Genomic DNA, 57,671 nt, shown 5'->3' with positions numbered 1-57,671 from the left:
AACCACCGGAGCCAAAACAAAACCAAGTGAGATGCAGTTTGGCGGCGTAATTTATTCTGATTCTGCCGATAAAGCCACTCGTTTCATTGCGAACTGTAACCAAAAGAAAATTCCGTTAGTGTTTTTACAAGATGTTACCGGATTTATGGTAGGCAGTAAATCTGAACACGGAGGTATTATTAAAGACGGAGCCAAAATGGTTAACGCGGTTTCCAACTCTGTGGTTCCTAAGTTCACTGTGATTATGGGAAATTCTTACGGAGCCGGAAATTATGCAATGTGTGGTAAAGCCTACGATCCACGCTTTTTCCTTGCTTGGCCAAGTGCCGAATTAGCGGTAATGGGTGGTGCGCAGGCAGCTAAAGTATTGTTGCAAATTGAAGCTTCTTCATTAAAAGCAAAAGGAGAAGAATTAACACCTGAAAAAGAAGCAGAATTGTTTGATAAAATCAAAGCAAAATACGATGCACAGGTTTCTCCGTACTATGCTGCAGCCCGTTTGTGGACAGATGCTATTATTGATCCGTTAGAAACAAGAACCTGGATTTCTATGGGGATTGAAGCGGCAAATCACGCTCCCATCGAAAAACCATTTAATTTAGGCGTTATTCAAGTATAACTATTTGTTTAAGGTTTCAATTTTAATTTAAACGTAGTCGAAAGTTTTTATAATTTCCGACTACGTTTTAAGGTTTATAAGGGAAACTTATTTAACTGGAGTTTTAGGTAATATGTTCACATTATCAGAACTTTAAATGTTAAATCTTTTGACTTTCAGATTTAGAATTTATGATAAAAGAAAATCCGTCGTCTTTTGAAAGATACTTGCCATTGGTTACCGCAGTGGCTATGTTTATGCAATCATTAGACGGAACCATTTTAAACACTTCGCTGCCAAGCATTGCTAATGATATGAATTATTCACCGTTAGAAATGCAATCGGTCATTGTTAGCTATACGTTAACTTTGGCGTTGTTCATACCTTTATCAGGTTGGATGTCGGATAAATTTGGTACAAAAAAAATGTTTATTTTCGCCGTGTTTTTATTTACGCTGGGGTCGCTTTTTTGTGCCTTATCAATAGATTTGCTTACCTTGAATTTATCGCGAATTCTTCAGGCAATTGGTGGTTCAATGATGGTGCCCATTGCCCGGTTGGCGATCCTGTATCAGTATCCGCGCAATCAGTTATTAAAAATAATGAATTACATAACAATTCCCGGATTATTGGGTCCGGTGATTGGTCCCAGTTTAGGCGGATTTTTATCAGATAACTTTTCTTGGCACTGGATTTTTCTGGTAAATCTTCCCGTGGGAATACTGGGAATGATCCTCGCATGGAAAATTATGCCCAATTACAAAAACGCCGTTGGTAAATTTGATATTTTAGGACTGGTGTATTTTAGTCTGGCATTGGTATTTATAACACTTGCCATGGAGTTAAGCAGCGTAGGCATCAATCATTACAGTTTAATTTTAGCTTTAGTGTTTTTTGCAGGATTGCTTTTTGTGCTGTATTACAAACATTTCAGAAAAACCGAAAAGCCCATTATTAACTTAAATCTTTTTAAGATACGTACGTTGCGTATTGGTTTAATAGGTAGTTTAATTACCCGTTTTGGTATTAGCGGATTACCTTTTTTATTGCCGTTAATGATGCAGGTGGGGTTTGGGTTTTCTGCATCAAAAGCAGGAATGATGTTGCTTCCTTCGGCATTAACGACCATTGCTGTAAAACCATGGATTGTGAAAATTGTAAAACACTTTGGTTACCGTAAGGTTTTAATAAGCAATACACTGTTTTTGGCGGCGATTATTTTTGTGTTTAGTTTTATGCAGAAAGACACCCCGTTAATGTATTATATTTTGCTAATGATTGCTTACGGAGCTTTCACATCTATTCAAATGACGGCGATGAACACCATTTCACTTTCCGATTTAAACGATGACCAGGCAAGTGGAGGTAACAGTTTACTGGCAGTAATGCAACAGTTGTCTATTAGCTTTGGTATTTCGATCGCTGCTTTGATTTTAGCTTTTTACAAAGATCAAATGGATTTTTACCACGGAGATTTAGTCACTGCTTTTCATTTAACATTGATTACATTAGCTATACTAACAGCCGTATCAAGTTTAACGTTTACCAAATTAAAATCAAACGACGGACACAAATTATCGGAGTAAATACTGTTCTGTATTCAAATAGGAAAAGCTTCTTGTTTTTTGTCAATCGATCTGTAATTTAAAATTCCATAGTTTTCCTTGCTTTAAATCAGCACAAACAAATAATTTTTTATCTTTACAGAATAAACTGCTAATGAATGAAAGCATATATATCTGTTGATACAGAAACAAGAAAATTGTTAGGAAAAGAAATTATTGCATTGGGTATGGCAATGAGTTCTGCTAATGTAGAGCATTTTATTTTTGTAGATAAATACGCTATGGAGGCGGGGCAAGAGGCAGAATTTATGCAAAAAGCAATGAAAGAAATAGACACCAGTAACTTTATAATTGTAGAAGCAACTAAGGTAAATGTTACATCGTGTGTAGAATTGGGATATGCCAAAGCAAAACGCAAACCAATTGTTTATTTGCAAAAAGCTGAAGCCGAAACCAACGAAGTGTTGTTTGCATTGAGCAACTTTCACATTCTGTATTCAAGTCCTAAAGATTTGTTTGACCAGTTAAGCGAATTCTTAAAAAACGTTTTACCACAAAATTAAGCTTTGAAATTTCAAAGCTGTTTTTTTTATGTACGTATTTCAATTGTTTCAAAAGGTAAAAAAGCAACCGGTACCAAAAATCATTAAATGGTTTGTGCTGTTGTTTTTAATTGTTGTAGCATTTTGTTTAGCTGCTGACCGATTTAAAACCATTAAAATAGTTTTACTGCTTATGGCATTGCTTATTAGTGGGTATATTGTTTTTTATCTGGCAACAAACCACAAGCGATTTCACTTTTTAAAAGGAATTTTTACCGGTACGATTGCCTTTGCTAATGAAGGAATTTATCTAAACTCCGATTTAATTTCTTATGATGATATAAATGAAATCACTTTTACAAATCACGATTTTATTGGCAAATTCAACAAACACTCCTTTTTAAATCCGTCGGTTTCCATCGGTGTAATGAATGGCATCAGGATCACACTAAAAAGTGGTGAAATTATTGAGCGTCATTTCCAAATGAAGCACGATCACGAACTGTTTAACGCATTTAAATTTCTTAACCAAAACAAAACACCTTATTTGTGGAACGAAAATTTTTTAGAACTATAAATGTTTTTTATTCAGGCTCAACGCTCTCCAAATAATTATTAATATATTTGTTCTAACTAACAAAGAAAAATATGAAATTAAGTCACTTCACCCTCATAGCTCTCGCTGTGGCATCGCTAACGGCCTGCAATAAAAACAATGAAGCAAACACCAATAACAGTATGATAGACAGTTTAAAACAGGTTCAGTTTGAAACGGAACAATTCGCCGATATACAAGTGTTGAAATACGATATTCCGGGTTGGGAAAAACTAACATTGAAAGAAAAAAAACTGGTTTATTATTTAGCGCAGGCAGGGTATGCCGGCAGAGATATTTTCTGGGATCAAAACTATAAATACAATTTAAAGATCCGTACGGCATTAGAAAACATCTATCAAAATTACAAAGGAGATAAAAATAACGAAAACTGGAAGAATTTTGAGATTTACTTAAAACGCATTTGGTTTTCAAACGGAATCCACCATCATTATTCAAACGATAAAATCAAGCCGGGCTTTCCGCAAACATATCTTCAAACACTTTTAAAAGAAACCAAAACCAATTTAGATACCAGTATTGTTGAGATTTTATTTAACGATGTAGATGCAAAAAAAGTAAATTTAAATCAAAACGTTGATTTAGTCCAGGGATCGGCGGTTAATTTTTACGGAAAAGGATTAACGGCGAACGATGTAGAGAAATTTTACGGGAGCATGGCTCCTGCCGATTCATTAAGACCATTATCAACCGGATTAAACTCCAAATTAGTCCGTACCGAATCGGGTAAAATAGAAGAACGCATCTGGAGGAGTGGTGGCATGTACGGTGCCGCTATTGACAAAGTGATCTTCTGGTTAGAAAAAGCGGTAAAAGTTGCTGAAAATAAACCGCAAGCCGAAGCTTTAAATATTTTAATTGATTTCTATAAAACCGGAGAGCTTAAAAAATGGGACGATTATAATGTTGCCTGGGTGAAAGCAACTGAAGGAAATATCGATTATATCAATGGATTCATCGAGGTTTATAACGATCCGTTAGGACATAAAGCTTCTTTTGAATCGACTGTTCAAATCAAAGATTTTGATATGTCGGCAAAAATGGAAGTGGTTTCAAAAAACGCCCAGTGGTTTGAAGATCATTCACCGTTAATGCCTGAACATAAAAAGAAAAATGTAGTAGGAGTTTCTTACAAAACCGTAATTGTGGCTGCCGAAAGTGGAGATACTTCGCCGGCAACGCCCATTGGAGTTAATTTACCAAATGCCGACTGGATCAGGGCAGAGCATGGTTCAAAATCAATTTCATTAGGAAACATTATCGAAGCATACAACAAAGATGGGGGTGATGAAAAACTAAAAGAATTTGCTTTTGATGAAAATGAAATTCAGCTTTCAAAACGATACAGTGAACTGGCTGATAAATTACACACGGCATTGCACGAGGTTATCGGGCATGCGTCGGGTCAGTTAAATCCGGGTGTGGGTACGCCAAAAGAAACGCTTAAAAGCTATGCGTCAACCTTAGAGGAAGGTCGTGCCGATTTAGTGGCTCTATATTATTTGTACGATAAAAAAATACAAGATTTAGGCTTGGTTGACGATTGGCAAGGTTTGGGTAAAACAGCTTATAACGATTATATACGCAATGGTTTAATGACGCAGTTGGTGCGTATTGAACCGGGACAGGATATTGAAGAAGCACACATGCGCAACCGCCAATGGATTTCGGCTTGGGTTTTTGAAAAAGGTAAAGAGCAGAATGTAATTGAAAAAATAGAGCGTGACGGTAAAACGTATTTCAAAATTAACGATTACGATCGTTTACATGATTTATTCGGACAATTATTACGTGAAACCCAACGTATCAAATCCGAAGGTGATTTTAACGCAGCAAAAAGTTTAGTAGAAACTTACGGCGTAAAAGTGGATCAAAAAATACATAAAGAGGTATTAGAACGCAATAAAAAGTTTAACACAGCACCTTACCGCGGATTTGTAAATCCGGTACTGGTTCCAATTACCAATGAAAAAGGTGAAATTACCGATATTGTAGTAACATATCCTAAAACGTTTGCAGAACAAATGTTGTATTATTCTAAGAATTATAATTTCCTTCCTTTGGAAAATTAAAAATAATGTATTTGTCTTTCATGCGTTCGAGCTTGTGGAGAACCTAACTTCCCCACAAGCTTCACTACGTATGTTACGCTACTCTACTCTAACAATAGAATGTATATAGGCTGGTAAAACATTGCATATAGCCAATAAAATATAGAATTAAGCACTTCTTTGTTCCCCCTACATTCCTGGCAACTAAACAAAAAATGTGTAAATGAAAAAAATATCAGCAATTCCACTTGCTGCTGAATCAATTTTTATTTCCTTTTTTGTAATTTAGATTAACCAATGCCACACCGCTACCTCATTTTTGACTACAACAAAAGTAGATTTGGCTACGTCTGTTTTCTGAACACTTTGCAATTTTGTATCATCAAAAACAACAAAAATGAGAATAGTAATAACAGGTTCGTTAGGACACATCAGTAAACCACTTGCAACAGATTTGATTGCAAAAGGGCATTTAGTAACAGTTATCAGCAGTAAAGCCGAACGACAAAAAGAAATTGAAACTATTGGGGCAAAAGCCGCAATTGGTTCTCTTTTAGACACTCACTTTTTAGCTTCGACTTTCAAAGGTGCAGACGTTATTTATCTTATGGAACCTCCTTTCAATTTTTTTGACCACAACATTGACATACAAAATTATTGTCTGGACATTGCAAAAAGTTATGCGCAAGCCATTTTACAATCAGGGGTGATGGAAGTGATACATCTAAGCAGCATTGGCGGACATACCGATAAAGGTGTTGGAATGTTGGCAACACATCATTTGGTAGAAAATATTTTAAAAGAATTGCCCAACACGGTTTCCATTAAAACAATGCGCCCCGTTGGTTTTTACTACAATATGTTAGCATTCATTCCAACAATCAAAAATGCAGGTGCAATCATTCAAAACTATGGCGGCGATGAAAAAGAGCCGTGGGTTTCTCCTTTGGATATTGCGGCTGCCATTGCCGAAGAAATCGAAAAACCATTTGATGGCAGAACTGTCCGTTACATCGCAAGCGATGAAGTCAGTCCAAACGAAGTCGCAACAATTTTAGGTAAAATAATCGACAAACCCGATTTGAAATGGAACATTATTCCTGACAAACAATTTCAGGACAATCTGATAAATATTGGTTTCAATCCACAAGCTGCAAAAGGTTTAACAGAAATGAATGCAAGTAGGCGAAACAATTTGTATGATGATTACAAGCAAAACAAACCAACATTGGGCAAAATAAAATTGGCTGAATTTGCAAAAGAGTTTGCAGCAGCCTATAATTGTTAAAACACAAAAAAAATAAAATATAAATAAAATGAGTACAAAAACAAAAATCGCATTGGTTACAGGCGGTAGCCGTGGCTTAGGCAGGAATATGGCATTAGCTCTTGCCAAAAAAGGGATTGACATTCTGATTACGTATAATTCCAATAAAGTAGCAGCAGACAATGTTATTTCAGAAATTCAATCGCTTGGAAGAAATGCATTTGCCTTACAGTTAGACACAAGTAACATACAGCAGTTTGATAAATTCATCAAAGAAGCAACTGAACTGTTGAAAGAAAAAATAGGCAGTTCTAATTTTGATTTTCTTATCAATAATGCTGGCACCGCTTTGTATGCACCTGTTACCGAAGTTACTGAAGAACAAATGGACACCATTTACAATATTCATTACAAAGGCGTTTTCTTTTTAACCCAAAAAGCATTACCGTTTATAAATGACGGGGGCGGTATTGTAAACATCTCATCAGGATTGACACGTATTATAATGCCCGGTTCATCTGTATATGGTTCATTGAAAACAGCGGTTGAAGTACATACACGCTATTTAGCCAAAGAATTAGGAGCAAGAAAAATCCGTGCGAATGTAGTTGCACCCGGTGCTATTGAAACCGATTTTGGCGGTGGGCATGTAAGAGATAACCATGACATCAATGAACAGATAGCAAATCTTACAGCTTTGGGGCGTGTTGGTTTGCCTGATGATATTGGTGGTGTAGTTGCATTTTTATGCACCGAGGAAGCTTACTGGATAAACGGTCAACGTATTGAAGTTTCGGGTGGACAGGCGTTGTAAAATTTTTAACTTTGTACTATGGAAAAACCGATCAAAGTAAAATCCATTAGCGAGTATCATCAGTTACACGGTTTACCTGCACCCGAGCATCCACTCATAAGCATTATAGATTATGCAAAACTTAAGCGATTGGAAGGCAAGGAAAACATATCGATTATTTTCGGTTATTACACCATTTCACTGAAACGTGGTGTAAGCAAAATGTTTTACGGACAACAACAATATGATTTTGATGAAGGTGTATTATATTTTATGGCACCAAATCAAATTTTGAGAACAAACAACAATCCGGATGAAAATGTAAAACGTTCGGGTTGGCTGTTGCTCATTCATCCTGATTTTTTATGGAATACTTCATTAGCAAAAAAAATTAAACATTATGAATTTTTTGATTATTCGGTTAATGAAGCCTTGTTCCTTTCAGAAAAAGAAGAAGAAATTTTGAATAATATCATTCAAAACATAAAGCAGGAATATCACATGAATATTGACAAATTCAGTAAGGATATTATCATTTCACAGATTGAAACTTTGCTCAATTATTCAGAACGGTTTTATAACCGTCAATTTATCACAAGAGAAAAAGCCAATCATCAAGTTTTGGAACATTTGGAAAAAATATTGACAGACTATTTTAACAGCGATGACTTGGTTTCAAAAGGTTTACCGACTGTTCAATACATTGCCGAAACGTTAAATATTTCGCCAGGCTATTTAAGCGGCTTGCTAAAAGTGCTGACAGGACAGAGTACACAGCAACATATTCACGACAAACTGATTGAAAAAGCCAAAGAAAAATTATCTACAACTGACTTATCTGTAAGCGAAATTGCTTATGAATTGGGCTTTGAGCACCCTCAATCTTTCAGTAAGCTGTTTAAAGCAAAGACTAGTCAAAGTCCGTTGGAGTTTCGTGAATCGTTTAATTGACAATATTTTTTTGCCAAATGACAAATACTCAATAAATAACGATTACTAATTTTGCTAAATGGAAAAATTTATAGAATACATTTTACAGTTTGGCAATTTAAACAAACAACAAATTGACCTTATTAAAAGCAAAGCGACAGAAGTAGAGCTTCAAAAAGGCGAGTATTATTGGGAAGCTGGTAAAACTGTTCGTAAAATTGGCTTTCTAACAGAAGGTGTTATTCGAGTTTATTTTTACAACAATAAAGGAGATGAAATTACACGATACTTTATTGACGAAAACCATTTAATTTTATCGGGGCCTACAATTGATGAAATATACACACCATCTGAATATCTGTCAGCTATAACAGATTGTAAAATGATAATATTTTCAAAACAAGATTGGAGAGATATTTCCGAAACTATTCTTGATTGGGACAATATTATTCAGAAGATTATCACGAAACATCATAGTGAAAAAATTGCAAGAAGAAGTGAGTTGATTTCGCAAGACGGAACGGAACGCTATCTTGATTTTATGCAAAAATTCCCGACATTAATAAACCGTGTCCCTTTATCATACATCGCTTCTTATTTGGGAATTACACAATCATCGTTAAGTCGAATTAGAAAAAATATCGGTTAAAATTCGCTTTTTGCCAAATGGCAAAGGTTTTCATTTTTCATTGAGCCAACTTTGTATTGTCAAATTTAAAATCGATAAAAAATGAACACAAGAAAATTAGGAAAAAGCGGATTGGAAGTATCTGCATTAGGTTTTGGCTGTATGGGATTAAGTTTTCCAAATGCACCAACAAAAGAAGAAAGCATAACATTAATTCGTTCAGCAGTTGAACACGGAATTACTTTCTTTGATACGGCACAAGGTTATGGCGAAAATGAATTGTTAGTTGGCGAAGCACTTGAACCATTACGCAAAGAAGTTGTAATTGCTACAAAGTTTGGATTTAAAAACGGGGACGTTAGACAAGGATTAGACAGTCGCCCGGAAACAATAAGAGCAACTGCAGAAGCATCCCTTAAAAGGTTAAAAACCGATTACATCGACTTATTTTATCAACACAGGATTAACCCAAATGTGCCTATCGAAGAAGTTGCAGGTACTGTGAAAGAGTTGATTCAGGAAGGGAAAGTAAAACATTTTGGTTTGTGTGAAGTAAACTCAGAAACCATTCGCAAGGCTCACGCTGTTTTGCCTGTAACGGCTTTGCAAAGCGAATACTCAATGTTTTGGCGTGAACCCGAAAATGAAATCATTCCGACATTGGAAGAATTGGGCATTGGTTTTGTACCGTTCAGTCCGTTGGGCAAAGGATTTTTGACAGGAACAATCAACGCAGGCGTGGAGTTGGACAAAGCGGATACCAGAAATATGATGCCACGTTTCAGCAAAGAAAACCGAGAAGCAAACCAAGCGTTAGTGGACTTAGTTGTTTCCATTGCGACAGACAAAAATGCTACACCTGCACAAATTGCGTTAGGTTGGTTGCTGGCTCAAAAACCTTTCATTGTTCCAATTCCGGGGACATCAAAATTACATCGCTTACAAGAAAACATTGATGCGACTAACGTTTCATTGACAAATGACGAATTGAGCAAAATAAATTCAGCATTGGCGACAATCAAAATCGTAGGCGAACGCTATCCTGCACAAATACAACAAACAGCAGAAAGAAGTTAATCGTTGTCTGCAACATCGGTAGCCGTTGCACAACTCTTTTTTTGAAAATAATTCACAATTTAAAAATAAAAGCTGCCCGATAAGGGCAGCTTTTATTTTATCAGATGGATACTGATGTTTGCACGTTCATCGTCAGGGAATTTGCGTGTATACTTTTCATCTATCGTTAATCCGGAACGTTGAATGCATCGTTCAAAAACATCAAGCTCTAAAATGTATTGATCCGAAAAACCGTGTGTGGCATCATAAGCCGTTGCTGCTGTTAAACCGATATTCTTTGCCGTAATTTCAGGATTTAACGTATGCAGCTCTATAACCAACAAACCGAATTTAGAAATATAAGGCTGCCACTTTTGCAAATGTTCTACCAAACTTTGTTCTACCCATTCGTTGGGCAGCAATAGTCCGTTTGTTGTGTAGGCTCCGGTAGATAAACTCTCTTCTAAATCTTCAGTTTTTGCTGGTTGCTCCCATATTCTGTTATGATCTAAAAAGGTACGCATATTCAACAAATCACTCAGTTCAATATTGTATTCTTCTTTTAAATCTGCTGCTAATTGTACGGGATTGCCTATATCGCCCCAAATTACTTTTGCCCAGATGTCATTGGCAATTAAATTGGCACGGGTAATTTTTAATGCTGCCTGATTGTAGTCGGCTCCTACCAAAAACAACGGATGGGTTTCCAAATACTTTCCTCTTAACGTTCTGTTCTCAATGGTATCAAACAAATGCTCTAACAAGGCTCCGTTTCCACAGCCCATATCTAAAATTCCTTTCGGTTGTTCTTCTAACGGTTTATTAAAAATATCGATAATCAACTCGTCAACAGCTTTAAAATAGGTGGCGTGTGCACCACCGCTTCCCCAAACGTTCATAGCCCGGTCTACGTGGATTTCCTGAAACCCGCCGTTATCTTGTTTGATCTCTGATACGTTTCCAAAAAGCAGATGCTGCATTTGACTTAGCATTGGCAGGTACGAAACCGTTACACCGTAAGAAGCTGCTCTTCGGGCAAAAAACAGCCCTTCATCTGTAAACGAATAGTTTTGATTCTTCTTACGAAACCAGCCTAAATGCGACAAAAAATCAAGAAGGTGTTCAAAACTTTCCGGATCCTTATGAAATTCTTCGGCTTTAAAACTCGATTCCATAAAGTATTTGTGAAACATGCCATTCATTCCCAAACGGACAATTGTTGGTCCTACCAAAGATCCTTCTACATAATAATTCAACTGCTTACGGATTTCGTTATCTTCTTCAGACAAAGCCGGTTTCAAAAGCGTATCGTTCTGATAACTTTCTAACAACGGCTTTAGTTTAAGAAACGGTTCTTTTTCAAACAAACGGTTGTGAAAACGTTGCGAAAACTTCACCATTTCCATTACGGGTTTTAATCCATCAACGTATTGTAACATTTGATTGAACGATGTGTGTTTTTTAATAAAAACAGTCGGTTTGGTATGATATGTTAGAAAACCCTGCGATGCCAAAACCCGCAATGCCACATTTAAATAACCTTCATTCGCTTTAAACCGGGTTGCTAATTCGTGTAGTTCTATTTTTTCATGTTGGGAAATAAACGCTAATATTTTTGCATCATTCAGTGTAACCAGAATAGGTAAGGTTACAATTCCGTCTAAATGACGAAAAATGATGCTTCTTAAATCTTTTTTATCCATAAAATTTCATTGAGCTTGTATCACTTCACACAAAATCTTAAATTTATAGAAGTGAATATTCTTTGTTTTTAATCTTCACAAAACTAATGAACTTTTTTGTAATTTTAAATTTTTAAAGAAACCATTAACACAAGAATGAAAAAAGCGTTACTTATAGTTGATGTTCAGAACGATTTTTTGCCGGGCGGCTCATTAGCGGTTGCCAACGGAAATGAAATTATTCCCATTATAAACAGTATTCAGTCAAAATTTGACTTTATTGTAGCAACCCAAGACTGGCATCCGGCAAATCATAAAAGTTTTGCTGCCAACCATGAAAACCAAATTCCTTTTAATGTGATTAATTTAAACGGATTGGAACAAGTTTTATGGCCTGTTCACTGTGTTCAGGGATCGGTTGGATCGGCATTTTCTAAAGATTTAAATACGGATAAAGTTTCGGCAATTATTAGAAAAGGGATGGACGTGGAAACCGATAGTTACAGTGGCTTTTTTGACAACGGAAAACAAAACAATACCGGTTTGTTAGGCTTGCTGAGAGATAAAAACATTCAGGAAGTTTATGTATGTGGACTTGCTGCCGATTATTGTGTGTATTTTACTGCCAAAGATGCTGCCGAAAACGGTTTTAAAACGTTTTATATTGAAGATGCCGTACGGGCAATATCGAAGGATAATTATAAACAAGCTAAAAAGAAACTGCAAAAACTACAGGTTACTTTTATAAAAAGTTCTCAATTAGAAAAATAGATTTATTTTTGCAAAAACATAATTTATGAGGGCTCTGTTTATATTACTAATTTTAATTTCGTTTAATACACAAGCGCAAATTGTTGAAGCTACACCTACAATTCCTACTAATGAATATTTAGATTTGCTGGCAGAGAATTTAATTATACCCGATTCTGTAAAGCAGAAATTTCTAAACCAAGATCTAAATCTTACTATCTTATTAACCATTACAAAAAATGGTACTGTTTTTAATCCTAAAATTCAAAACGACTCACTTCAATTAGAATCTAACCTAAAAAAAGCAATTGAAACGTTGCCTAAATGGAATCCTAAAACAGAAGACGGTAATCCTGTGGTTTCCCGAAAAGCTTTTAAGTTGATTATTCCGATACATCATACCATTGCAAAAGAAGCAATTACTATGCCCTCCAGCCCAAAAGAAGGTATGCAAAAGGCAATGGAGTATATTGTAACAAAATTAGACGTTAGGTCTGTCTATAAAGGTGATATAAAACTTAAAGTTGAATTTTACGTGGAAGAAGACGGTAGTTTAACAAATATCAGAGTCCTTAATTCTGATGTTCCTTCTTTAAATAACGAAGTCATTCAGTTAATAGAATCAATGCCTAAATGGAATCCGGCAGTCCAAGATGGAGTTCCTGTCCGCTCAAAATTTACAATGCCTATTAGAATTGTTAAACAATAAAAAAACAGAGCAATCTGTTTTTTATTTAAAATATTATTCTATATTTGTAGAACAAATTCTAATAGTATAGAACATGAAGTTAACAACAGCCGAAGAACAGCTAATGCAATATGTGTGGCAGCACAAAAAAGTAGTTCTCAAAGATTTAATCAAAAGTTACCCGGAACCCAAACCAGCAAAGACAACGGTGGCAACCACTATTAAAAAGCTCACTGAAAAAGGTTTTGTGGGATATGATGAAATTGGTAATACGAGATTGTATTATGCAACTATAAAGAAGGAAAACTATTTTTCTAAACAAATGAAAAATATGATTAAACAGTTTTTTGATAATTCAACTACGCAATTTGCGTCGTTTTTTGCCAAAGACGCATCGCTGACAAAGGAAGAATTACAAAAACTCCGTGACTTAATCGATGATGAACTAAAACAAAAATGATATGGTGGTTTATCTATTACAAATTACATTTTTATGGTGTATTTTCAGTACCATTTATTATTTCGTACTAAGCAACAAATCAATGTTTCAGTTTAACAGATGGTATTTGCTTGTAACATTTGCCGGAAGTTTAACCATTCCTTTAATACCGTTTAATGAAATTTTCGGAGGCGCATTTTCTGTAAACAACGTTTCGTTACCGCAGACCATTCTTTTAACCGAATTAGTCATTGACCAAAATACATCGACAATTTTTCAGTTTGACTGGATCTTGGTAATAAAAATCCTTTTTGGAATTGGAACTGCATTTTTTCTATTCAGGTTTTTTAGAGAATTAATAAAAATTAAACGGTTACGCCAACAGGCAGAAAAAGTAATTTATGACGATTTATTAGTTTGTAAAATACCACATAATCAGCAGGTCTTTTCTTTTGGGAAAACAATTTTTATAGATCGTGATTTGTTTGAAACAATCAATAAGAACGATAGTATCTGGATTCACGAAAAAACACATATTCGTCAATGGCACTCGGCAGATGTACTGTTGGTCGAAATTTGTAAGGTGTTTTTATGGTTCCATCCAATGATTTATATATATGAACGCCATATAAAAATGAACCACGAATATTTAGCAGATGAAGCGGTATTGAAACAAACAAACGATGTAAAATCGTATCAGTGCCAATTGTTAGATTATTTAGAAAATACCAATAGTTCATTAGCATCAACATTTAATTTTAAACTAACGCAAAAAAGATTTATTATGATGAAAAGTAAAACCAACCGATTGTCAAAAACAACGGCTAAAATGTTTGCCATTTTTACGGTTGTTGCCATGGGATCATTTATTGCCTGTAACGATATTGATACCGAAGATCCAATCACTAATGTAGAGCAAAAAGTCCAAGCCGACGAAGTTTTTAAGTTTGTAGAACAGAAAGCAAAACCAAAAGAAGGTTTTCAAAATTTTATGCAAAATTTCATTAATACTTTTGATACTGAAACAATTATTTTTAACGATACGATTGTTTCTACCAGATTAAAATTTATTGTAGAAAAAGATGGAAGTTTATCTAATATAGAAGCTGTAGGTTCAAACAATCAGGATATTTCAACCGAAGCAATACGGGTTTTAAAATCAATGCCAGATTGGATTCCGGCACAACACGAAGGTAAAGTTGTTCGTTCAACATTTACGTTACCAATAAAAGTTAGAGCCAACTAATTAGATGAAATTCGTCGTTTTTATTTCCATTCTATTTTTTGTTTCCTGTAAAATCAACCGGACAAATAAGGGTATTGCTGTAGGTAAATGGAAATATGTTTCAGGAACAACATCTGAAAGGCTTGTTATTACCGGGAAATACGATAGAAAAGGGAGAGAAAAAGGCGTTTGGAAGTATTATAGAAACGATACACTTTTTCGGTCAGAAAAATATTTTTACCCTTATTCGGCAGATGTTTTATTTCACAAAAACGGAAAAGTCAGCGAAATAGGAAAAAGTTTCACAAGCCAAAATAAATGGACAAAAACAGGAACCTGGTATTACTTCAATGAACACGAAAAATTAACCGATTCGATCACTTTTGAAAACTAAAAACACCTCGAAAATGAGGTGTTTTTTTATCCGTGAACAGTTTCTTTCTTCCCGTAATTCTGAATGAGCTGACCTTCAAAATCCAGCCATTCTTTCCAGCGTTTGTCCACATCGGTACGCTCGGTGTATTTTTTTGCAAATTTCAAAAACGTCGTATAATGTCCTGCTTCAGAAATCATCAGTTCTCTGTAAAATTTAGCCAGTTCTTCATCTTTAATATTTTCTGAAAGTACTCTAAAACGCTCGCAGCTTCTGGCCTCAATCATCGCGGCAAAAAGCAAACGATCAATAAAAGCATCGTTGCGGCTTCCGTCTTTTTTCATGAATTTATACAGTTGGTTCACGTAGTCGTCTTTACGTTCGCGACCTAAGGTATAACCACGTTCTTTAATAATATCGTGTACCATTTTAAAATGTTCCATTTCTTCAATGGCAATTTCGGTCATTGATGTTACCAAATCTTCGTGTTCCGAATTATAGGTAATAATGGTAATGGCATTCGTAGCCGCTTTTTGCTCGCACCATGCATGATCTGTTAAAATTTCCTCTAAATTGCTTTCTGCAATGTTTGCCCAACGCGGATCGGTCAATAATTTTAGTCCTAACATAATAAACCCAACTATTTTTTTGCAAATTTACGAATTAATTTGTGAGTTGGCATCTTTCAAAAAATACTCCGTAATTTGCAGTATGAAACCACGAATTTTAATCATAGGATTGGTTTGGCCTGAACCAACATCTTCGGCAGCAGGGTGGAGGATGTTGCAGTTAATTGATCAGTTATTACAATGGACTGATGCTATTCATTTTGCGAGTGCCGCAACAAAATCAACAGCTTCTTATCCGTTGAATAAATTAAGTGTTACGGAACATGAAATTGTGCTGAACGATTCTTCGTTCAACGATTTTGTAAGTGATTTAAAACCCGATGTTGTGGTTTACGACCGGTTTGTTACCGAAGAGCAGTTTGGTTGGCGTGTAAAACAGGTTTTTCCTGAACTAATTACTGTTTTAGATACAGAAGATTTGCATTTTGTACGGCGGGCACGTGCCGTGGCTTTTAAAAATCAAACGGATATTGATTATGATACGCCGGATTGTTACAGAGAACTTTCTGCCATGTACCGTTGCGATCTATCCCTAATTATTTCTGATGTTGAATACAATTTGTTGGTCAATCATTTTAATATCCCTGAAAAGCAATTGCTTTATTTGCCCTTTATTGAAAAGGAATTATCAGTTGAAATTCAGAAAAAAATACCAGGATATTCAGATCGGCAGCATGTAATGTTTATCGGTAATTTTATACATGAACCCAATTACCAAACGGTACTACAGTTAAAAAGAATATGGGCGGCATTAAAGAAGCGTTTACCGCAAACCGAACTGCATATTTATGGGGCTTATCCGCCTGAAAAAGTGTATCAGTTACACAATGTTTCTGATCGGTTTTTTATCAAAGGCAAAGCGATCAATGTGGATGAAACCATGCAAAAATACCGTGTTTTAACAGCTCCGATTCCTTTTGGTGCCGGATTAAAAGGTAAGTTTGTAGATGGGTTTAAAAACGGATTGCCAAACGTTACTACTGCAATGGGCTGTGAAGGAATGAATGCTGAAAACTGGGGCGGACTGATTGCTGAAAACGATGAATGTTTTATTGAAGCGGTTTGCCGTCTTTATACTGATGAAACAATCTGGCAGCAATCTGTTACCAACGGATTTGAAATCATTAACGAGAAATTTGCAGATAAAATCTGGAACGGAGTCTTAGAAAAAGCAATCATGCGAATTTTAAAAAATCCTTTAGAGCACAGGAATAAGTTGATTGTTCAGAAAATTTTATGGCAAAACAGCTTACAGGCAACTAAATATATGAGCTTGTGGATTGAACAGAAAAATAATAAATAATAAGGTTAACTTTTTGATAATTAATTAAATAAATGTACCTTTAATCACATAAAATTTAATTGTTATGGAAAATCCTTTAGTAAATCAAATCAAACAGTACATCTCACCGACCTTTATATCAAGTTTGGGATTAAGTACAAACGAGTCAGAAGAAGCAGTAAATAATGCTTTTGACGTGGCAATTCCGGCATTGCTTTTAAAAATGTATCACAAAGGCGATGCGTATTTAAGGGGAATGTTTACGGAAGTACAGAATGTTTTTTCAACATCTGATGACTATGATTACAAGTTCGATAAAACAAATACTCTTTTAGATGGATTTTTAGGAAACGACAAACAAGAATTTGTTAACCAAATTGCGGGCTTTTCTAATATTTCCGATACCTCATCTCAGTCTGTTTTAAACACCGCCTTTTTAGGTATCATCGATTACTTTAAAGATTTAAACGTAAATTTCGATTTGTCATCAATAAAAGATGTTTTAAGTAGTAATTTAAGTTCTTTAGAAGCAATGATTCCGGCAGGTATCGGATCGTTTGGCTTTTTAAAGGCTGTGGAAAATGAACCCGCTCCCGTTCATAAAGAAGAGCATCATTCAGCCGATGCAAATATTAATAATGTGGTGAATAATAACGAGGAAAATCAGTTTAAAACAAAAGATTCACCTTATGACGGTCCACAAAAAGATAAAAGTGGTAATATGTTAAAATACATTTTACTGCCATTGCTTTTAGGTGTGATTTTAATCTTCTTTTTATACCGCGGATGTAATAAAGAGCAGGTGGTACAGGAAAGAATTGTTACAGATACGGTTCAGAACGATACAGATACCACTGTTATAACCACTAAGGTAACTAAAGAAATTGTGGTTAACGATCAGTTGAAATTAAACGGATATGCCAACGGTATTGAAGATCAGTTGATTGCTTTTTTGAATAAGGGTGATTATAAGACAATGACCGAAGACCAGTTAAAGGATATTTGGTTTAATTTTGACGATTTGAATTTTGAAACGGGAACGGCAAATATTTTACCTGAATCACAGGTACAGTTAGAAAATATAGCTAAAATTTTAGCAGCTTATCCCGATGTAAAAATTAAAATTGGCGGATATACCGATAAAACAGGTGATGAAACTGTAAATAAAAGAATTTCGACTGCCCGTGCCGAAGCTGTTAAAAAGTTTTTAGCCGATAAAGGTTTGGATAATCAGGTTGTTGGTGCAGAAGGCTATGGATCTGAATTTGCAGTACATCCTGCAGATGCCTCAGAAGAATTGAGAGTTACCGACAGAAAGGTAGCTGTAAGTGTAAGAAATTAAATGGTTCGTTTACTGTTTTGATGGAAGAGAGCCACTTTAAATGTTTTTAGAGTGGTTTTTTTATGATTATTTTAATTTTTATACCGAACTAATTAATATATGCTGAAAAAAGATAGTATATTTGCGAAGTTTTATTATTTAGAGATTATAAAAAAGTATAAATATTATGAGTAATAACGGTCAAGACAAAAGCGGAAACGTATTTAAATACAGCCTTATCCCTTTAACGTTAGGAGTTGTGTTAATTTTCTTTTTACACAGAAGTTGTGATAGTGCAGTATTTGAACCAACACCGGCTAAAAATGCACCCACAGCTATTATAGAAGAAGAATTGTCGCCTGAGCAGCCAATTGTTAAAAACATTCCGGTAGCTGAAACCGAAACAACTGTAGAAGAAACGTCAGCAGTAGCAAATGATAGTGTTCAGGTTGCAGAGTAACAACCGCTTTATTGTAAAGGCTAAATAAATTAGAAACTATGAGATTTAACAAAATGAATTTAAACCTCATAGTTAATATCGGTTTAAAAATTTCCATAAAAAATCCGCTAACTTTTTAGCGGATTTTTTATGGAAATAAGTTTTAAATTATATTTTGTTTAGGGGTATCCTTTTTTGCTTTTTTGTCTTTACAGCAACCTTTTTTATCATTGGTCGCTTTTTTATCACCACAAGATTTTCCGTCTTTATGAGAAGAACAGCATTTTTTCTGTGTGGTTTTATCATCTTGGTCAACCATGGCTAAATCTTTAACAACCGACATGTTTTCTACTTTATAAGCACCGTTTGCAATTTCTTCAACCATTTTTTTGATAGATTCTGTATTTTGCTTAGCATTGTCAAATTCTAATGTAGCAGTTTTAGAATCAAAATCAACTTTGGCATTTTGAATGCCTTCCATTTTCGCTAATTTGCCTTCAATAACTTTTGCACAACCAATTGCACATGACATACCTTCTATCTGAAAAGTAGCTTTTTGCATGGTTCCGCTAATATCGGTAACAGAGGTTGTTTCTGTTTGGTTAACAGGGGTTTCTTTTTGTTCGTTTGATGTTTGTTTACAGCTTACCATAAAAACGGCAGCCACAAATACTAACGATATTCCTTTTAATGTTTTCATATTTATGACTATTTAATAGATTACAAAGATATTTATTTTTTAATAGTGTACGAATTTAAACGATCTTTTAATTAAGGATTTACAACTGCAGTAGTATCAATCGATATTTTATAGGCTTCATAATCCTCATCTGTTTCGTCTAAATCTTCATTCGTATATGTACCTAACTTGATATCAAAATGATCGCTGGTGCCTTTGACTGTAATGGGAATACCAATAATACCGAAAGGAGGCAAGCCTAAACGCATACCAATATTCATTTTTCCGTCTAATGTAACCTGACCTTCCACGCGGGGTCTAAAACCGGCTATCTTAAATTTTGTACGCTCAATAGTCATTACATTGTTCTCAATAGATGTCTTTACCACTACATTTTTCACATTGGCATCGTGCAAGGCATCTGTTTTGGTTTCTTTGGCAACTGAATTAAAAAGTTTGAAACCTTGAAACTGAATATTCTCTAAAATTAAATCACCGGCACCTTTAATCGTTTTCATGTCTGGATACATTTCCTGATTCAAAGTTCCTTGTAGCTGATATTTTAAAGAAACCTGACCGGAAGCCTTCTCTGCAGCGGGTGCCATTTCTCTGAACAACGTTAATTGATTATAGGCTTTTTGAATATCAAAATTTTGCGCATCAATATCAAATCCAAATAAAGCTCGTTTGGTACTGACAGGCTGATACGTTGCGTTTACATTAAATTCTGCATCAATTAAACCAAATTTAGCTTCGTGCAAGGCTAATTTTTGATCGTATATTTTTAAAACGCCACTTAAATGATCAAGTATCAAATCGTTGAATTTTACTTTTTGAGCATTGGCTGTTAAATCAAAAACAATCTTATCTGGAATTAAGAGCACACTTGTGGCAGAATTACTTGCAAGAGAACTTGTGTTTTCAGATGATGAAGAACCAAACATAAACGAATTGACATCGATGAATTTTGATGTAACATTTAAATTACCTTTTAATGTGGCGTTCGGTGTTAAAAAATAATTTATATAATTTTCTAAACCACCATTTAAAATAAACTGCTGTTTGGCATAATTCATTTTTACGTTTTCTAAAACCATTTTCTTTTTATAGAATTTGAACTTACCCTCGGTAAAAACAAAATCGTGCGGGAAAAATTCCGATTTTATATGAATATCCTTCAACAGCACAAATCCACGGTTATTTATAGACGAAGCATCGTCTGCTCCGCCTTTTCCTTTCAATTTCACATCGGTTTCCAACTGTCCCGAAACACTTAATCCTTCAATTGCAAAAACCTTGTACAAATTGCCAAGATTTAGCTTTCCTTTTGTTCCAATGTTAAATGATAAATTGTTGAAATTAAATAAATTGGCATCTACTTTAAAAGGCTCGTTGACCAAAACAAACGAAATGGGCAGTACATTTATGTGCAAATCGTTCAAAGAACCTCGTGGCGATGAAATATGTGTTTCTAAATCTATATTTTCTAAAGGTAAATCGGGCAGGCTGTTATAACGCAAATAACCGTTTTTAAGCTTGATGATGGATGTTGTTACAGGAATTTTGTTGCGATCTAAATCTAACCTGCCTTTTGCTTTGGTATTAATGGTTAGCTGTCCACCAAAATCGACTTCTTTAATTGGAAAAATTTCTTTAATGTTAGCCAGATTCACAAAAACCTGCAAATCGGTATCAGTATTAAAATCAATTAAATTATCAATTTTTAATCTGCCTTTCACGTAATCATTAGTTGTTTTAATATCAATGTTTTTAATATCAGCTTTTGTGGTTTTATAGTTTCCGTTGGTGTTTTCGGCATTTAAATCAAACGAAAAATTATCAATTGACAAAGGCATTTCTGCCCATTTAAAATAACCGTTTGTCCAGTTTGCCTGAACGTTAAACGTAGGAATTTCAACAATTTCTGTAATTTCAGTTCCCTGCGTATTTTTACGTGAACGCGTTGTGTAATTTCCTTTCGCTGTTCCGTTTAAAACAACATCACCTTTTAGTTGCATACCTGAAATGGCAAGCGTTTGCCACAATTGTGTAACATTTAAATCGGCATTTAAACCGGTATCAACAAACATAGGGAATTTGTACAAAGCTTTGCCTTTTACAGATCCTTTACCCAGATTAAACGCAAATTCAGGAATGTTAACCGTTAACGAATCAGGATTTAATTGCGGTAGGTTCAGTTCGGTTTTTGTATGCAAATTTTCAACCGGAATGTTTTGAAACTGTTTGGCAGCAATTGATCCATTGGCGATATCAAGCTTAATGTTTAAATCGGGATTTGAAATGCTGTCTTGCATCAATCCTTTTAGTAATAAATGAATGTTGGACGTTCCTTTAAACGTCATACCGTCATACCATTTTTGATATTCTTGCGGCACAAGCGAAAACAGATTTTCCAGCGATGCGTTGTTTGATTTTACATTTAAATTAAAATCGATTCCCTTTTCAAGAACCACCACATTTCCTAATATATTTAAAGGGAAATTCGCCAAGAGCAAGTTACTTTCTTTAAATTCAACAGAAATTGGCTCTAAATTTACTTTGGTATTAATAGAACCTTTTAATGGTTTGTGATCAACCAAAATGCTTTTATCTATCCCAAAAAACAGTGAATTTATATCGGCATTGGTTTCAAAATTAATGTATTTGTCGGTAACCTGAACGTTTCCGTTAATATTGGTATTTTTAGTTTCAATTTTTATTTTCGATTGATTGTCTTGATACAATACGTCGGTGTTTTTAATATAAATTTTGTTCAATGCCAAAGAAAAGGAGCTGTTGGTAGAAGGTTCATCAGAAGATTTAAAAATAGCAAACGAAAAATTGCCCAAACTATCGGTTACCACATTAAATTTTCCTTCGTTTACATACAGTTTTGTAAACTTAATTTGATCTGAAAACAGACTGAATAAATCGATACCTAAATCAACCGAATTGCTTTCAACGGTTTTAAGATCTCCAAATTCTTTAGGAGCTTTGATGCTTAAATCTGTTAACGAAACACTTAAATTTGGGAAATTAGTAAAAAACGATACATTTAAGTCGGTAAAATTTACCGGAGTAGTAACAAATTCTGTGGTAGCATTTTTTACAGCATTTTCTATTTGTTTTTTAAACAGCTGCGGTGCTATTAAAACACAGCCTATCAAGAGAGAAAAAACAATGATAAAATATAGTATTATTTTTTTGATTTTCATTTCAACAGCTTAAATTTTCTGCAAAGATACATTAGTTGTTGAAAATATTACTGGTATAATTTATAGTAGTAATACTGATTAATCTGAGTTAAAATAAAACCTCTAATTCAATTTGAATTAGAGGTTTGTGCGGGTGATAGGACTCGAACCTACACACCTTGCGGCACCAGATCCTAAGTCTGGCGTGTCTACCAATTTCACCACACCCGCGGCTTTGGAAGAACCTCTTGTTCTTGTAAGACGAGTGCAAATATACGAATGGAATTTTATTACACAATAAAAAAACATTATTTTTTTATATTTATATTTGTTGAGTAAATCAGAAATGTTCAATTTAAAATAATGGAAATAATAAAAAAATACGTTCAACAAAATAAGGAACGTTTTATTAATGAGTTAATTGACTTGTTAAAAATACCCTCGGTTAGTGCAGATAGTGCCTATTCCCAAGACGTATTAAATACCGCTGATAAAGTAAAAGATTTTTTAGTAAAAGCCGGCTGTGATACCGTTGAGATTTGCGAAACTCCTGGTTATCCCATTGTTTATGGTGAAAAAATAATCGATGGTAAATTACCAACCGTTTTGGTTTACGGTCATTATGACGTGCAACCAGCAGATCCTATCGAGCTTTGGGATTCTCCGCCATTTGAGCCTGTAATCAAGAAAACGGACATTCATCCGGACGGAGCTATTTTTGCTCGTGGTGCCTGCGATGACAAAGGGCAAATGTTCATGCACGTTAAAGCGTTGGAATTAATGATGCAGACAAACACGTTGCCTTGTAACGTAAAATTTATGATTGAAGGCGAAGAGGAAGTAGGCTCGGCGTCTTTGGCTTGGTTCGTAGAACGCAATCAGGAAAAATTAAAAAATGATGTGATCTTGATTTCAGATACAGGAATGATATCAAACACACAACCATCAATTACTACAGGTTTACGCGGATTAAGTTATGTTGAGGTAGAAGTAACCGGACCAAACCGCGACCTTCATTCAGGGTTATACGGAGGTGCGGTAGCAAACCCAATCAACATTCTTACAAAAATGATTGCTTCATTACATGATGAAAACAATCGAATTACTATTCCTGGTTTTTATGATAAGGTGGAAGAATTGTCAAGAGAAGAGCGTGATGAAATGGCAAAACGCCCTTTTTCATTAGATGATTATAAAAAGGCTTTGGATATCGATGAAATCCATGGCGAAGCTGGATACACAACCAACGAACGCAATTCTATTCGTCCAACGTTAGATGTTAACGGAATTTGGGGCGGATACACAGGCGAAGGGGCAAAAACAGTTATTGCATCAAAAGCTTTTGCTAAAATTTCAATGCGATTGGTGCCTAATCAGGATTGGGAAGAAATTACCGAATTATTTAAAAAACACTTTGAAAGCATTGCTCCAAAATCTGTAAAAGTAGTAGTTAAACCACATCATGGGGGGCAGGGATATGTAACGCCTATCGATTCTATCGGTTATCAGGCAGCTGCCAAAGCATATACCGATACTTTTGGTGTAACGCCAATCCCGGTTCGTTCAGGCGGTTCTATTCCCATTGTGGCATTATTTGAAAAAGAATTGAAATCAAAAACAATCATGATGGGATTTGGTTTGGATTCTGATGCCATTCATTCACCAAATGAGCATTACGGCATTTTCAATTATCTGAAAGGTATTGAAACCATTCCGTTATTTTACAAGTATTTTACAGAAATGTCTTCTTAATAATAACAGGATTTATATATGTTTTTACGGTTCCCGAAATTTATCAGGAACCTTTTTTTTATTTCGTCCATTCTAACGATTCTATAATTATTTTCATATCGTCTTCGATGTATTTTGTAGCGGGATAAATAGAATCAAAATTGGGTTTTGTGTAAAAATAAAGCGTTCCAACAACAAAATTTTTTGTGCTGTCGGTAGCGTAAAACTGTACGTTTGTTGCCGCATCGCCAATAACCCGGTAAAACATTCCGTAAACGTTTTTTTCAGGATGTTCGTAAATCGATTCCTGGATACCATCGGCTTTTACAATATGTTCGTAGGTTAGTTTTTGAGCATCCTTTAAAAGCAAATCCAAATTGTTTTCAACCGGTCGGTAATTCATATAGATGCTTGCTTTCATATTTGGATAATCAATCTTAAAAGAAAAATTTTCTTCGGGTTGAATGACCGCCGCTTTGTTTTTATCGAACTTAAAGCTACTGTTTGGGTACGAATAACTTTCGTAAGCAGCTTCGGGATATTCCAGACTTAAAAAACCGTCGGGTTTAGGAATGGCGTCTTCTTTGCAGCTTGCTAAAGAAAGTATAATTACTGCGGTTGTTAAAAAGTTAGTCGTTTTCATTAATGGTAACTTTAATTTTTTCTAATCTGCGTTTATGAATGTTTACAATTTTAAAAGTATAATTTTCAAACGTAATAACGTCATCGGTTTTAGGGAAATCTTCAATCTGTTCCAGTAAAAATCCTCCTAATGATTCAGCGTCTTTCCGGTTTTCTTCAAAAAGTTCTTCATCAATATCTAAAATCCGACAAAAATCTAAAATGGATATTTTCCCGTCAAAGATATAAACATTTGCGTTTAATTTCTGATACAGTTTGTCGTCTTCGTCTAATTCATCGGCAATTTCGCCTACAATTTCTTCAATAATATCTTCTAACGAGATAATTCCTACGGTTTCTCCAAATTCGTCAACCACCACAGCTAAATGGTTTTTGTTTGATTGAAAATCGGTCAGCAAATCGTCTAATTTCTTGCTTTCGGGAATAAAATAAGGTTCGCGTAAAAGTGTGGTCCATTGAAAAACTTTTCGGTCTAAAAACGGGATCAGGTCTTTAATGTAAAGAATTCCTATAATATTGTCGATGCTATCTTCATAAACAGGAATGCGCGAATAGCCTTTCTCAATAATTTGAGGTAGAATCTCGTGAAAAAGCTCCTCGTCGCTCAATGCGAAAATGTCGATTCGGGGCGTCATTACTTGCGATACTTCGGTAGATCCAAAAGAGGCAATTCCTTCTAAAATTCGTTGTTCATCTTCGTTAGATGGGTTATAATCGGTCATTTCGATAGCCTGCGAAAGTTGTTCCATAGAAAAAGAATCATCTTTTTTATCGATTTTCCCAATGACAAAACGATTGATTTTTCTAAAAATCCAAGTGATAGGGGTTAAAACTCCACAGAAAAAATAAACTATTTGAATGGTTTTTACCACCACTTTGTTTAATTGCCTTGAACTGTATATTCGCGGATAAATTTCTCCGAAGAAAGCCATAATAAGGCTGCCTGCACACAGTAAAATTACAATACCCCAGAAATTTATAAAGAAAAAATGATTGTAAAAAACAAACAAACTCCACAAGAACAGAACCTTAAAAAGGGTGTTGCTTAAATTTATTGTAGCCTGAAGTTTAACGGGTTTGTCCAATAATTTTTGGTATAACGCCGCTTTTTTGGGAAAATGGTTTAAAAGCAGTTCGTAACGAATTTTTGTTGTTGAAAAGTATGCGACTTCTACGGCTGCAAATAATGCAACAAAAAATAAAGAAATTACTGAGCTAATAGCTGTTAGCAGTAAAAAAAGTAATTGTAATGTGACGGGTTCGGGATCCAATAGAATCAGGTTTGGTTAAACATTAAAAAGGAAGATCGTTCAGTTTATCGTAATCGGAAATCTTTGGGATTTCAAAGTTGCTCAATTTGTCATCGGTGTGTTTCATTGCCTTTGTTTTTGAATCGATGTCTTTTTTTATCGAAAGAAAAATAAATTCTGTTACCTGAATTTCGGTGGTGTGTTTGGTAATACCTTCTTCGGTTTGCCAGTTTCGGGTACGAATTTTTCCTTCCACATAGATTTTATCGCCTTTGCTTAAATATTTTTCGCACAATTCGGCAGCTTTGTTTCTAAAAACAAGGTTGTGCCACTCTGTCGATGTAATTTTTTCGTTGGTTGATTTGTTGATATATACCTCGTTAGTTGCAATAGAAAAACGGGCAATAGAGTTTCCGCCTTCAAAATAATGCATTTTCACGTCGTCGCCTAAATGGCCAATTAAAGTTACTTTGTTTAAAGTTCCGTACATAAATTTTTTCCTTATCAATCAAAAATACTAATTTTTTTCCAGCTTAAAAAAATCTTTTAAAAAATTCCACAGCACAATAGGGTAGGCATATAAATCTAATTGATTCAGCGGAACAACCAAATGTTTCGTGTCAAAATCTGCAACTTGAATTTCATAAAAACTGATATGCAATTGCTGATGTGACAATTTGTGTTTTATGGCGTTTGGAGTGATTTTTTTAATGGTACTTTCAGGAAAAAGAGCCGATAAATATTCAAACAAATCTTCTTCGTTGTCTTGTAAAGTTTCTACCAGTGGCAATTCGTATAATTGTTGCCAAATGTCTTTGTCGGTGCGTTGTTGAAGAGCAATTTTATCGTCTTTTTTCAAAATCAGATAATTGAAAAACCGGTTTTTTATAGTGATTTTTTTGTTCTTTACAGGCAATTGATTGACTTTGTTTTTTAAAAACGCATAACAATTTTGGTTTAAAATACATTGCCCGCATTTAGGATTTGCCGGTACACAAACCGTTGCACCAAAATCCATTATCGCGTGATTGAATAAATCGGGGTGTTTTTTACTGATTAATTCATTTGCCAGATTTTGAAAAACCGTACGGTTTTTGCCAATAGCGATATCATCATGAATTCCGAAAAATCGAGACAACACCCTAAAAACATTTCCGTCAACCACCGCTACAGGTTCTTTGTAAGCAAACGATGCTATTGCTGCTGCCGTGTACGGACCAATGCCTTTTAACTTAATGATGTTGTTGTAGTTGTCAGGAAACGTATTGTTTAAATCAAAATAAATGGTTTTTGCAGTAAAATGCAGATTTCGGGCACGCGAATAATAACCCAATCCCTGCCAAAGCTTTAAAACGTCATCTTCATTGGCTGTTGCCAGGTCTTTTAACGTAGGGAAATTTTCGGTAAATGAAAGGTAATATGGCAAGCCCTGTTCAATTCGGGTTTGTTGTAAAATAATTTCCGAAAGCCAGATATAATAAGGGTTTGTGGTGTTTCGCCAAGGTAAATCCCGTTTGTTTTTTTGATACCAAAGCAATAACTGCCGAGTAAAATCCATTTGAACCGTTTTTCAAAACAAAGGTACAGTATAAATCATTGGTTTATCAAGTAAAAAGTCATTTAATTAAAAATCAGTAACTTTGTAAATAGTAGAAATATAAAAATTAAATTATGTTAAAAATCAAGACTTATAGTCAAGAGAACAAACCTAATCAATATGAAAGAGAAAACATTTTAAACTTTTTATTCAAACATTTAGAGCAATACGGCGATCCCAAACAGGATATTGAAAAATGTTTGAAATATGCTTTGAAAGAATCGCCTTCGTTTGGCGGATTCATTCTAACAGCGGTACAAGAAGAAAAAATTGTTGGAGCTGTAATTGTGAATGAAACCGGAATGAAAGATTATATTCCTGAAAACATTTTGGTTTATATTGCCACAGATGCCAGCCAGCGCGGTAAAGGCATTGGAAAAGCCCTGATGCAAAAAGCAATTGAAACTGCAAACGGAAATATTGCACTACACGTAGAACCCGATAATCCTGCTAAAAAACTTTACGAAAAACTGGGCTTTACCAATAAGTATCTAGAAATGCGTTTAAACAAGTAATTGTTATGGCTGTTATAACTTTACATAAAGAACGACTGCAATACAATTTTGAACGATTAGATTATTTTTTTAACGCCAAAGGAATTCAATGGTCAGTTGTTACCAAAATGTTGTGTGGAAACGAGCTCTTCCTCAAAGAAATATTAAAGCTCAATCCTCAACAAGTATGCGATTCGCGGGTTAGTAACCTAAAAGTGATAAAAAAAATAAATCCCAATATTGAAACCATTTATATCAAACCCACGCCCAAACGCTCGGTAGCATCGGTGGTAAAATATGCCGATATTAGCATGAATACCGATATAAATACCATTAAACTACTTTCGCACGAAGCTCAAAAACAAAACAAAATCCACAAAATCATCATCATGATTGAACTCGGAGAATTAAGAGAAGGCGTAATGCGCGAAGATGTGGTATCGTTTTATAACGAGGTTTTTCAGCTTAACAATATCGAAGTTGTGGGTATTGGAACCAACCTTTCTTGCCTGTATGGCGTTTTACCAAGTACCGATAAATTAATCCAGCTTACATTGTACAAACAATTGATCGAAGCCAAATTCAACAGGAAAATTCCTTTTGTTTCAGGCGGATCTTCAGTAACGATTCCATTAATTTTTCAACACAAACTTCCCGCTGGTATTAATCATTTCAGGGTAGGGGAAACCCTGTACCAGGGAACCGATGTGTACAATGATACACCAAGTAAGTTGTTGAAACAAAATGTATTTACTTTAAAAGCAGAAATTATCGAGCTGATTGAAAAACCTAAAGTTCCCGAAGGTGATTTTGGATCAAATGTAGAAGGGAAAACATTTTCATTTGATGAGAAAGAAATTGGTAGAACATCATTCAGAGCCATTTTAGATTTAGGGATTTTAGATGTTGATCAGTCGAATATTTTTCCAAAAGATAAAAATATCGAATTTTTTGGAGCAAGTTCAGATATGATTATTGTTGATTTACAAACAAATAAGAAAAAATATAAAGTGGGCGATTATTTAGAATTCTCTCTGAATTATATGGGGGCATTGCGTGCTATGAACTCTTCATATATAGAAAAAGTGGTGCAATAACACATCTTTTAAATGAGGAGAAATTGAAACGCGGCGTTATTTCATTAAAATTTAATGATTTGAAATTTAAATATTATAATAAAATTAATATATTTGCAAACTCAAAAAACAGACAACAAATTAATTTATAGAGAGATAATGACTAAAGCAGACATTGTAGCAAAAATTTCCGAGAAATTAGGGCTTGAGAAAGGTGACGTGCAGGCAACTGTTGAATCTTTTATGGCAGAAGTAAAATCTTCTTTAGAAGGTGGCGATAACGTATATTTAAGAGGGTTTGGAAGCTTTATTATTAAAACCAGAGCCGAAAAAACAGGAAGAAACATTTCTAAAAACACAACTATTAAAATACCGGCTCATAACATTCCGGCTTTTAAACCAGCTAAAGTGTTTGTAGAAGGTGTGAAAACAAACACAGACGTAAAATAATTACTAACTTAAAACTACAAGATTATGCCAAGTGGTAAAAAAAGAAAAAGACATAAGGTAGCTACGCACAAACGTAAAAAAAGAGCAAGAGCTAACCGTCACAAAAAGAAAAAGTAGTTTTAAAACTACTTTTTCTTTTATTGCAAATTAAAAAGTTCTTTGAAAAAATCTTTTATTTAGTTAAAAGAAAAATGTTTAATCCATCTGTATTTTTTGGTTTCAAGTTTTTAATTGGTTCAAGTTTTTCTAAACTTTACACCCTAAACTTTAAGCTAAAAGCAACAGATAAAAATGTACCAAGTGAACAAAGAGTTAATTATTAGGTCTGGTTCCGATACAGTAGATTTTGCCTTATTAAAAGATGGAAAATTAATTGAACTTCACAGAGACAGGGAAGACGAAAAAGGATTTTCGGTAGGCGATATTTTTATAGCAAAAATTCGTAAACCCGTTCCTGGCTTAAACGCGGCATTTGTAAATGTTGGTTTCGATAAAGATGCCTTTTTACATTACCACGATTTAGGTCCCAACCTGCCAACACTGATGAAGTTTACCAAACTTGTAACTTCAGGTAAATTAAATGATTTCACTCTTAAAAAATTTCCTTTTGAAACTGAAATAGATAAAAATGGTGTTATTTCCGATGCGTTAAGTGCCAACCAGTCTATTTTAGTACAGATAGTTAAAGAACCAATCTCAACCAAAGGCCCAAGGATCAGTTCCGAATTGTCTTTAGCCGGTCGCTATTTAGTATTGGTTCCTTTTTCTGAACGGGTTTCGATTTCACAGAAAATCGATTCAAAACAAGAAAAAGAGCGTCTTAAAAAAATGATGCAAACTATTAAGCCAAAAGGTTTCGGAGTTATTGTACGCACAGTAGCCGAAGGCAAAAATGTTACAGAACTAGAAAAAGATTTGCAAACATTAATGGATAAATGGATCCTGCTTTGCAAACGTTTAACTACAGCTCAACATCCTTCAAAGATTTTTGGAGAAGTAAACAGGGCATCAAGCATTCTGCGCGATGTTTTTAACGATACTTTCACAGGAATCCATATAGACGATGAAGAATTGTATTATCAAACGAAGGACTATCTGCAAGAAATAGCCCCTTCAAAAGTTTCTATCGTAAAACATTATAACAATAAAGAAGTGCCGTTGTTCGAGAAATATCACATTGAACGACAAATAAAAACTTCATTCGGTAAAACCGTATCTATGAGTAAAGGAGCCTACCTGATTATAGAGCATACCGAAGCATTACATGTTATCGATGTAAACAGTGGAAACCGCTCAAACAAAGCTCAATCACAAGAGGATACGGCTCTTGAAGTAAATATGATCGCGGCATCAGAAATTGCACGCCAGTTAAGATTACGCGATATGGGTGGGATCATCGTTGTTGATTTTATCGACATGAGCAACCCCGAAAATCGTAAGGTTTTATACGATTTCCTAAAAGAAGAAATGAGCGATGACAAAGCAAAACACAAAATCTTGCCTCCTAGTAAATTTGGATTAATTCAAATTACTAGACAAAGAGTTAGACCCGAAGTTTCTATCAAAACAAAAGAAGAAAACCCAGACCATAACGGAGAGGGCGAAATAGAGGCTCCAATTTTAGTTATTGATAAAATATCGGCTGACCTGGAACGAATTATTAAAGACCACAAAGACATGGTTTTAAATGCGCATCCGTTTATAGCTGCGTATCTAACAAAAGGATTTCTGTCGGTGCGTACCAAATGGCTCTTTGAGTACAAACGATGGATAAAAATTATACCGCGTGATGCCTACACGTATTTAGAATATCATTTCTTTGACAAACAAGGAAACCAAATTGAATAAAAGCCGAATGAAAATTCGGCTTTTTTTATTAATTGTTGTTTAGAGCTGTTTTGATTATCATATTTTTTTAGTTAATAATTTTGTAAAATCAAATAAATGGTTAAATTTGTTTCAATAGTTATTAAAATTTTTGTAAAGGACGCAAATTAAGTAATAAAGATTGGTTTAAACTAAAACTTTATTTGATTTAGAATTTTAACTTAAATTATAATAGTATGCAAAAAAGTACTTTTCTGCCCAAAATTCGGGCTTTGGGTATTTTGTTGATGTTCATGTGGACAGTAGGAATACAAGCACAAATAGTAAAGAACCCGGTACTTACCTGGGACCAACAAGTTGGATGTATTGAATTTGACGACGGTAGGGAAGAAGCTACTCCGCTTAAAGAAAATATTGAAGATGCTCCCTGTGTCCGTATCTGTAAAAACACTACCGTAAATTATTTTCTTAACGATCCCAATGCCACTGATGTACAATGGCAGGTAAACGGCGGTAATCTTCTTGCTAGTTCCAGTAATGGGGCACAAATTGAATGGGATGCCACCGATTACGGAAATTTAACCGTTACAATACTTTATCCTGATGAAACTACCCGTGAACTTTCATTTTGTTTAGAGAAGGTAGTTAGCCCCACTGCCCATTTCGAAATTGCCGGGATACAGCCAGATCAAAACACCTTCTGTACCTTTCAACCTATATCATTTAAGAATCTTTCTACGGATAATGGTGGATCTGCAATAATTAACTACTTATGGGATTTTGGAGACGGTACTACTTCTGCTACAGAAAACCCAACCCACGCTTATACGAATGGCGGTAGTTATAATGTGACATTAACAGTAACAAACAGTTGCAATTGCGTATCTAGATACCATTTTGATATTCATATTGAAAACATGCCGGCTGTTGAAATCAGTTGTGCAAGTATCGTTTGTGAATTTGACCGCGCCACTTACAGTGTAAACGATGGATGCGGTGGCGAATGGATTGTTATTGGGGGAGATATTGTTGCTGACTATGGCACCTCTATCGATGTGGAATGGAATCAAGTTGATCCTTCGGAAGGATTTGGTTATGTTAGTTATCGATCGAATTGCTCGTGTCCAAATTGGACAACCATAAAAATTCCTGTGATCCTACAATCTGGAAATATTACTGGTCCCGATGTAGTTTGCGAGGGTGATCAAGCAATCTTTTCTCTGCCTCAATGGCCTACCACTAACTTTGAATGGATGATTGATGGAGATCCTAATCACCCTATGCTTGTTAAAAATCATCAACGTAATGAAATTATCGTAAGCGGGCTTACGCCTGGAACTTATACATTAAGTGTAGATTACTTTAATACGCTTATTGCCGCAGGAAGTTGTGCAGGTCATTCTGAAATCAGCTTTACTGTTCAGGATCGTCCACAAATTACTTTTGACCCGGAGGAATTATTGATTTGCGAGGGAACCAGTATGGATTTTTCAACCCAACTTGCTATTCCATTGACTTGGAATGTAACTTACAATAATACCATAGTATATACCGATTTTACTGACTCCTTTTCTTATTCATTTGAAGAAGGTGGCGGAAGTTATGTAATTACAGCAGATAATGGTGGTTGTATAAGCTATCCTGTAGTGATAAACGTTATCGCCAGCCCGGTTATTACAAATAACATTAGCGGACCCGAACATGTTTGCCTAAATACGCCTTATACCTATTCTATTAATGAAAGTGAAGCAGGTTATACCTATGAATGGTTTATAACCGGTGGTACTATTACGGGTAATAATACAGGAAGCAGTGTTACTGCAAAGTTTACTTCGCCAACAGGAAGCATATCTGTTGTGAAAGCCATTGTTGTTAATGGCGTTAGATGTGAATCTATCCTTAAAACACGTAATGTAAGCCAGGTTAATATGACGCCTGTTATAGCGCATCCTAACGGTACAACCTTGTTTTGCCCAAGTTCGTCAACTACTTTTACTGTAAATACCATTGGTACTCCCGACCTTATAGAGTGGAGCATTGTAGGTACTCCAGGGAACACAACCAACTTTGGAAATATCACCAACGGTATCAACAGTAAAACAGCTACTATAAGCTTTAATGAAATCAGTACCGTTTCTACCGGAATTGTAAGAGTAACGGTAACCAAGTGTGGTGTAAAAACAACAGGCACTTATAATGTTAGTTTACGACCAAAACCAACAATGTCATTAGGATCTTTGGAGGGTCAGTGTTTAACAAATGAAAACATTAACCTGACTGTAACAACGGCACCTATTATTTCAGGAGATGTAATGGTAAGCTTTGATGGTGGAGCTGCTGAAGGACCTTATCCGTTTACAAGCGGAGTACCCTTTTCAATTCCTAACGGGTTTACTAACCAAACAGGTGCAGCTCAAACTCAAAAAATAAAAGTTTCTATAGTTGGCTATTGTAGCTATCAGTTAGAAGCAGAGCAAACGGTAACAGTTGCCCCTGAAGTTAAAGTGGGAATATCGCAAGGTTACTTTATTTCAGTATGCCCGGCAAGTTATGGTAGTTTAACACTTACTTCAACAGTTCCTACGGGGATAACCGTAGCAGGTTACCAATGGTATAAAAACAATAGCCCAATTTCAGGTGCTAACTCTTCCAATTATACAATCTCTGGTGGTACTCCTCAAGGAAGCTATTATGTAGAAATTACCTATAACGGCTGTACTTTTAAATCGTCTAATGTGGAAGTTGTAGCCAATTGTAACACTTCGCCAAATTGTACCATTACGCCGACACCAAATGTGAATGTAAATGCTACATGGAGTGCTTGTAATACCATATCGGCAAACGTTACCTATACCGGTTCTCCAACAGTTACTTGGTCAGGTAGCGAACACCTTACACTAACAGGTTCACCAAACACACCAACTACTACATTTACAACAGATGTAGCCGGGGTACATACGGTGATTGCAACGCTAACTTATGGTACTTGTAATGTGGTAAAAACCTTTGATGTTATTAAAAATTATCAGGCAGATTTAAAAGCAGATATTGAATGTGTAAACGGTGTTTATAATATTACGCTGAAAAACGCTTCGTCTGTTTATGACCCTAATATCAGTCCTATTACTTATACCTATTCGGGTACAGGTATATCGGGCAGCCCTACAGGTTCAAGTTATTCTCTTACGGGGGTAACGCCGGGTACTAAAACGTATACCATAACGGCAACTTCTCTTGGGCAGCCAACATGTACCGCAACAATTACATTAGATTTAGACGGCGTACCAACAACCAACTTTACCGTAACGCCACTAACTTATTGTGCTGATGAAGCAGTTACCTTAAACGTACCCGGTACCTATAAGTCGGAATACCACTATGAATGGCATTTTAACGATACCCATTTTGTAGCAGACGGTCCTTTAACAGAAATTCAGTTTGCAGATGCAGATTCTTATCCTATATGGTTAGTAATCAGAACACCTTACGGTTGCGTATATGAAACGGCTGTTGTTAACAGACCCGTGGTAGCTATTAATAAAGCTGATTTCCTTTTGGGGGACGTTATTCCTACCACTGCCGATTATTGTGAAGGCAATGAACTGCCTTTAAGTTATAGTCCGCCACCTTTTACGGTTGCTCCAACAGATATTATCTGGATGAATGACGATGTGCCGGTACACACCGGTTTAACCTACCAACCAACCCAAAGCGGCAGCTATTGGGCGGTATTAATTGACGCTAATGATTGTAAGTTTTACGATATGGCTACCAAGCCACGAAACTATGTCATCCGCAAGCCGCCGCACGTAAGTATTGTAGGTACTACAACCATGTGTGCAGGCGAAAGTACGGTAATTACCGGTATTGTTACCGACAATACGGTACAGCACCGTTGGACAGGTTCAACAATACCTACCGGATATGATATCTGGGTAACAGGAGCGGCTAACACCGAACTTGTTATTAGCGGTCTTTCTCCGGGTACATATACCTATAACTTCCATGCCCGATCGGCTACCGATCATTCATGCAGCAGCAGCACTTCTGTGCAGGTGGTGGTACACCAACCGGTAAATGTTACCATTAGCACGCCTTCGGTAACAAACTGCAACCCTTATACGGTAAGTATGTCTGCAAACGGCACCCCGGCTGGTGGTACCTATTTGTGGAGCAACGGCATGACAGGGCAGAATATTAGTGTGGCTCACGGTGGCGTGTACCAGGTTATTTATACCGCTCCGTCGGGTTGTAGTGCTACTTATAGTGTTGCGGCACCGCATAACCCGGACCGCGTATTATGGATTGTACCCGAAGGCTGTTATCCAAATGTATGCGATGCCTATTTATTAGGACCTTTAGGGGAATATGAGCAGTATGACTGGAATACAAACAACATTCCGGTACAATCCGGAGGCGGTGTTGTTCCCGATCAACCTGTGAATGATGGTGGAATTTTCCAACTGATTTTAAATCAACAGGGTTGCCCTTTTGGTAGTAATATGCCAAATATTACACCAGATATAGTAAACTGCCCGCCACAACCTTGTAATTTTTCGGCAACGTTTAGCTACACGGGTCCGATTCCGGGAGGCTTTACTTTTACGGTAACATTGTTTAACCCTCTGGGTACATGGCAAAGTGTTTACTTAAGTAGCTTTAACAATTTTGGTACCTTTGTACCGGCAACGCATTTATTAAGTCCGGGAATAAATACCATTACCGTATCATTCTACGTAAACAGCAACTTTTACCCGGGTGCCAACGATATCTTCTTAATTCAGGGTGCTTCTTGTACAGACCAGGTACCAATACAATTGTACGAGGTTGGTGGGAAAAAAGGAGAAGTAAAAGAACCTGAATTGGAACTTTCGCCTAACCCAACGGTTGAAACTACTACTGCATCGTATAACGTAGGTACGGAATACAATGACGCACAACATATTGTGGTATATGATATGTTGGGGGTACAGCGCTTAAAACAAGCCGTAAACGGCAAAGAAGGTAAAGTATTGCTTAACGTAAGCCACCTACCTGCCGGAACCTATGTAGTAAGTTTAGAAAACGGCAGCACGCGTATTACACAGAAAAAATTAATTAAAAAATAATCATTAACCATAAAAGGTGTTGAAAGCGTATGCTTTTGACACCTTTTTTATTATTTTTATACGTACACTTCGAGCGAAATCGAGAAGTGTAAATAAAAACCATAAACTATGAAAAATAAACTACACACAACAGTTTGTCATGCTGAATTGGTCACTGAGCCTAGTCGAAGTGCAGCATCTCATCATTACTTATCAAGACAGCGCATTAAACTTCTTTCTTTTTTCTCTATTCTCTGTTCTCTGTTCTCTGTTCCGAGCTATGCTCAAACCTACAAATGGGACTGGGCAGTAAGCGGCGGCGGACCTTTGGGAGATACCAGAGACGAACAAATATACGACATTAAAGTAGGTACCGACAACAACTACTATTTTATAGCTACGGTGTATGGAAAGAATGGAGTTCAGCTAAATGGGCAATCCGTAAAAACATATAACCAATCAATCTCTGTTGCTGGTGGCAGTCCTGATATCTTTTTATTTTCAACTACGTGTGATGGTAACGTACGTTGGAGCCAAGCCATTGGGGGAGGTACGCACGATTATGCATTTAATTTAGTTTTAGACAATCAAAATAACGTGTATGTTGGGGCAAATGTGCGTAATGATTATATCACGCCTGATGGACACCCTGTTCACTTTAGCCCAACAGATTCTTTACAAAATCCGGATTACAATAACCAAAATCATCAAGATGATCTTAAAACCTCTTTTTTAGTTAAATATGATAGTAACGGACAATTTATAGGTAAAAAAGCATTGCAAGGGAATGATGTTACTTTTTCTACCTATTATTCACATCTTTTAGAACTTGCCATTGATAGCCAAAATAATCTGCATTTTATTGTGGGATTAATGAAAGGGACACATTTAGACAATAAGGTTACCGTTCCTAATACGGTTACAGATTATCTGTATTTTTTAGCAAAATACGATAGTGACTTAAATTATGTTAGCAGTATGCAGCTGCCGGTTACTAACGGAGGATTTCCCGGTCAGGGTACTGTGGGGGCTGTAAAATTTGCTTATGACGAGAACTTAAACCAATATTATATTTCCGGTTATAGACATGTTGGGGGACTTGTTCCCCTATCATATGACGGCAGTGCTGTGGAAAACCTTTCATTTTTATTTGCCATTGACGGTACCGATGGCGGCTTGCTTTGGCATAGGGAATTATATGCTAAACCGGTTAATAATCAGTTAGCATTTGCATGGATGACCTCTTTGCAAGTTGACACCAACTCGGATGTTTATTTTGGTGGTAAGTTTTCACAAACCATATACCCTCCGGAACCGGTAAAAATATACAACCCTAACGATTCTATAAATACTACTTATTCTTTTATACCTCCCGTGACTACTAATGTGCCAATAGTTATAAAATTCAACAGCAGTGGTACAGTGCAATGGGTAAAAACTCCTACAGCTTTTGCTCCCGGAAAACAAACCAACCATACGGCAATACAAAAGGGATTGGCATTGAAATCGGGTGAGGTTGCCTTTGGCAGTAGTGAAGGAAATTTTCAGTGGGACAGCTTTACGCTGAATTACCCGTATGGTCAAGGAACTGCTCCTACATTACTACGTTTTGACAAACAAACCGGAACAACCATTGGTATGCATTCGATAGATGATCCGGGCAGCAATAAGACTATGACTGCTTTAGCTGTAGATAGGGATGGTAACTATGTTACGGGAGGACATTTTATGGATGCATTGTTTTCTAACACGCCGGGCATAGCACCGCTTAACAGTGCAGGAGAGTCAGACTTTTTTGTTGCGAAGTTAGGGGCTTATGCCTGCGGCACTAACAGTACCGAGAAGTTTAACAACATCAAGGTAAATGTCTACCCAAACCCAACCAATGATATTATAAATATAGAAACCGATGAAACTTTGTTAAATTATGTAGTTTACGATATGAACGGTCGTGAAATACAAAACGGCATATTTGGCAGCAGTAACCAGTTAAACCTGCAAAATGCAACCAACGGGGTATATTTTGTTAAAGTAACAACCATTCACAATAATGTAGCAACCGTTAGGGTGATTAAAAAGTAAGTTTTATATAGTCTAAAGTCTAATGTCCAAAGTTATAACGTAAAACTGCGGGCATTAGCTTTTATTATTATAACACTGCTTATTCCCTCTTTGAGGAGGACTAGGGAGGTGTAGCCAATCAAAACCAAATAAAATATACAGTTTATCACAAATCAACAAATCAACAAATCAACGATTCAACAATTCAACAATAAAACAAAAGAAATTATGCAACAACAATTACACCCAACAAAGTTTGTCATGCTGAACTTGTTTCAGCATCTCATTCAGTTTGTCATGCCGAGCCTACGGTCACTGAGCCTGCGGTTACTGAGCCCTGTCGAAGTATCGAAGTGCCAAATACTATCTTTCCTCTTTCTTCTTTCCTCTTTCTTCTCAACCGCCCAAACCTACAACTGGGACTGGGCAGTAAGCGGTGGCGGACCTTCGGGCGACTCCGGCAATGAACAAATACACGATATTAAAGTTGGCACCGACAATAATTATTATTTTATTGCTTCGGTTTATGGAAAGAATGGGGTGCAACTTGATGGGCAATCTGTAAAAACCTACAACTTATCAAGTTCTGTAGCAGGGGGAGTGGAGGATATCTTTTTATTTTCTACTACGTGTGATGGTACCGTACGTTGGAGCCAAGCCATTGGAGGGGCATTTGATGATAGTGCTTACAATTTGGTTTTAGACAGCCAAAACAATGTTTATATAGGCGCTTATGTAAGGAATGACGATGCTACTACTGACGGACTGCCCGTTCATTTTAGCCCAACAGACTCTATACCTTACCCTGACCTTACCAACCCACAAATAGCACAAGAAGGTTTTAAAACAGCATATTTAGTAAAATACGACAGCAATGGCAACTATATTAAAAGAGAAGCTTTAGAAGGAGCTGTTAATGCTATGGAGTTTTTACCTCCGCAATTATTAGACCTTGCAATAGACAGTAAAGATAACTTACATTTTATAATTGGCTTACGTAAAGGGAATGGCTATTTAGATAATAATGTTAATGTTCCCAATACCACTGCAGCCTTTCAATATTATCTGGCTAAATACGACAAGGATCTAAATTATGTAAGCAGTATGCTTTTGCCTATTCCGGACGGAACCGGTTTTGCCAAAGGATCTACCTATTTTGCTTACGATGAAAACCTAAACCGATATTATGTTACAGGTCATAGAAAGAATGCACCACTTACGTATGACGGCAGTAGTGTAGTTAACCTTTCATTTTTATTTGCCATTGACGGTACCAATGGCGGCTTGTTGTGGCATAGAGAACTATATTCTAATCCAATAGTAGGAGGACCTGCCATACAGCCGTCTAACAGGTTCAAATCAATTAAAATTGATACGAATTCAGATATATATATTGGAGGAGATTTGTACAAAAACTATAACGAGCAAGACCTAAAGATATATGATCCTAATGATCCCAGTGTAACCCCATATCTCTTTACTCCTGGTGCAGACTTTACTATACCTATGATTTTTAAAATTAACAGTAACGGAGTGGTACAATGGGTACAGGCAACAGCTGCTTATAGTTCAGGTGTTTTAGGACCTGCACCACGACAAGGTAAAGGTATTGCCCTTAAAGGAAACGAGGTTGCTTTTGGGGTACAGAGTGGTGCAGATTTTTGGGGTACAATAGAAGTAGTACGTCCAATAATAAATTATCAACCGGATCCTGTATTGGTACGTTTGAATAAACAAACCGGGGCGGTAATAAACGTACACGATATACAGGGTGAGGCTGTAAGTACCAAACAAATGACTGCTGTAGCCACCGATAACGACGGCAACTATATAACCGCCGGTACTTTTAATGCCAATTTGTTTATGAACAACACACTAGGCATAACCCCTTTGGTAAGCACTGGGCAGTCAAACTTTTTTGTTGCCAAGTTAGGAGCTTATGCCTGCGGTACCAACAGTACCGAAAAGTTTAACAACATCAAGGTAAATGTTTACCCAAACCCAACCAATGATATTATAAATATAGAAACCGATGAAACTTTGTTAAATTATGTAGTTTACGATATGAACGGGCGTGAAATACAAAACGGCATGTTTGGCAGCAGTAACCAGTTAAACCTGCAAAACGCAACCAATGGAGTTTATTTTGTTAAAGTAACAACCATTCACAATAATGTAGCAACGGTTAAGGTGATTAAAAAGTAAGTTTATAGCTTTAAGCTTTAGGCTATAAGCTATAAGCAAAGAAGGTGTCCGAAAAGTCAAATAATTAAGTGTAATTGTCATTCCGACAACGGATGAATCTCTTATAATAGTGCTTTATATTTTTCGACTTCACTCCGTTTTGCTCAAAATGACACTTTTCGGACAGGCTTTTTTTATTAATTGTTGTTTAGAGCTGTTTTGATTACCATACTTTTTTAGTTAATAATTTTGTAAAATCAAATAAATGGTTAAATTTGTTTGAAAAGTTATTTAAAAAACAAATATTTTATGAAGAAAATTACCTTAACTTTATTAGGTTTAGTTGCGTTCTCTACAAGTGCACTGGCACAACAAGAAGTAAAATTTGGTCCCAAAGCAGGGGTTAACTTTGCTAATGTAAGCGGAAAGTTTTTTGATGCTGAATACCAGGAAGATCAATTAGAGTTTGATAAAGGACAAACTGGCTTTCATATTGGAGCTTTTGCAGAAATTAAGTTTAACGATAAATTTGCAATTCAACCCGAAGTTTTATATTCTGTGCAAGGTGGAAAATATAAACAGTATGAAAAAGGTACGGATATTATTTTTGGAATGCCTATAGATTATGAAATAGATGGTGAAATGAAATGGAATTTACATTATATCAATGTGCCAATTATGGCTAAATATTATATAATTCCAAGTTTGGCTATTGAAGCAGGACCTTATGTAGGTTTTAATATTAAATCCGAATGGAAATCTGAATATAAGAGTTCATTAACATTTCAAGGTGAAACTGAATTAAGTTCAGGAAAGGAAACAGAAGATATTAAAAATGGAACAAATTCTGTTGATTTTGGTTTAGGAGCAGGTGCAAGTTTTAATTTAAATAATGGTTTCTTTGTAGAAGCACGTTATAATTTGGGATTAAGCAAAGTAGGTAAAGATTTTACTTTTGTTCAAACAGATGAAGAAGGAGAAAGATATGAAACTCATTTAAAAACTGATAATGTTAAAAACGGGGTGATCCAAGTTTCTATTGGTTACAAATTTTAATAAATCCTTCTAGAGTGTACTTAAAACGTTGTTTTTTGTTTAAAAAAAATATTGGTAGAAAATAATGTAAAAAGGTTACTTTTAAATCAGTGTAGTTTTTTATATCATATTTTTTTTAGTTAATAATTTTGTAAAATCAAATAAATGGTTAAATTTGTTTTAATAGTTATTAAAAAATAAATATTTTATGAAAAAAATTACCTTAACCTTATTAGGTTTAGTTGCGTTCTCTACAAGTGCATTGGCGCAACAAGAAGTAAAATTTGGTCCAAAAGCTGGGGTTAACTTTGCTAATTTAAATGGTGCAGAGAACAGTGAAATGAAAACAAGTTTTCACGTAGGTGCTGTTGTTGAAATTAAATTTAACGAAAAATTTTCTGTTCAACCAGAGGTTTTGTATTCAGCTCAAGGTGCTTCATTTAATGCGTTAGGAGTAGATGGTGAAATTAAGAATGACTATATTAATGTGCCAATTATGGCAAAATATTATATCGTTGAAGGGTTTTCTGTTGAATTGGGTCCACAAATTGGCTTTTTAATGAAATCTGAAACTAAGGTTGGTAATATTACAACTGATTCTAAAGATTTTTATAAATCTACTGATTTTGGTTTGAATTTTGGTTTAGCTTACGATTTACCTATAGGGCTTTTTGTTGGAGCGCGTTATAACCTAGGTTTGTCAGATATTAGAGAGGATACTAATGTTGGAGATGCAACTAAAAACGGTGTAATTCAAGTAGGTGTTGGATACAAATTTTAATTGAAATAAAAATATGTAAATTTAACTCTGTCAAAGTTTTAAACTTTGACAGGGTTTTTTGTTTACCCAAATACTACTTGTAGAAAAAACACACAGTTTTCCTGTTTTTTAATTAGCGTAGCCCATATTTTTTCGGTAATTTTGGCTTTGGATTAAAATTTGATAAACAATTCATAAATGCCCAATATTATGAAACAGTTACCCCAAATTATCGCAATGCTTTGTACGGCATTGTTTTGTGCCAATTCAGTACAGGCACAAGAATTTTCGTTTGGACCCAAAGTGGGTTACAACAATGCGAAATTATCAGGAAAAAGCTGGAGTCAATTCCATGATAACAATTCAAAAAATGGATTCCATGCCGGTTTTTTTGCCGAACTTCGGTTTAATAAAATTGCTATTCAACCCGAAGTGTATTATTCTTCTGAAGGCGGAAAATGGAAAGTTGATAACGCAACCGTTGAACACGATTTTAACCTGAATTATGTCAACGTTCCGGTAATGATTAAATATTATCTAACCAATTCATTAGCTATTGAAGCCGGACCGCAAGCCGGTTTTTTAACAGAATCGAATATGAAGTTTGAAGATTTAAATCCGGACAGTCCTAAATTCAATGATTTTAACTTTTCTGTCAATGTAGGTTTAAGTCTTAATCTGCCGTTAAATTTAATGCTTTCGGCACGCTATAATGCCGGAATGACAAATGTAACCGATCACCCCGATGTAGATTGGAAAAATAAGGTAATGCAATTATCTTTGGGGTATCGTTTTTAAATAATAACCTCAATTCGATTGGTAATTCATTGATAATTAACATATCATAAGAGTTGGTTAATCCTGCAAGGTCTTTTTTTTGACCTTGTAGGTATAAATTATCAAAAAAATTAAAGCTACAAGGTTTTAAAAATCTTGCATCTTTGGGATACCGTTTTTAAATAATAAAGTTGTTTAGAAAAACATATAAAATTTAACTTGGCATTCCAACGAAGGAGGAATTTAAGGATTCTTCACTTCGTTCAGAATGGCATTTTTATCTTTTATTTTGAAAAAAATCAAGCATTAAACTTTTACATTCCTGTTCTAAAACTCCGTAGATTATTTCGGTTTTTGGATGCAACTGTCCACCCATTGTTTCAAAACCCCGTTTGTTGTCTTTTGTTCCCACAACAATTTTTGAAATCTGGCTCCAATACAATGCACCGGCACACATTTGGCAGGGTTCCACGGTTAAATACAGCGTACAGTTTTTTAAATATTTTCCACCAATGGCATTCGCAGCAGCAGTAATCGCCTGCATTTCGGCATGGGCGGTAACGTCGTTCAAGTTTTCAGTTAAATTGTGCGTTTTTGCAATGATCTGATTGTTGGCTACAATGACTGCGCCTATAGGAATTTCACCCTTAAAAAAAGCTTCTTTTGCTTCGTTTAACGCAATACGCATATAATATTCATCGTTAAGTATCATTCCAAAATATGGTTTTAAAATAAGATATTATTGTAAATTTGTTCAAAAATATAAAATTAATGGCAGCCATTTTACCTACTATTCAATTTCCTTCTGATTTAAAATCGAAAACCATGGAAGAATTGGAACAGTTAGCCGGTGAAATCCGTAGGTTTATAATCGACGTGGTATCGGTCAACGGTGGTCATTTGGGGGCGAGTTTAGGCGTGGTGGAATTAACCATTGCACTGCATTATGTGTTTGATACGCCAATTGATAAATTGGTTTGGGATGTTGGTCATCAGGCATATGTACACAAAATACTTACAGGCAGAAAAGAAGTTTTTGACAGCAACCGGAGAAAGAATGGTATCAGTGGTTTTCCTAAAATCAGTGAGAGTGAATATGATGCCTTTGGCGTGGGGCATTCTTCAACTTCGGTCTCGGCAGCATTGGGTATGGCTATTGGCGATAAATTACAAGGCAAAAATAATCAGCATATTGCGGTGATTGGTGATGCCTCAATCGCCTCGGGCATGGCTTTTGAAGCTTTGAATCACGCCGGGGTAACTAACGCTCGTCTTATAGTTGTTTTAAACGATAATGCCATTGGGATAGACCCCAGCGTAGGTGCATTGAAAAGTTATTTGATGCAGGTGAAGCAAGGAAAAAATCCAAAAGAAAACAATATGATTAAATCGTTGAATTTTGATTATTCAGGACCCATTGACGGGCATGATTTAAAAATGCTCATTAATGAATTCCAACGATTAAAAAATAAAAACAAACCTCAGTTCCTACACGTTGTTACTACCAAAGGTAAGGGATTGAAAAAGGCAGAAGAAAATCAGGTGCTGTACCATGCACCGGGGAAGTTTGATAAAATAACAGGAGACCTGTTACAAAATAACCAACAAGAATTTACCAAATATCAGGATGTTTTCGGGCTGACGTTGTTAGAATTGGCTCAAAAGAACAATAAACTATTTGCTATTACTCCGGCAATGCCTACCGGAAGCTCTTTAAAATATATGATGGATGCGTTTCCGGATCGTGCCATTGATGTGGGAATTGCTGAGCAGCACGCGGTTACTTTGGCAGCAGGTATTTCGTTGAGTGGTTTTACTGTTTTTTGTACCATTTATTCTACTTTTTTGCAACGGGCTTATGATCAGTTGATTCATGATGTGGCATTGCAAAATATTCCTGTAATTTTTTGTATTGACCGTGCCGGTTTGGTGGGTGAGGATGGAGCAACACATCAGGGAATTTTTGATATTGCTTATTTAAACGCCATTCCCAATTTAAAAATACTGGCACCAAAAGATGCTGTTGAGTTACGGCAAACATTATATACGTTGCAAGATGCTAATTCACAGCCTGTAGCCGTTCGTTATCCACGGGGTTATTCATCAGAAAAAAATTGGAAAGTACCTTTTGAAACAATCGATTTTTCTAAAATCCAGAAAATTAAGAAAGGAACTGAAGCAGCTGTTTTTTCAACAGGAACCATTATCGAAAATGTTTTGGAAGCACTGAATTTTGATACCGGTTTTTTCTCGGTGTATCATTTTTTACAGATAAAGCCCCTAAATGAAAAAGCTATTGTTGATTTAATCGAAAGGTATCAAACCATCATCACATTAGAAGAAGGAGTGATTAATGGCGGATTTGGCAGTATGATAAATCAGATTGTTTTAAAAAACAAATTAAAAGTTACGATAATAAACCTGGGAGTGCCCGATGAATTTATAGAGCACGCCACCGTAAACGAACAATTTATTTATTGCGGATTAGACAGCTTATCCATGCAAAATTTATTTAAAAAAGTAAGTAATGTATCAATTTAGAATAATTGTATTTTTTATGTTTTTTTCAGCAATTGGCTTTTCACAAACAGTCGATTCGCTCGAAATGGAAAAAAAGCAAAAAAGTATAGACGCTTTTTACAGAACACAATTTTCGGTTTTTGACACCTTGGTTAAAAAAAATGACACTATTTTTATACGACCAATCACGGTGGAACCCAAAATGGTTTTGCAGGATTCTGTTTTAATGGAACTTAAGTCGGGCGATGTGCAACAAGTGGTGGTTTCTACTTTTGAAGTAACCAAACGCAATAAAAATACCGATTTAGCTTACTTCTTAATTCCTAAACCCAATGGTTTTGTTTACGACAGAACCCCACGTGCCAATTCACAGATTCTTTACGATGCGTTATCTCCCATTCGGTCTGAGTTAAGTTTTTGGAAAAAGACCAACAGTGTTGGATTGGATATCAATCAGGGAACGTTTTCAAACTGGAGTGCCGGCGGGTATAGTTCGGTCTCCGGAATTGTGAAAGGCGACTTTTCAAGAAATTACGAAAAGGGCAGAACCGTTTGGCAAAATGAGTTGAAAGTGCGTTACGGGCTGAACAAACAAGAAAATGTAGAATTGCGGAAAACAGATGATGTTTTAAGTATCAATTCTTCTTTTGGTTACAAATCATCGGTCAAATCGAACTGGTATTATTCTGCCAAAATGACCTTAAACACGCAAATGGCTAACGGTTACGCTTATCCCGATGTAGAAAATCCTATTTCGCGGGCATTTGCACCGGCATATTTATTTGTGGGTATCGGTTCTGAATTCTTTAAAAATAATTTTAAGGCATATATTTCACCGCTTACCTTGAAATCAACATTGGTTTTAGACGATGTTTTAGCGAACAAAGGAGAGTTTGGTTTAGAAGGCGGTGTTTTTGACGAAAACGGTAATTTGCTGAAAGCAGGACGAAAATCTAAAAATGAATTGGGTTTTCTTTTTACAACCGAATGGAATAAAGCGTTAATGAAAAACGTTTCATTAAAAAATAATTTAACTTTATATACCGATTATCTGAATAATTTTGGAAATGTTGATGTGGACTGGCAGCTTATGTTAGAAATGAAAGTAAACAGCTTGTTAAAAGCAACTTTAGGCGGACATTTGATTTATGATGATGATATCAAGAACAAGCGCGATGTTGACGGTGTGCAGATAACCGAAGGTCCGCGGGTACAGTTTAAACAATTGCTAAGCGTTGGCTTGGTTTATAATTTTTAACAAATGAAACTATTTCTTAACATATTGTTTTTGTTGGTCTCGGTAACGGCGATTTCTCAGGCTACCGACAGCTTGCCCGCTTTAGACAGAACCATAAAAGTAACAGATCCTTTTTACAGGGAAGATCAGTTTTATGTGGGAATAACACATAGCATATTACGACAAAATTCGGACGATTTTTCACAGCGTACCATTTCGATCGGAACCAATTTTGGATTTCTAAGGGATATTCCACTAAATAAACAACGAACCGTTTCTATTGCTCCCGGTTTTGGATTTGCATTTTATAATCTGCGGCACAATCTTGTTTTAACTAACGAAAATCCTGTTGTTTTTGATATTGATAACGATCCGGAAAAGAACGTTCATAAACTGTCGTACATAGAAATCCCGATTGAAATTAGATGGAGAAATTCCAAAGTACACTCGCACAAATTCTGGCGGATTTATACAGGTGTCAAATACAGTTATCTGCTAAATTCAACTTCAAAATATAAAGGGACATTAGGAAATCAAACATTCAGAGGGACAGATATTTTTGAAAATTCTAATATAGGCGTATATGTTGCTGCCGGGTTTAACACTTGGAATTTTTATGCTTATTACGGTTTTAAGCCGTTGTATAAGAAAGATTTGATCAATGAAAACATCAATATGTTGAATGTAGGGTTAATGTTTTACATCTTATAAAACAAGATAAACGACGGTACAAAACCAATCAACGCGCCCAGAATAATTTCTACGTTGGTATGCGCCCTTAAATAAAGCCTTGCCGATGCTACCAAGCCAATTATTAACAATAAAATTGGTAAAATAATATATGGATTAAGGTAATAAGTGGTGGTTTGGTTTATAAACAACGGAATGACACTGCAAACGCTTGCTACGTGTACGCTGTACTTACGTTTTAACAACACACCAAAAAACAGCAGGGTATAAGAAATGCAATAAGCTATAAAAAAAATTTTCAGGGCAGAATTAGAAACGTTTTCCCATACTTTAAAAACAAGTATGTTAATTATTACAATATTTAAAAACACAGGAGCTGCGCGTTCTTGAACATTTTTAACCATTACCGACGATTTTAACAATCCTAAAGATTTTAGAAAAAAGTAAATGCATACCGGTAATAAAAACGTCATTAAAAACGTTTGCCCGGTTGCTACAAAACGTTCTACAGGAATAAAAAAATCAGCATTTAATAAGTAAAAACATCCTGTAATTATTGTAGGAATAAGTACAGGATGAAAAATATATGATATTATTTTTGCTGCGTATTTCATTAAATTTTTCTGCGCATCCGTGCTACGGGAATGTCTAATTGTTCGCGATATTTTGCAACAGTTCGCCGTGCAATCGGGTAGCCTTTTTCTTTAAGCATGTCGGCAAGTTTGTCATCGGGTAGTGGTTTTTGTTTGTCTTCTTCCTCAATGATATTTTGCAATATTTTTTTAATTTCAATAGTTGACACTTCTTCTCCCTGATCGTTTACCATGGCTTCAGAAAAGAAATCCTTAATCAGTTTAGTGCCGTAAGGTGTATCTACATACTTACTGTTGGCAACGCGTGAAATGGTAGAAATATCCAACCCAACCATATCGGCGATATCTTTTAAAATCATCGGTCGGATTTTAGTTTCGTCGCCGTCTAAAAAATATTCTTTTTGATATTCAATAATGGCACTCATGGTTACAAACAAGGTTTCCTGACGCTGTTTAATGGCATCTATAAACCACTTGGCCCCGTCTAACTTTTGTTTGATAAATTGAACGGCATCTTTTTGTGCTGACGATTTTTCGTTAGTTTCCTTATAGGTTTGCAACATTTCCTGATAATCCTTAGAAACGTGTAATTCCGGGGCATTTCTGCTGTTTAGTAATAATTCTATTTCACCGTCTTCTACTTTTACCGTAAAATCGGGAATGATGTGTTCCACAGCTCTTGAATTGCCCGAAAAACTCCCGCCCGGTTTAGGATTCAGTTTCTCTATTTCATCAATAGCTTTGCGAAGCTGTGATTGTGAAACGCTGTATTTCTGCAATAATTTATCGTAATGTTTTTTGGTAAATGCATCAAACTGATTTTCAACAATGTCTTTAGCCAAATCAATCCATTCATTAGGCGTTTTATTTTGTAGCTGCAACAACAGGCATTCCTGTAAATCACGTGCGCCCACACCGCTTGGCTCCAACTCATGAATGATGTTTTCTAAAATATCTTGCACTTGTTCTTCAGAAGAGTAAATACCTTGCGTAAACGCCATATCATCTACAATATCCTGAATGTCACGGCGAATGTATCCCATATCGTCCATACTGCCAATCAAGAATTCGGCAATGGTTCGTTCTTCGTCTGTTAGAATAAAAGTATTTAGCTGTTCAATTAAGCTTTGATGAAAACTGATTTGTGCTTCAATCGGCATAAAAGTTTCCTCATCGTCGTCGCTGTAATTATTGCTTTTAAGTTTGTAATCGGGTATTTCGTCATCACTTAAATAATCGTCGATATTGATGTCTTCCGTATCAATATGATCGTTATCGTAATCGTCGTAATCATCGTCGTTATCCTGAAATTCATCTGCTTCATTCAAATCATCTTTGCCCGATTCCAATGCCGGATTTTCTACCAATTCTTCTTTTAATCGTTGTTCAAATGCAAGCGTGGGCAATTGAATCAATTTCATTAATTGAATTTGCTGCGGCGATAATTTTTGCGATAATTTTAACTGTAAATTCTGCTTTAACATTTTATAATGCTCCTTGTAACTTTATTGTTTTAAAAAAGTTTGACACAAACTAATTTATCCAAAAATAACAAATAATTAGCGTTGTGTCAAACTTTAAAGGTTGTAAAATATACGTTTTTTTTGTTTTATTTTAAAAGTCCCAATGCACGAATGTTTTTATGAATTTGAACTATATTTTCTGGTATTTCAGCATTTAATAACCAATTTATATCTAAACCATTGTTTATGGCTGCTTTCATAAAATCAGGGTTTTCTGCAATACTTTTGCCTAATTTGTTAAGGTTTACACGAAATTCGTATTGTTCGTCTTCATGAAATTTTGAAATATTCATTAAAATTTTAAAGATGCGTGCCAAAGCAGGGACATAAAATTTGTTTGCTTTTATTGGTTTATAGGTTTCTAATTTTTTATTTAGTTTTGGAATTATTCCGTTTAAAATTAGTAAATTAAGGTAAGGTTCACCAAATTTATCTTTTGTAATTTGTACGTGTTCGTTAATCATTCCGCTCATATACCGCACATCCATCGATAAATAACCGGGTGAATAAAATTGTTCAACAGCTCGTTCTATTTGAAAAGCTAATGATTTTTGTATTTTATTTCGTTTTTCTTCAACAGTTTCTGTACTTACCAATTCAAAAAGCAAACGGTTAGCCAATGGTAAATCTTTTTTTAACAAACGGAAAATTAGTTTGTCTTTTTCTGTTGATGATAGATGGGTTATAGCCTCTTTTAGTTCTTTAGGTAAAATCATTAATAAACGAATTAAAGATGTAAAATAATAAAAAAAACGTTCAAACTTTTTTAAGTTGAACGTTTTTTATTTAAAATTCTGCACTTCCCGGTGTTCTTGGGAATGGAATTACGTCGCGGATGTTTGTCATTCCTGTTACAAACAATACCAAACGTTCAAATCCTAAACCAAAGCCCGAGTGAACTGCCGAACCAAAACGGCGGGTGTCTAAATACCACCATAATTCTTCTTCAGAAATGTTTAAGGCTTTCATTTTTTCAACTAAAACGTCGTAACGTTCTTCACGTTGTGATCCGCCAACAATTTCACCGATTCCCGGGAATAGAATATCCATTGCACGAACTGTTTTACCGTCTTCGTTCAAGCGCATATAAAATGCTTTGATTTTTGCGGGATAATCAAACAAAATTACCGGACATTTAAAGTGTTTTTCTACTAAAAAACGCTCGTGTTCACTTTGAAGGTCAGCACCCCATTCGTCAATTAAATACTGGAATTTTTTGTTTTTGTTGGGTTTAGATGCTTTTAAAATATCGATAGCTTCTGTGTACGAAACGCGTTTAAAATTGTTGTCTAAAACAAAATTCAATTTTTCAAGCAGGGTCATATCAGAACGCTCAGCCTGCGGTTTCGATTTTTCTTCATCGATCAAGCGAGCTTCTAATTGTTTTAAATCGTCTTCACATTTTTCAAGTGTGTATTTGATAACCGATTTAATAAAATCTTCTGCCAAATCCATATTGGCATCTAAATCATTGAAAGCAACTTCGGGCTCAATCATCCAAAACTCGGCTAAATGGCGTGAAGTGTTTGAATTTTCCGCTCGAAATGTTGGCCCAAAGGTATAAATAGAACCCAATGCCATGGCGTATGCTTCACCTTCTAACTGCCCGGAAACGGTTAAATTGGTGTGTTTTCCAAAAAAATCTTCTTTGTAATTAATGCTTCCGTCTTCGTTTCTTGGAGCAGATCCGTCTAATGGTAATGAGGTAACCTGAAACATTTCACCGGCACCTTCTGCATCAGATCCCGTAATTACAGGGGTGTTTACATAGAAAAATCCGTTTTCCTGAAAATATTTGTGCACGGCATAAGCCAGCGTGCTGCGAACACGCATAATGGCACCAAACATATTGGTACGCACGCGTAAATGGGCATTTTCACGTAAAAATTCTAACGAGTGTTTTTTAGGCTGCATGGGATATTTTTCAGGATCCGAATCGCCTAAAATCTCTAATGACGAAACCTGAATTTCGTATTTTTGACCTTTTCCCTGACTTTCAACCAATGTTCCTTTAATACTTAATGCCGCACCGGTTGTAATGCGTTTTATGATTTCCTCGGCAAATGTGTCTAATTCTAAAACACATTGAATGTTGTGAATGGTAGAACCGTCGTTTAATGCGATAAACTGGTTGTTTCTGAATGTACGAACCCAACCTTTGGCTACTACTTCCTGTAAAAGACTTGATCCTGATAACAGATCTTTAATCTTGGTATGTTTCATTATATATTGCTATAATTTAGATGTCAATAATTACAGTGTGTAAAAATACAACTTTTTTAATTGTTTTAACGGATTAATTTTATTGAAAAAACACGTTATTTTAATATCTTTGATATAATCACAATGATCAATTTTTAGTTAACGATTTTTTTTATGAGGTTTCTTTGTATTGCATTTATATTGATTTTTACTTCATGTACAAAAGAGAAAGTCCGTTTGCAGGAGGATTTTGTTTTTACGTCAGGAGGAGATGCAAGAATTAAATCGTTCAAATTTATAAATGATACTGTTTTTGTAGCTTCAGAATATCCAAAAAGTGAAAATGTTCATTACTTTTTGTTGACCGATGAACAAAAAAATAAAATAAATATTTTTTTAGATAGTATTAATAAAAGGAGTTATAAGTCAGAATATATTCAGGAAGGTTTACAGGATGGAGGGTCGTATCAATTTGAGTTTTTAAACAAAAAAAGAACTATTTACGTTTATGGATTTAATGGTAGTTATGAGATTGAAGAATTAAATTACATAAATAAATTTGCAACATTTCTTGAAGAATTGTATGAATCAAAAATGCGATGGGATTTAAACAATCAAGTGTATTATCAGGGTCAAGAAGTTTATTGGAATAAAGATGTGGATTTTGGAGATTTAGAAAGATTTATAGTTCCAGATATTCCGTACGATGCAATACATTAATTTAAATATAGTTTTCATGAGGTTTCTTTTTATTGCATTTATATTGATTTTTGTTTCGTGTACAAAAGACAAAGTTCGTTTACAGGACGATTTTGTTTTTGGATATGCAGGAATGCAAAATTTGAAAGTATTTAAATTTACAGGCGATACTGTTTTTGTTTCGCCTAGTTACCCTGCAAGAGTAAAAGCTTATTTTTATTTGATTGATGATTATGAAAAAAATAAAATCAATGAATATTTAGATACCATTAAAGGGAATAATTTTGAAAGGGAATATATAAATGAGTATGTTAGGGATGGTTTATATTATCAATTTGAATTTTTAAAAAGTAAAAAGCGAGTTTACGTTCAAAATTTCGAATCTGAAGAAACAAAAACGCTTACAGAGTTTGCAAATTATTTGATCAATCTAAGTGATAGAAAAAAGGAAATAGAGCATTCCAATTTAAAAATTGACTTTGGAAATACAGCAATCTTTTTTAGAGAGTCAGAACCTTGTCCATTTGAATAAACTAAACAACAAAAATTAAATAAAAATGAGCATTAAAAAAGCAATACTAATTGAATTAGAGCGCGAAAAAGAAAATACAAAACGTATTATCAGTCGGTTAGATGATGACAAATTTAGTTACAAACCTCACGAAAAATCAATGACAATGGGGCAGTTGGCAAACCATATTGTAGAACTGCACAATTGGGTCGATTATATAATCAATAAAGAAGTGTTTGATTTTCATACCGATTATAAACCATCAACGCTAACATCGGTTGATGAATTATTAGAAGCACTGGAAAATGGTTTTGAAAAAAACAAAGCCATTATAGAACAAATGAACGAAAACGTGGTATTTGAAAACTGGACGATAAAAGCAGGCGATCACGTGATGGCCTCCATGCCAAAGACAGGTGCGTTGCGATTTATTGTAACCAATCATTTAGTGCATCACCGCGGGCAGTTAACCGTTTATATGCGTTTGTTGGATATTCCTGTTCCGGGTGTTTACGGGCCATCGGCAGATGATAAAGCTTAAAAAAAGAGCCGAAATTTCTTCCGGCTCTTTTTTTATTTTTTGCTTAACAGTATTTCGTTTTTATTTAAAGTAATTTTATCGGTTGAATGATAATATAGAAATTCAGATATTATCCTTTTTAACGATTACTTATGAAAATTCTGGTAATAGAAGACGAAGTCCAGTTGCAGAGGATCATTGTAGAATTCCTGAACAATGAGAAAATCTTAGTAGAATCGGCAACCACGTTTAAAGAGGCTTTAGATAAAATTATTTCGTTTGATTACGACTGCATTCTCTTAGATATTATGCTGCCCGACGGCAGTGGAATGGATATTTTAAAAGAGTTGAAAAAGCTACAGTCAAAAGCTTCTGTGATTATTCTTTCGGCTAAAGACAGCGTAGAGGATAAGGTAGAAGGTTTGCTTGTAGGTGCCGATGATTACCTGGCAAAACCTTTTCATTTTGCAGAATTGCTGGCAAGGATAAAAGTAGCTTTGAGAAAAAATCAACAGAACGGAAACGCATTGTTGCAATACAAAAACATTGTGGTAAACCCCGAAGACCGTATGGTTACCGTTGCTGGCAAAGAGTTAAAACTCAATAGGAAAGAATACGAGTTGTTATATTATTTCATGCTTCGTCCGGAAAAAGTAATGCAGAAAACCACATTGGCAGAAACCGTTTGGGGCGATCATATTGAATTTGCCGACAACCTGGACTTCATCTATTCGCAAATAAAAAACCTTCGTAAAAAACTAAAAACCGCTCATTCCGAAGCCGATATTCAGGCGGTTTATGGTGTAGGTTATAAATTACAGTAAAAATGAAAGTGTCTTTAAAAAATTATTCGTTCCGGTATCTGGTGCCGTTGCTTTTTGTGGTTATGGGCATCTGGGCATTTTTGTTCTATAAAACCATTGTTGATGAAGTGTATGACAATATCGACGACGGATTGAAAAATCAGAAAATAGAAATAATCAGAGAAGCTTATGTAGATCCAAACATAACGAAAGTAAACGAATTTGGCGTGAATCAGTTCCGTATCTTAAAGGTTTCAGATGACGATTACGATGAGAGCAACCACTTAACCACCGAAATGGTTTTTATGCCTTATGATGGCGAAAACGAACCGTACAGGGTGTTGCGAACTGGTTTTCACGGCGTAGATAAAGAAAAATACATCTTGGAAATCAGAACTTCAATGATGGAAGAAGACGATATGATCTTTAATTTATCGATTTCATTAATTGTCTTGTATGTATTGATTTTATTAAGTGCCTTGGTCATTCATCAAGTGGTTATCCGCAAGGCGTTAAAACCTTTTTATGCCATTTTAGATCAAATCAAACAATATCGTTTAGGTAAAAATACTCAGATACAATCGGTAAAAAGCAATGTTATTGAATTTGCGAGTTTAGAAGAAGAAGTTATCGAAATGATTGACCGCAACGAGGAAATGTACCAACAGCAAAAACTGTTTATAGAAAATGCTTCGCACGAACTGCAAACACCTTTGGCAGTAACTATAAACGAACTGGATCTGGTGTTAGAAAATACCGATATGCCCGAAAAAGAGTATCTCAAAATTACTGCTGCCAAAGACGCGCTGTGGCGAATGGTGCATTTAAATAAATCGCTGTTGATGCTTTCGCGTATTGACAACCACCAGTATAAAATGACCGATAAGGTTAACTTTACCGAAGTGCTTCAAAACGAATTAGAGACTTTAAGTTCAATTATAGAAGAAAAACAACTTTATGTGCAATGTGAGAAGAAAGGCGATTTTATAGTGAAATTTCACCCTGAAATGGCTCGTGTTTTACTTTCAAACCTGTTGCGGAATGCGATAAAACACAATAATGAAGAAAAAAAACTTTTAATTTTGATTGATACAATCGAATTGAAAATTGCCAACAGCGGCAGCCACATTCCACTCAATCCAAAATTGATTTATGAGCGTTTTTATAAGCAGGGAACCGCCAAAAACAGTAACGGATTGGGGCTTTCTATTGTAAAAAGCATCGTTGAAAAACAAAATGCTATTGCACTTTCTTATTCATTTTTAAACAACCTGCACGAATTTAAAATCACAAAAAAATAAATTCCTAATTCTTTCCTAATTTGGTTCTGAACTTTGCTTTGTAATATTAAATAAATCAAATGATGAAAAAGTTAGTGGTAGCAATTGCTTTATTGGTAGGAAGTGTAACTTTTGCACAAGACCGTGTAATTACTTTTAGCGAATTGCCAAAAGCAGGTCAGCAGTTCATAACCAAATATTTTGGTGCAAAACAGGTAAGTTTAGTAACGTTAGACGACGATTATCTTTCTAAGGATTATGAATTGGTTTTAACCAACGGAACAAAAATCGAGTTTGCGGGCAACGGTGAATGGAAAGAGGTTGATGGCAAACGGAACGCAATTCCCACCGGATTTATTCCTAAAAACATTCTTTCTTACGTTAAAAAGAGTTTTCCAAACACAGAGATTGTGAAAATTGAAAGAGAACGGTTGGGGTACAGTGTAGAATTAACCAATGGTTTAGATTTAGATTTTAACAGTAAAGGTGATTTTTTACGTGTAGATGATTAAAAAGAAAAGACAGTTAAAAACTGTCTTTTCTAATATTAATAACTTAAAAATACTTAATGATGAAAAAATCATTTTATTATAAGGTAAATATATACTTTTTTTTAAGATTAAATAATTTTAGATTATTATTTTTCAGTACACACCAAAAAATAATAAGCCACAGATGAACAAATAAAATTTGATAGTTACAACTCGTTGTGTATTTAAGAAACGAAAAATATCAACTAGCGTCACTTCGAGTGAGATTTCTGTAACGAAGTAGAAGAAATTTTGTGTCGAGAAGTATTTTATTTAGTTCCCGATACAAAATCTTTCAGATTTTTACTCGAACTGATGAATTTTTGTCCAAATGCACAACAGGTAGTTACAATCAAAAATGAACACAAATAAATGCTTTGCACTTAATTCTGAAGTCTTTAAAATTTCGACAAGTCGAAATTATCTGTGGTAGTATAATTTTTGTCGTTTACTTAAAAAAGAACGAATAAAAAAGGGAAGACAGAAAAAACTGTCTTCCCTAATATATTAATAAAAACATTATGATATTATGAGAAAATCATTATGTAGTAACAAATATACATTTTTTTTATATGAAAGTTTAATTTATTTTAGCCAAAAGATGATTAAAAAAAGAGGCTGTCTAAAAAGTCACAAAACGCAAAAATCCCGAAAATTTTCGGGATTTTTTTTGTGTTTATACCCTCAAAATATGTATCTTGAGCTCGTATGATAAACAAGTCAAAAATACGCTTTAAGTCGCTACCAGCCAATAGTCCAAGTCTTTTTTCTGAAGATATTTTTAATAAAATTCCTCAAAACCATCCCGTTCGATTGGTTAACGAAGTAGTCAACCAATTAAATAT

At 35.2% G+C, this 57,671-nt stretch carries 51 protein-coding genes and 1 tRNA gene (1 of these 52 running past the window's edge); 38 read left to right on the top strand and 14 right to left on the bottom strand.

Features of this window, described 5'->3' with window-relative positions; genetic code table 11:
• The 10 genes from BLW20_RS06075 to BLW20_RS06030 form a co-directional block, all read left to right on the top strand.
• Nucleotides 1-619, top strand: partial view of an acyl-CoA carboxylase subunit beta gene (locus BLW20_RS06075; protein ID WP_091097506.1) — the final stretch only. It extends 1,025 nt beyond the left edge of the window; 619 of the gene's 1,644 nt are visible here — the last part of the coding sequence; its start codon lies beyond the left edge, outside the window; it ends in the stop codon at nt 617-619.
• Between the two features lie 170 nt (nt 620-789).
• The gene (locus tag BLW20_RS06070) at nt 790-2,184 is read left to right on the top strand and encodes a DHA2 family efflux MFS transporter permease subunit (protein WP_091097477.1); all 1,395 of its coding nucleotides are present in this window, start codon (nt 790-792) and stop codon (nt 2,182-2,184) included.
• A 137-nt stretch (nt 2,185-2,321) separates the two neighbouring features.
• On the top strand, nt 2,322-2,726 hold the full coding sequence (locus tag BLW20_RS06065) for a hypothetical protein (RefSeq protein ID WP_091097474.1): 405 nt from the start codon (nt 2,322-2,324) through the stop codon (nt 2,724-2,726).
• 28 nt (nt 2,727-2,754) lie between these two features.
• Nucleotides 2,755-3,282 (top strand): hypothetical protein, encoded by a 528-nt coding sequence (locus BLW20_RS06060; protein ID WP_091097470.1) that lies wholly within the window; start codon nt 2,755-2,757, stop codon nt 3,280-3,282.
• A 71-nt stretch (nt 3,283-3,353) separates the two neighbouring features.
• Nucleotides 3,354-5,393: a dipeptidyl-peptidase 3 family protein gene (locus BLW20_RS06055; protein ID WP_091097467.1), complete on the top strand. Its 2,040-nt coding sequence runs from the start codon at nt 3,354-3,356 to the stop codon at nt 5,391-5,393.
• A gap of 376 nt (nt 5,394-5,769) precedes the next feature.
• Nucleotides 5,770-6,660, top strand: a complete 891-nt coding sequence (locus tag BLW20_RS06050; RefSeq protein ID WP_091097463.1) for an NmrA family NAD(P)-binding protein — start codon at nt 5,770-5,772, stop codon at nt 6,658-6,660.
• A 28-nt stretch (nt 6,661-6,688) separates the two neighbouring features.
• Entirely contained in the window at nt 6,689-7,453 is a 765-nt protein-coding gene (locus BLW20_RS06045; RefSeq protein ID WP_091097459.1) for an SDR family oxidoreductase, read from the top strand.
• 18 nt (nt 7,454-7,471) lie between these two features.
• A complete protein-coding gene (locus BLW20_RS06040; RefSeq protein ID WP_091097456.1) occupies nt 7,472-8,383 on the top strand; it encodes a helix-turn-helix domain-containing protein in 912 nt (303 codons plus the stop codon).
• Between the two features lie 58 nt (nt 8,384-8,441).
• Nucleotides 8,442-9,011 (top strand): Crp/Fnr family transcriptional regulator, encoded by a 570-nt coding sequence (locus tag BLW20_RS06035; RefSeq protein WP_091097453.1) that lies wholly within the window; start codon nt 8,442-8,444, stop codon nt 9,009-9,011.
• An 81-nt stretch (nt 9,012-9,092) separates the two neighbouring features.
• Nucleotides 9,093-10,067: an aldo/keto reductase gene (locus tag BLW20_RS06030; RefSeq protein WP_091097449.1), complete on the top strand. Its 975-nt coding sequence runs from the start codon at nt 9,093-9,095 to the stop codon at nt 10,065-10,067.
• A 92-nt stretch (nt 10,068-10,159) separates the two neighbouring features.
• Here the strand turns inward: BLW20_RS06030 and BLW20_RS06025 are convergent, their stop codons facing one another.
• A complete protein-coding gene (locus BLW20_RS06025) occupies nt 10,160-11,749 on the bottom strand; it encodes a class I SAM-dependent methyltransferase (RefSeq protein ID WP_091097445.1) in 1,590 nt (529 codons plus the stop codon).
• 135 nt (nt 11,750-11,884) lie between these two features.
• On the opposite strand from BLW20_RS06025, the gene pncA reads away from it, so the two are divergent.
• The 5 genes from pncA (at nt 11,885) to BLW20_RS06000 (ending at nt 15,224) form a co-directional block, all read left to right on the top strand.
• On the top strand, nt 11,885-12,499 hold the full coding sequence (gene pncA / locus BLW20_RS06020) for a bifunctional nicotinamidase/pyrazinamidase (RefSeq protein WP_091097441.1): 615 nt from the start codon (nt 11,885-11,887) through the stop codon (nt 12,497-12,499).
• A 25-nt stretch (nt 12,500-12,524) separates the two neighbouring features.
• Nucleotides 12,525-13,187, top strand: coding sequence for an energy transducer TonB (locus BLW20_RS06015; RefSeq protein ID WP_091097437.1), 663 nt, complete (start codon nt 12,525-12,527; stop codon nt 13,185-13,187).
• Between the two features lie 73 nt (nt 13,188-13,260).
• Nucleotides 13,261-13,626 carry a BlaI/MecI/CopY family transcriptional regulator gene (locus BLW20_RS06010; protein WP_091097434.1) on the top strand — a complete coding sequence of 122 codons (366 nt, stop codon included), beginning with the start codon at nt 13,261-13,263 and terminating at the stop codon, nt 13,624-13,626.
• 1 nt (nt 13,627) lies between these two features.
• Nucleotides 13,628-14,851 carry a M56 family metallopeptidase gene (locus tag BLW20_RS06005; RefSeq protein WP_091097430.1) on the top strand — a complete coding sequence of 408 codons (1,224 nt, stop codon included), beginning with the start codon at nt 13,628-13,630 and terminating at the stop codon, nt 14,849-14,851.
• A 4-nt stretch (nt 14,852-14,855) separates the two neighbouring features.
• Nucleotides 14,856-15,224, top strand: a complete 369-nt coding sequence (locus BLW20_RS06000; protein WP_091097427.1) for a hypothetical protein — start codon at nt 14,856-14,858, stop codon at nt 15,222-15,224.
• A gap of 26 nt (nt 15,225-15,250) precedes the next feature.
• Here the strand turns inward: BLW20_RS06000 and miaE are convergent, their stop codons facing one another.
• On the bottom strand, nt 15,251-15,832 hold the full coding sequence (gene miaE / locus BLW20_RS05995) for a MiaE family protein (RefSeq protein ID WP_091097422.1): 582 nt from the start codon (nt 15,830-15,832) through the stop codon (nt 15,251-15,253).
• Nucleotides 15,833-15,914: 82 nt separating this feature from the next.
• Between miaE and BLW20_RS05990 the strand changes: the two genes are divergently transcribed.
• The 3 genes from BLW20_RS05990 (at nt 15,915) to BLW20_RS05980 (ending at nt 18,895) form a co-directional block, all read left to right on the top strand.
• Nucleotides 15,915-17,135 carry a glycosyltransferase family 4 protein gene (locus BLW20_RS05990; protein WP_091097418.1) on the top strand — a complete coding sequence of 407 codons (1,221 nt, stop codon included), beginning with the start codon at nt 15,915-15,917 and terminating at the stop codon, nt 17,133-17,135.
• 64 nt (nt 17,136-17,199) lie between these two features.
• Nucleotides 17,200-18,456: an OmpA family protein gene (locus tag BLW20_RS05985; protein ID WP_091097414.1), complete on the top strand. Its 1,257-nt coding sequence runs from the start codon at nt 17,200-17,202 to the stop codon at nt 18,454-18,456.
• A gap of 166 nt (nt 18,457-18,622) precedes the next feature.
• Nucleotides 18,623-18,895 (top strand): hypothetical protein, encoded by a 273-nt coding sequence (locus tag BLW20_RS05980; RefSeq protein WP_091097410.1) that lies wholly within the window; start codon nt 18,623-18,625, stop codon nt 18,893-18,895.
• A gap of 142 nt (nt 18,896-19,037) precedes the next feature.
• Here the strand turns inward: BLW20_RS05980 and BLW20_RS05975 are convergent, their stop codons facing one another.
• From BLW20_RS05975 to BLW20_RS05965, 3 genes are all read right to left on the bottom strand, one after another.
• Nucleotides 19,038-19,574 carry a heavy-metal-associated domain-containing protein gene (locus tag BLW20_RS05975; RefSeq protein WP_091097407.1) on the bottom strand — a complete coding sequence of 179 codons (537 nt, stop codon included), beginning with the start codon at nt 19,572-19,574 and terminating at the stop codon, nt 19,038-19,040.
• A 71-nt stretch (nt 19,575-19,645) separates the two neighbouring features.
• A complete protein-coding gene (locus BLW20_RS05970) occupies nt 19,646-22,768 on the bottom strand; it encodes an AsmA family protein (RefSeq protein WP_091097403.1) in 3,123 nt (1,040 codons plus the stop codon).
• A 128-nt stretch (nt 22,769-22,896) separates the two neighbouring features.
• Nucleotides 22,897-22,978, bottom strand: a tRNA-Leu gene (locus BLW20_RS05965).
• 132 nt (nt 22,979-23,110) lie between these two features.
• Here BLW20_RS05965 and BLW20_RS05960 point away from each other — a divergent pair.
• Entirely contained in the window at nt 23,111-24,499 is a 1,389-nt protein-coding gene (locus tag BLW20_RS05960; RefSeq protein WP_091097400.1) for a dipeptidase, read from the top strand.
• Between the two features lie 58 nt (nt 24,500-24,557).
• Here the strand turns inward: BLW20_RS05960 and gldD are convergent, their stop codons facing one another.
• The 4 genes from gldD to mutY are packed head-to-tail and all read right to left on the bottom strand — an operon-like array spanning nt 24,558 to nt 27,928.
• Complete coding sequence (gene gldD, locus BLW20_RS05955) at nt 24,558-25,121, bottom strand: gliding motility lipoprotein GldD (protein ID WP_091097397.1); 564 nt, start codon at nt 25,119-25,121, stop codon at nt 24,558-24,560.
• The gene (gene gldE, locus BLW20_RS05950) at nt 25,108-26,391 is read right to left on the bottom strand and encodes a gliding motility-associated protein GldE (protein ID WP_177165041.1); all 1,284 of its coding nucleotides are present in this window, start codon (nt 26,389-26,391) and stop codon (nt 25,108-25,110) included. The genes gldD and gldE overlap by 14 nt, the downstream gene beginning before the upstream one ends.
• 22 nt (nt 26,392-26,413) lie before the next feature.
• Nucleotides 26,414-26,860, bottom strand: coding sequence for a single-stranded DNA-binding protein (locus BLW20_RS05945; RefSeq protein WP_091097391.1), 447 nt, complete (start codon nt 26,858-26,860; stop codon nt 26,414-26,416).
• 27 nt (nt 26,861-26,887) lie between these two features.
• Nucleotides 26,888-27,928 carry an A/G-specific adenine glycosylase gene (gene mutY / locus BLW20_RS05940; RefSeq protein WP_091097387.1) on the bottom strand — a complete coding sequence of 347 codons (1,041 nt, stop codon included), beginning with the start codon at nt 27,926-27,928 and terminating at the stop codon, nt 26,888-26,890.
• A gap of 113 nt (nt 27,929-28,041) precedes the next feature.
• Here mutY and BLW20_RS05935 point away from each other — a divergent pair, with 113 nt between their 5' ends.
• The 10 genes from BLW20_RS05935 (at nt 28,042) to BLW20_RS05890 (ending at nt 43,739) form a co-directional block, all read left to right on the top strand.
• Nucleotides 28,042-28,482 (top strand): GNAT family N-acetyltransferase, encoded by a 441-nt coding sequence (locus tag BLW20_RS05935; RefSeq protein ID WP_091097383.1) that lies wholly within the window; start codon nt 28,042-28,044, stop codon nt 28,480-28,482.
• A 5-nt stretch (nt 28,483-28,487) separates the two neighbouring features.
• Complete coding sequence (locus tag BLW20_RS05930) at nt 28,488-29,558, top strand: alanine racemase (protein WP_091097379.1); 1,071 nt, start codon at nt 28,488-28,490, stop codon at nt 29,556-29,558.
• Between the two features lie 93 nt (nt 29,559-29,651).
• Nucleotides 29,652-29,987, top strand: coding sequence for an HU family DNA-binding protein (locus tag BLW20_RS05925; RefSeq protein WP_262492797.1), 336 nt, complete (start codon nt 29,652-29,654; stop codon nt 29,985-29,987).
• 300 nt (nt 29,988-30,287) lie between these two features.
• Nucleotides 30,288-31,835 (top strand): Rne/Rng family ribonuclease, encoded by a 1,548-nt coding sequence (locus BLW20_RS05920; RefSeq protein WP_091097502.1) that lies wholly within the window; start codon nt 30,288-30,290, stop codon nt 31,833-31,835.
• A 215-nt stretch (nt 31,836-32,050) separates the two neighbouring features.
• Nucleotides 32,051-36,922 carry a PKD domain-containing protein gene (locus tag BLW20_RS14935; RefSeq protein WP_091097371.1) on the top strand — a complete coding sequence of 1,624 codons (4,872 nt, stop codon included), beginning with the start codon at nt 32,051-32,053 and terminating at the stop codon, nt 36,920-36,922.
• 108 nt (nt 36,923-37,030) lie between these two features.
• Nucleotides 37,031-38,983: a T9SS type A sorting domain-containing protein gene (locus BLW20_RS05910; RefSeq protein WP_091097368.1), complete on the top strand. Its 1,953-nt coding sequence runs from the start codon at nt 37,031-37,033 to the stop codon at nt 38,981-38,983.
• A 207-nt stretch (nt 38,984-39,190) separates the two neighbouring features.
• Complete coding sequence (locus BLW20_RS05905) at nt 39,191-41,167, top strand: T9SS type A sorting domain-containing protein (protein WP_091097367.1); 1,977 nt, start codon at nt 39,191-39,193, stop codon at nt 41,165-41,167.
• A gap of 288 nt (nt 41,168-41,455) precedes the next feature.
• Nucleotides 41,456-42,202, top strand: coding sequence for a porin family protein (locus BLW20_RS05900; RefSeq protein WP_091097499.1), 747 nt, complete (start codon nt 41,456-41,458; stop codon nt 42,200-42,202).
• Nucleotides 42,203-42,389: 187 nt separating this feature from the next.
• Complete coding sequence (locus BLW20_RS05895; protein ID WP_091097365.1) at nt 42,390-42,962, top strand: porin family protein; 573 nt, start codon at nt 42,390-42,392, stop codon at nt 42,960-42,962.
• Between the two features lie 189 nt (nt 42,963-43,151).
• Nucleotides 43,152-43,739, top strand: coding sequence for a porin family protein (locus BLW20_RS05890; RefSeq protein ID WP_177165040.1), 588 nt, complete (start codon nt 43,152-43,154; stop codon nt 43,737-43,739).
• A 256-nt stretch (nt 43,740-43,995) separates the two neighbouring features.
• On the opposite strand, the gene BLW20_RS05885 is transcribed toward BLW20_RS05890, so the two are convergent.
• Nucleotides 43,996-44,430, bottom strand: a complete 435-nt coding sequence (locus BLW20_RS05885; protein WP_091097361.1) for a nucleoside deaminase — start codon at nt 44,428-44,430, stop codon at nt 43,996-43,998.
• A gap of 59 nt (nt 44,431-44,489) precedes the next feature.
• On the opposite strand from BLW20_RS05885, the gene BLW20_RS05880 reads away from it, so the two are divergent.
• From BLW20_RS05880 to BLW20_RS05870, 3 genes are read left to right on the top strand one after another with little or no spacing between them, the layout of a single operon-like run.
• Nucleotides 44,490-46,259, top strand: coding sequence for a 1-deoxy-D-xylulose-5-phosphate synthase (locus BLW20_RS05880; protein ID WP_091097359.1), 1,770 nt, complete (start codon nt 44,490-44,492; stop codon nt 46,257-46,259).
• 16 nt (nt 46,260-46,275) lie between these two features.
• Complete coding sequence (locus BLW20_RS05875) at nt 46,276-47,496, top strand: DUF3078 domain-containing protein (protein ID WP_177165039.1); 1,221 nt, start codon at nt 46,276-46,278, stop codon at nt 47,494-47,496.
• A 3-nt stretch (nt 47,497-47,499) separates the two neighbouring features.
• Entirely contained in the window at nt 47,500-48,186 is a 687-nt protein-coding gene (locus tag BLW20_RS05870) for a porin family protein (protein ID WP_091097355.1), read from the top strand.
• Here the strand turns inward: BLW20_RS05870 and BLW20_RS05865 are convergent.
• The 4 genes from BLW20_RS05865 to asnS form a co-directional block, all read right to left on the bottom strand.
• The gene (locus BLW20_RS05865; protein ID WP_091097353.1) at nt 48,174-48,779 is read right to left on the bottom strand and encodes a hypothetical protein; all 606 of its coding nucleotides are present in this window, start codon (nt 48,777-48,779) and stop codon (nt 48,174-48,176) included. The genes BLW20_RS05870 and BLW20_RS05865 overlap by 13 nt on opposite strands.
• Entirely contained in the window at nt 48,779-50,242 is a 1,464-nt protein-coding gene (gene rpoN, locus BLW20_RS05860; protein WP_091097351.1) for an RNA polymerase factor sigma-54, read from the bottom strand. Before rpoN ends, BLW20_RS05865 begins: the two co-directional genes overlap by 1 nt.
• Nucleotides 50,243-50,367: 125 nt before the next feature.
• Nucleotides 50,368-50,997 (bottom strand): hypothetical protein, encoded by a 630-nt coding sequence (locus BLW20_RS05855; protein ID WP_091097350.1) that lies wholly within the window; start codon nt 50,995-50,997, stop codon nt 50,368-50,370.
• Between the two features lie 70 nt (nt 50,998-51,067).
• Entirely contained in the window at nt 51,068-52,504 is a 1,437-nt protein-coding gene (gene asnS / locus BLW20_RS05850) for an asparagine--tRNA ligase (protein WP_091097348.1), read from the bottom strand.
• A 153-nt stretch (nt 52,505-52,657) separates the two neighbouring features.
• Here asnS and BLW20_RS05845 point away from each other — a divergent pair, with 153 nt between their 5' ends.
• From BLW20_RS05845 to BLW20_RS05820, 6 genes are all read left to right on the top strand, one after another.
• Entirely contained in the window at nt 52,658-53,203 is a 546-nt protein-coding gene (locus tag BLW20_RS05845) for a hypothetical protein (RefSeq protein WP_091097345.1), read from the top strand.
• Nucleotides 53,190-53,714 carry a hypothetical protein gene (locus BLW20_RS05840; RefSeq protein ID WP_091097343.1) on the top strand — a complete coding sequence of 175 codons (525 nt, stop codon included), beginning with the start codon at nt 53,190-53,192 and terminating at the stop codon, nt 53,712-53,714. Before BLW20_RS05845 ends, BLW20_RS05840 begins: the two co-directional genes overlap by 14 nt.
• Nucleotides 53,715-53,739: 25 nt before the next feature.
• Nucleotides 53,740-54,234, top strand: a complete 495-nt coding sequence (locus BLW20_RS05835; RefSeq protein WP_091097341.1) for a DinB family protein — start codon at nt 53,740-53,742, stop codon at nt 54,232-54,234.
• A gap of 131 nt (nt 54,235-54,365) precedes the next feature.
• Nucleotides 54,366-55,037: a response regulator transcription factor gene (locus BLW20_RS05830; protein WP_091097339.1), complete on the top strand. Its 672-nt coding sequence runs from the start codon at nt 54,366-54,368 to the stop codon at nt 55,035-55,037.
• Between the two features lie 2 nt (nt 55,038-55,039).
• Nucleotides 55,040-56,317, top strand: a complete 1,278-nt coding sequence (locus BLW20_RS05825) for a sensor histidine kinase (protein ID WP_091097337.1) — start codon at nt 55,040-55,042, stop codon at nt 56,315-56,317.
• Between the two features lie 59 nt (nt 56,318-56,376).
• Nucleotides 56,377-56,808 carry a PepSY-like domain-containing protein gene (locus BLW20_RS05820; RefSeq protein ID WP_091097335.1) on the top strand — a complete coding sequence of 144 codons (432 nt, stop codon included), beginning with the start codon at nt 56,377-56,379 and terminating at the stop codon, nt 56,806-56,808.
• The last annotated feature ends 863 nt before the right edge of the window (nt 56,809-57,671 follow it).

It is taken from the genome of Paenimyroides marinum (assembly GCF_900108395.1).
Classification (GTDB): Bacteria; Bacteroidota; Bacteroidia; order Flavobacteriales; family Flavobacteriaceae; genus Flavobacterium; species Flavobacterium marinum.
Note: the sequence above shows the minus strand (reverse complement) of the source record. Positions and strands in the feature narration are given on the sequence as shown.

Excerpts from the sequence above, each read along its gene's own strand:
- BLW20_RS05835 (WP_091097341.1), top strand. The coding sequence starts at position 53,740 with ATGAGCATTAAAAAAGCAATACTAATTGAATTAGAGCGCGAAAAAGAA.
- BLW20_RS05825 (WP_091097337.1), top strand. The coding sequence starts at position 55,040 with ATGAAAGTGTCTTTAAAAAATTATTCGTTCCGGTATCTGGTGCCGTTG.
- BLW20_RS06050 (WP_091097463.1), top strand. The coding sequence starts at position 5,770 with ATGAGAATAGTAATAACAGGTTCGTTAGGACACATCAGTAAACCACTT.
- BLW20_RS06000 (WP_091097427.1), top strand. The coding sequence starts at position 14,856 with ATGAAATTCGTCGTTTTTATTTCCATTCTATTTTTTGTTTCCTGTAAA.
- BLW20_RS05960 (WP_091097400.1), top strand. The coding sequence starts at position 23,111 with ATGGAAATAATAAAAAAATACGTTCAACAAAATAAGGAACGTTTTATT.
- BLW20_RS06035 (WP_091097453.1), top strand. The coding sequence starts at position 8,442 with ATGGAAAAATTTATAGAATACATTTTACAGTTTGGCAATTTAAACAAA.
- BLW20_RS05890 (WP_177165040.1), top strand. The coding sequence starts at position 43,152 with ATGAAACAGTTACCCCAAATTATCGCAATGCTTTGTACGGCATTGTTT.
- BLW20_RS05970 (WP_091097403.1), bottom strand. The coding sequence starts at position 22,768 with ATGAAAATCAAAAAAATAATACTATATTTTATCATTGTTTTTTCTCTC.
- BLW20_RS05990 (WP_091097418.1), top strand. The coding sequence starts at position 15,915 with ATGAAACCACGAATTTTAATCATAGGATTGGTTTGGCCTGAACCAACA.
- BLW20_RS05830 (WP_091097339.1), top strand. The coding sequence starts at position 54,366 with ATGAAAATTCTGGTAATAGAAGACGAAGTCCAGTTGCAGAGGATCATT.
- BLW20_RS06030 (WP_091097449.1), top strand. The coding sequence starts at position 9,093 with ATGAACACAAGAAAATTAGGAAAAAGCGGATTGGAAGTATCTGCATTA.
- rpoN (WP_091097351.1), bottom strand. The coding sequence starts at position 50,242 with ATGTTAAAGCAGAATTTACAGTTAAAATTATCGCAAAAATTATCGCCG.
- BLW20_RS06015 (WP_091097437.1), top strand. The coding sequence starts at position 12,525 with ATGAGGGCTCTGTTTATATTACTAATTTTAATTTCGTTTAATACACAA.
- BLW20_RS05865 (WP_091097353.1), bottom strand. The coding sequence starts at position 48,779 with ATGAAATACGCAGCAAAAATAATATCATATATTTTTCATCCTGTACTT.
- BLW20_RS05820 (WP_091097335.1), top strand. The coding sequence starts at position 56,377 with ATGATGAAAAAGTTAGTGGTAGCAATTGCTTTATTGGTAGGAAGTGTA.
- BLW20_RS05930 (WP_091097379.1), top strand. The coding sequence starts at position 28,488 with ATGGCTGTTATAACTTTACATAAAGAACGACTGCAATACAATTTTGAA.
- BLW20_RS05885 (WP_091097361.1), bottom strand. The coding sequence starts at position 44,430 with ATGATACTTAACGATGAATATTATATGCGTATTGCGTTAAACGAAGCA.
- BLW20_RS05935 (WP_091097383.1), top strand. The coding sequence starts at position 28,042 with ATGTTAAAAATCAAGACTTATAGTCAAGAGAACAAACCTAATCAATAT.
- BLW20_RS05895 (WP_091097365.1), top strand. The coding sequence starts at position 42,390 with ATGAAAAAAATTACCTTAACCTTATTAGGTTTAGTTGCGTTCTCTACA.
- BLW20_RS06060 (WP_091097470.1), top strand. The coding sequence starts at position 2,755 with ATGTACGTATTTCAATTGTTTCAAAAGGTAAAAAAGCAACCGGTACCA.
- gldD (WP_091097397.1), bottom strand. The coding sequence starts at position 25,121 with ATGAAAACGACTAACTTTTTAACAACCGCAGTAATTATACTTTCTTTA.
- BLW20_RS05880 (WP_091097359.1), top strand. The coding sequence starts at position 44,490 with ATGGCAGCCATTTTACCTACTATTCAATTTCCTTCTGATTTAAAATCG.
- BLW20_RS05875 (WP_177165039.1), top strand. The coding sequence starts at position 46,276 with ATGTTTTTTTCAGCAATTGGCTTTTCACAAACAGTCGATTCGCTCGAA.
- BLW20_RS05985 (WP_091097414.1), top strand. The coding sequence starts at position 17,200 with ATGGAAAATCCTTTAGTAAATCAAATCAAACAGTACATCTCACCGACC.
- BLW20_RS05900 (WP_091097499.1), top strand. The coding sequence starts at position 41,456 with ATGAAGAAAATTACCTTAACTTTATTAGGTTTAGTTGCGTTCTCTACA.
- BLW20_RS06055 (WP_091097467.1), top strand. The coding sequence starts at position 3,354 with ATGAAATTAAGTCACTTCACCCTCATAGCTCTCGCTGTGGCATCGCTA.
- BLW20_RS05855 (WP_091097350.1), bottom strand. The coding sequence starts at position 50,997 with ATGATTTTACCTAAAGAACTAAAAGAGGCTATAACCCATCTATCATCA.
- BLW20_RS06010 (WP_091097434.1), top strand. The coding sequence starts at position 13,261 with ATGAAGTTAACAACAGCCGAAGAACAGCTAATGCAATATGTGTGGCAG.
- BLW20_RS05845 (WP_091097345.1), top strand. The coding sequence starts at position 52,658 with ATGAGGTTTCTTTGTATTGCATTTATATTGATTTTTACTTCATGTACA.
- BLW20_RS14935 (WP_091097371.1), top strand. The coding sequence starts at position 32,051 with ATGCAAAAAAGTACTTTTCTGCCCAAAATTCGGGCTTTGGGTATTTTG.
- BLW20_RS05905 (WP_091097367.1), top strand. The coding sequence starts at position 39,191 with ATGCAACAACAATTACACCCAACAAAGTTTGTCATGCTGAACTTGTTT.
- BLW20_RS06025 (WP_091097445.1), bottom strand. The coding sequence starts at position 11,749 with ATGGATAAAAAAGATTTAAGAAGCATCATTTTTCGTCATTTAGACGGA.
- BLW20_RS06040 (WP_091097456.1), top strand. The coding sequence starts at position 7,472 with ATGGAAAAACCGATCAAAGTAAAATCCATTAGCGAGTATCATCAGTTA.
- BLW20_RS06070 (WP_091097477.1), top strand. The coding sequence starts at position 790 with ATGATAAAAGAAAATCCGTCGTCTTTTGAAAGATACTTGCCATTGGTT.
- BLW20_RS05945 (WP_091097391.1), bottom strand. The coding sequence starts at position 26,860 with ATGTACGGAACTTTAAACAAAGTAACTTTAATTGGCCATTTAGGCGAC.
- BLW20_RS05980 (WP_091097410.1), top strand. The coding sequence starts at position 18,623 with ATGAGTAATAACGGTCAAGACAAAAGCGGAAACGTATTTAAATACAGC.
- BLW20_RS05870 (WP_091097355.1), top strand. The coding sequence starts at position 47,500 with ATGAAACTATTTCTTAACATATTGTTTTTGTTGGTCTCGGTAACGGCG.
- BLW20_RS05975 (WP_091097407.1), bottom strand. The coding sequence starts at position 19,574 with ATGAAAACATTAAAAGGAATATCGTTAGTATTTGTGGCTGCCGTTTTT.
- BLW20_RS06065 (WP_091097474.1), top strand. The coding sequence starts at position 2,322 with ATGAAAGCATATATATCTGTTGATACAGAAACAAGAAAATTGTTAGGA.
- BLW20_RS05910 (WP_091097368.1), top strand. The coding sequence starts at position 37,031 with ATGAAAAATAAACTACACACAACAGTTTGTCATGCTGAATTGGTCACT.
- BLW20_RS06005 (WP_091097430.1), top strand. The coding sequence starts at position 13,628 with ATGGTGGTTTATCTATTACAAATTACATTTTTATGGTGTATTTTCAGT.
- asnS (WP_091097348.1), bottom strand. The coding sequence starts at position 52,504 with ATGAAACATACCAAGATTAAAGATCTGTTATCAGGATCAAGTCTTTTA.
- mutY (WP_091097387.1), bottom strand. The coding sequence starts at position 27,928 with ATGGATTTTACTCGGCAGTTATTGCTTTGGTATCAAAAAAACAAACGG.
- BLW20_RS06045 (WP_091097459.1), top strand. The coding sequence starts at position 6,689 with ATGAGTACAAAAACAAAAATCGCATTGGTTACAGGCGGTAGCCGTGGC.
- BLW20_RS05840 (WP_091097343.1), top strand. The coding sequence starts at position 53,190 with ATGCAATACATTAATTTAAATATAGTTTTCATGAGGTTTCTTTTTATT.
- miaE (WP_091097422.1), bottom strand. The coding sequence starts at position 15,832 with ATGTTAGGACTAAAATTATTGACCGATCCGCGTTGGGCAAACATTGCA.
- pncA (WP_091097441.1), top strand. The coding sequence starts at position 11,885 with ATGAAAAAAGCGTTACTTATAGTTGATGTTCAGAACGATTTTTTGCCG.